The organism is Wandonia haliotis, assembly GCF_039523435.1.
Classification (GTDB): domain Bacteria; phylum Bacteroidota; class Bacteroidia; order Flavobacteriales_D; family Crocinitomicaceae; genus Wandonia; species Wandonia haliotis.
Genome location: NZ_BAAAFH010000021.1, coordinates 1 through 57,671, shown reverse-complemented (window position 1 = coordinate 57,671; position 57,671 = coordinate 1). Strand labels below are relative to the sequence as shown.

Sequence of the window (57,671 nt, the reverse complement as noted above, 5' to 3'; positions counted from 1 at the left end):
GTTCGCAAGTCATCCGTAAAAATCGTGTCCGTTTGTGCACGCATCGAGAGCGTCGCCAGACAGAAAATAAACAAGCCCAAGTATCTCATAACTGCCTATTTTGTTTCGGATTGTTCCAATGCCTTTTCCAACTCAGTTATGCGTTTATTCTGTTCAATTAAATAGAGGGTCAGTTCTTCCACTTTTTCCATTAACATACGATTGGATTCGGCAAGATTCAATCCATCCTCCTCCAGTTCTTCAGCAGAAGGAACATTGGGTAAGTGTCCGTTTTCCTTTATAAAAGACTCTACTTCATGCAGGGGAAGCAAAGTATATTCCTTTTTGAAAACGTAATCCGGCCAATTCTGCATATCCACTTTTATTTCGCGCGCCCGCAGCATTCCGCTGTTATCCAGTTGCAAAAGTTTACGCTCAGCATTTTCTACCAGCAGCAGGCGGGCAGATGTATTTGTAGTAGATGTACGCACATGTAAATCAGCCGCTGCCGGACTGTTTCCACTACTTATGAGCAATCTTTCTCTAAACCGACCGCTCTTGGCAACATCCAGATTGAACATCGGACTATTTGTTCCAATACCAACATTCGCACACGTTGTATATATATTCCCCAAATCAAACTCACCTCCGCCTAACTGTGCAGCAGAAACAGAAGCCCATGTCGGTCTTGTCTCGTGGAAACAAAGACGGGGTTCGTACGGCAAACCGATATAGTCGGAATATACCATACGCTTCACCATACCATTACTGTCTTTCACAATTATATCCGGATGTATATCCTTCTCACCAATTAACGGAACCTCTTTCAGGTATAATGTATCAAAAAATTGCACCTGTCCCATAACCTCTGCCGATCCGGTAACGTATAAATTCCCGTCTACTTTCAGGTGCTCCTGTGCACGTATCGTTCCGTCTACTTCCAGTTTTTCAGACGGATTTTGGACACCCACCCCTACATTTCCCGAAGAAGTAATCCGCAACCGCTCTTCACTATTGGTCTTTACTTTTAAATCACTCGCATTAATCGTTCCGATAAAGTCACTCGTATCTGTTGCATTTCCCTGACGATCCCATTTCGGATTGGTTTCAGTAGTGTTTTCCTGAGAATAAATTGATAAACAGCTCGTTAACAAAACAAGGCAAAAGGTAATTCGTTTCATACCGCTTAAGTTGTAATTACATTAAAAAATTAGTTGCGGACAAATATAGTATTCTTTTCTCAAAATACTAAAAATCAACACCAAAAAAGTAAAATAAAGTTTACATAAACGATTATGTGTGCTGTACGTACAAAAAAAGAATTACCAAAATGAACCTTCCCGTTTCTCAGGTGTACTTAGGCATGATTTCTGTATACTAACAAGAATAGTGTAACTTTGACAAACGAAACTGATTGATATGAAAAGCTTCTCTTTCCGATTTTCGCTGGTAGCGATTGTTTTTTCTTTGTTATTAATGTCCAACAAGTGTAAAAAGGACACCGTGGATATGACTCCCACTGATTCGGAGGTTCCTTCCAAAATAGAAATGAATTTTCAGGGAGATTATTCGGAACTGTGGCGTCAGGCAGATTCACTTGAAAAAAAGGGTCTTTACCGATCCGCTCTTGCAGTGGTTCAGACCATTGACCAAAAAGCCGGGCAGGATAAGAATATTCCCGAACAGGTCAAAGCATTGATTCATATCGTGAAGTTCAGCTCGTATTTCGAAGAAGAAGATCAGGTAAAGGCTATCGCCCAAATGCAACAACGTATTGAGAAAGCAGAAGCCCCGCTGAAACAAATTCTTCATTCGGTTACAGCGCAGTTGTATTGGAATTACTTCCAGAATAATCGTTGGAAGTTTATGAATCGCACAGCTACGGAATCCTTTGATCAATCCGATATTCGTACATGGGATTTGACAAAACTTTCCCGTGAGGTCAGAGATCATTTTCTTCTTTCGTTAAGCGCAGCGGATACACTAAAAGGCATTCGGATAGACAAATTCAGCGCGATACTTTCTAATGCAGAAAAAAAGCCAGTATTGTTGCCAACACTTTATGATTTTCTCGCTTATGAGGCATTGGATTTCTTTGAATCAGCCAGTTTCCAGTTACATCGTCCTATTGAAGAATTTACCGTTAATGATGCGCGACATTTTGCAACAAATGATGTATTCACACAGTTGGAGTTTTCAACTCCCGATTCACTGGCAACGGTTTATTATGCCTTTGTTATTCATCGTGATCTGGCGCGTTTTCACAGCAAAGATCAGGAACCATCCACACGCATACAAACCACGCTTCGCCGGTTGAATTTTGCCCGTTCTCATTCTACGCATCCCGAAAAAGAGAACTTCTATTTTGCAGCTCTGGCAAAACTTGCTGAAGAATATCCCAGTCACCCTTTCACATCGGAGACAAATTATAACATTGCTCTTTTTCTGAATCAACGGGGGGATACCTATACAAAAGACAATGACACGTTCCGTCTGGACAAGAAAAAAGCACTTCAATTGTGCGAAGAAACCATCACGAAATTTCCGGAGGCTACCGGAGCCAATTGGTGTGCAGCTCTAAAAAGTCAGATTCTCAGCAAAGAGGTTACCCTGCAAACGGATCTCGCTATATATCCGGGAGCTTCCAATAAACTGAAAATAAATTATCGGAACATCGACTCCCTTTATTTCCGCGTAGCTCGAATAGACTGGGATTTTTTCATTAAAAACCGTACGTACGGAAAAGAGTTGATTCACGAATTGACCAAACTTCCGGTTGAAAAATCATGGTCTGTACAATTACGGGATTTTGAGGATTATCAAAATCATTCGGTATTGACAGCTATTGAACAAATACCTCAGGGACATTATGTGTTACTGAGCTCTCCAACCGCTGACTTCCGGGAAGAAAACAATGCCATCGCCTATGCCGGATTTTATGCTACCGAATTATCTGTACTAACGAAAGATGATCCAGATGGGAACAAAGTATATACTGTTCTCAACCGAAAAACAGGAGTCCCCATAAAAGGAGCTACTATTCAGGTTTATGAGTACAATTACGGCTATTCATCCCGTTCTTATCAATTGAAAAAAGCAGAAAAATTATCCACTGACGCCGAGGGAAGTGCCGTATTAAAATCAAGCGGAAAGTATCGAAATATTTACATCCACGTCAGTTCCGGAAAAGATGAATTCTCTGACGCTACCCGTCATTATCTGTCTCGCAGATACGAAGAAAAGGAGCAGACAAAGTATACCACGAACCTTTTCACAGACCGTAAAATTTATCGTCCGGGACAAAAAATCTACTTCAAAGGAATCCTGATGAAGCACACCGGAGATCTTCATGAAATACAACCCAACACGACCGGAAAGGTAGAGTTCTATGATGCCAACTATCAGAAAGTTGCTGAAATGAAGTATACTTCCAATGCCTTTGGTTCTTTCAGCGGAGAGTTTGAAGCCCCTAAGGGTATGCTGAACGGAACCATGCATATCAAAAATGCAAATCGCGGAGCGGTGTATTTTTCGGTAGAGGATTACAAACGACCCAAATTTGAGGTCAGTACCCTACCCCTTGAAGGCGCTTATAAAATCGGAGAAAAAGTAACCGTAAAAGGAGAAGCCAAAAACTTTGCCGGATCGGTTGTTGACGGAGCCAAAGTAAGCTATCGTGTTACCCGAACTATGCGCTACCCGGTATGGAAGTTCTATCGTGGAAGCTATTTTGGAGCGCCGGATCAGGAAATTACAAACGGAAGTACGGAAACGAATGACAAAGGTGAGTTCACCATTATATTTGATGCCAAAAAAGATCCAAAAGCACAAAGCCAGTATTCGCCCATATATAACTATACGGTTACGATAGATGTTACGGATATTACCGGAGAAACGCAGTCCACTACCCAAACTGTTGCCGTGGCAGAGCATGCGATGGAGCTTAGTTTCGGAATCAGCGAAACCGTCAACCGGACGAAACGCTCTGTTTTTGCTTTAAAAAGCACTAATCTAAACGGACAAAAAGTTTCTGCAACCGGAACTGTTACCATTCATAAACTTTCGGAACCGGGTCAACTGTTTAAACCCAATCAGGAATATGTAACTGATTATTCGGAGCTTTCCGAAAGCGAACTTCGCGAACAGTTCCCGTATGATGATTTTAAGGAAGCGCGGTTGCCGGAAAACCTGAAGCGAGAGCAGCAGATCTTCTCAACCTCTTTTTCAACTGCTGAAAGTGATTCAATTCACCTGAATGGAATGGAAAAATGGAAAACCGGACGCTACGTACTCGAAGCAAAGTCGATTGATGCCTTTGGCGTAGAGGTAAAGACCGTTACCTATTTCACCTTGTATGATACAGGCGAAAAGACAGCTCCTACAAACGAATTCTGGTGGGTACATGCTGAAAAAACGAGTTGTGAACCGGGAGAAACTGCCGAGTTCATCATTGCATCGGCTGCCAATGCTACACAAGTGTTCGTTGAAGCAGAAGGTAAAACAGGCGTTTTCTTTAAAAAACGAATCGTATTGTCCAACGAGCAGCAGGTGATCCGCATTCCTGTAAAAGAAGAACACCGCGGGAACTTTGCTGTACGTTTTTCCGGAGTTAAAGAAGGGGTTTTCTACAGCCAGCAATTCAGTGTACTGGTTCCGCATTCCAATAAGAAACTGGATGTCACTTTTGAAACATTCCGGAATAAACTGCTTCCTGGACAGAAAGAAGAATGGAAAGTAAAAATCAAAGGCCCTAAAGGCGAAAAAGTAGCAGCAGAAATGTTAGCTGCTATGTATGACGCTTCTCTGGATCAGTTTGCAGCCAATTCCTTCTCTATGTCGGTATTTGGGCAATTCTATCCCCGATCGGCCTGGTCCAGTACTTCTTTCGGATCGGAAACGGCATATATATACGAAAACGAGTGGAACAAAATTCTTTCACCTTCGGCACGTCCGTTCCCTCATTTGAACTGGTTCGGATATAGTAGCTCACATTATCTTTATTCTCTTAGAGGTCAAACCAGAAAAGTAGAACTGGAAGAAGTTTCTATTATGGCAGACTCTGCCGCTCCACAACGGGAAAAGGCGGAAAGAGACGACAATGGAGGCGGAAGGACAGAACTCAATGAAAAAGAAAATAGCGGTGCTCAACAAGATGATGACAAAGACGCTGCTTCACCGACGACTCAGATTCGTACAAACCTGAATGAGACGGCTTTCTTCTATCCACACCTTCGAACAAATGATAAGGGAGAAGTTCTAATCAGCTTTACCATTCCGGAAGCACTTACGCGATGGAAGTTTATCAGTATGGCACACACCAAAGATTTAAAAACGGGATTCCTCACCGAAGAAATTGTTACACAGAAAGATTTGATGATCTTGCCTAACCCACCTCGTTTTATGCGCGAAGGGGATCAAATGACATTTACGGCAAAAGTTTCTAATCTTTCCGACAAAGAATTGAAGGGTACTGCTAAACTGGAACTGTTTGACGCATTAACCATGCAACCGGTAACACAGGCTTTTGGATTGACAGCAAACACCTCTTCATTCTCCGTAACAGCAAAACAAAGCGCTTTACTTGCGTGGAAGATAAACGTGCCTTCTGACATGGGAGCTGTTGTTTATCGCGTTTCTGCAACTGCCGGTCAATTCAGCGACGGAGAAGAAAATGCGCTTCCTGTATTATCCAACCGGATGTTAGTAACTGAAAGTCTTCCGTTACCTTCGAAAGGAATTGGAAGCCGATTGTTTACGCTTGATAAACTCCTCCAATCCGGGCAATCCAATACGCTAAGCCATTACCAGTTGACATTGGAATACACTTCAAATCCGGCCTGGTATGCTGTTCAGGCAATGCCCTACATGATGGAGTACCCCTACGAATGTGCCGAGCAAATTTTCACGCGTTATTACGCCAACGCATTGGCTACAGAAGTGGCTAATTCTAACCCGAAAATCAAGCAGGTATTTGATACCTGGAAAAACAGCTCTCCGGATGCATTCTTGTCCAATTTGGAGAAAAATCAGGAACTAAAATCACTCCTGCTGGAAGAGACGCCATGGGTAATGAGCGCCCATAAAGAGTCAGAACGCAAAAAACGGATTGGTTTACTATTCGACCTGAATCGTATGTCGGGAGAACTAAAAGTAGCCATCCGAAAACTGGAAAAAATGCAGGTATCCAATGGTGCGTGGCCCTGGTTCCCCGGGATGCCGGAAAACCGTTATATCACGCAACATATTGTAACCGGTCTTGGTCATCTGGATCGTCTGGGAGTTAAAGATGTCCGTAAAGACCATACGATATGGAATATGACACGTAAAGCTATAGGGTATCTGGATGAACGTATCATAGAAGATCTGGAACGTGTTAAAAAACACAATCCAAAGACCTATTTAACGGAACAACATATTTCGCAAACTCAGCTACAGTATCTGTATGCACGTAGCTACTTCCCCGAGATTCCGGTTACTGATAAACTTCAGGAAGCACACGCGTACTACCTGAAACAAATGCAGAATTACTGGTTGAAATTCAGTATTCAGTCGCAGGCAATGATCGCCTTGACAGCTCATCGTTTTGCCGTTCAGAATTTCCCGGAACAGGTACTTGCCTCGTTAAAAGAACGTGCCCTCATGAGTGATGAAATGGGAATGTACTGGAAAGATAACGCCGGAGGTTACTACTGGTATCAGGCACCTATCGAAACACAGGCTTTGTTGATTGAGGCCTTTGATGAAGTTACGAAAGATGTCGCAGCTGTAGAAGAAATGAAAGTCTGGTTGTTAAAGCAAAAGCAAACGACTGACTGGAAAACAACCAAAGCCACGGCAAACGCAGTGTATGCTTTACTTATGCGGGGAACAGATCTTCTTGCCAACGAAGAAACCGTTCAGATTGAAGTGGGTGGAAAACGGGTTGATCCATCTGCAACCGGACAACAATCAGAAGCGGGAACCGGCTATTTCAAAACCAGTTGGCAAGACGAAGAGATCCGTCCGGAAATGGGACAGGTAAAAGTAACCCGTACAACAGAAGGTGTAAGCTGGGGAGCATTGTACTGGCAGTATTTTGAGGATTTGGATAAAATCACTCCGCACGCTACTCCATTGCAACTCGAAAAGAAATTATTCCTGGTAAAACGAACTTCTTCCGGAGAAGTAATGACCCCGGTTTCAGACCAGACTACTCTAAATCCGGGAGATAAGATCCGGGTACGGATTGTACTTCGCACAGATCGTGATCTGGAGTATGTACACATGAAAGACATGAGGGCTGCAGGTGTCGAACCGGTTAATGTATTCTCTCAATACAAATACCAGGGAGGCATTGGTTATTACGAAAGTACGCGTGATGCCGCAACCAATTTCTTCATTGATTATCTGCGCAAAGGAACCTACGTTTTTGAATACGATGTACGCGCCAACCTTGCAGGAGATTTCTCCAACGGTATTACAACTATTCAGTGTATGTATGCTCCTGAGTTTACTTCGCACAGCAAGGGAATTCGTTTGAAGATAAAATAATGAAACACACGGGTATTGACACTAATTATAAAACAACTAAAATGAATACACTTAAACTTATAGCTTGTCTGCTGATTATAGCAAATAGCTCATTTGGACAAGTTTCGGGAAATATAAATTATCAAAATCAGGTACGGTATTCAGATAACAACATAAATGTTAGTCTGAGCGGTAATTCTGACCTCATCATCAGCGTAAAAGGTTTGGCAAACATAAAAGCCGACAGCTATGTTGCGATTTTTACTGTAACCCAAGTAGGCGAAACAACGACTGAGGTCAATGAACTACTGAACAAAAGAGTGAATGCGGTTTTGAGTGAAATATCCAATAAACCGGATATTGAGACGTATGTTGATATGGTTTCATTTGTACCTGTTTATGAATATGAAGTAGAGAAAAAGATTTTCAGCAGCAAAACCTACAATGAAATTCCTGTGGGTTTTGAACTGAAAAAAAACCTGCATGTCAAATATAAAAGTCCCGATTTTCTAAATGAGTTAATTTCAATTTGTACAAATTCAGAGATTTATGATTTAGTTCGTGTCGATTACTTTTCGAACAATCTGGAGCAAACAAAATCGGATTTAATGAAAAAAGCCAAGACAATCCTCTCAGAAAAAATCGCGAACCTTCAGGGGATTTTAGGAACTGATTTAACTACGCATGAAAAACAGATAGCAGATGATTACCGGATCGTTTATCCTGTCGAAATGTACAAGTCGTATCAAGCTTATTCATCTTCTTCCCTAAACTTGAAGAAATCAGCCAACATAAATCAAGCTGATAAAGCTACCACTCTTTATTACCAACCAATCATCGACAAGGAGTTTGATTTTGTAATGAACCCGGCAATTCTGGAACCCGTCATTCAGGTAATGTATGAAATAAAGTACCGGGTTTATCAAGAGAAAGAAGCTAAATCTGATAAAGAATATATTTTGGTGACACCAAATGGTGATTTGAAGCCGATAAACGTAAATAACTGATTAAAAGTAACGATTGTTAATCGTGTATGAGCACCATGTGGAGGCTTGTACTTAACCCGTGAATAGCTTTCTTTGTAGCTACAAGAGAAAATATAACACACATTTTCAGGGTGTTTTCTACGATTTTAGTATCTTGACTAGCGCAAATCAAAAAACATAAAATTACTCTATGAAAAAAGTAAAATTGATTACTCTCGGGCTGTTACTGGCTGGTACTACTGCACTCACAGGTTGTAAAAAAGAAGGCTGCATTGATGCTAACGCTGTAAATTATGATTCAGAAGCCAAAAAAGATGATAATTCCTGTAAATACGAGGGGCGTGTTGTGTTTTGGCATGGACAGGAAACTGCCCAGAATTTGTCATTCACTGGTACAACCTCTCTTCTTTATTATGTAAACGATGAGTTGGTTGGCTCATCCGCAGCTTCAACATACTGGACAGGAGCTCCGAGTTGTGGGACGGATGGAACAGTAACTGATACGAAGGATCTCGGAATTGCAAAAAATAAAGGCTACTCTTACCGTGTAGATAACCAAAGTGGGTTCACAATTTGGTCAGGCACAGTAAATTATACGGCTAATAATTGTGAAGCTGTAGAACTTTCACTCTGATACTTCAACAAAAATACAGAAAGCTGTTGCCTTTTGGTAACAGCTTTTTTATTTAGAAAAGGTTTACCCGTTGCAGAAGTTCACTCTTATTAGATTCACTCAGTGGAATTTCTTTCCCACTGATTGTTACAGATTTAGGCTCTATTTTTTCTATTTTTTCCAGATTAACCAAAAAAGAACGGTGAATACGCATAAAATTATTTCCGGAAAATTTTTGCTCAACACTCTTTAAGGTCTGACTGACAATATGTTTTCCGGATCCTGTATGAATAACACTGTAGTTATCCAGTGCTTCCACATACAAAATATCACCAAAATCTAACCGGACAAAAGCATGCTTATCTTTTAAGAAAAAAGATGAGTTTACGGACGATGGTGACTCACTTTTCTCATTTCCTATTTCTCCGTCGTAGTAATTAAATAAAGCTATTCCGATTGTAGTTTCCAGATCCTTCAATGTATAGGGTTTCACAATAAATCCGGCCGGTCGCGTATAGCGGACTCGTTCCAGTGTTTTTGCATCCGTATTTGAAGAAATAAAAATCAGGGGTATGCTATACAACCTGTTCACCTGATTGGCTAAATCTATTCCATCCAAAGCTCCGTGGATGTTAATATCCAGTAACAGTAAATCAATCGTATTATTTGCCTGCAAAAGATCCAGTGTCTCGGCCGCTTCATCGGCAATGAATGCAATCTGGTAGCCCAAATCTTCAAGCGATTGTGCCAGATGATCTGCGATCAGGGCTTCATCTTCTACAATACCAATCCTGATGGGTGTTGAATTATTCAATTATTCTGTACTTTTTTATGTTGAACCTGAATGCTGTGCCGCCGTTCGTTTCAATAGTCAGCTCTGCTTTCAATTGTCGGCACAACGAATTTATCATTTTCATTCCAAACGAGGTCGAAGTCGAATCCGGCGTTGTTCTATCCATACCAACACCATCATCTGTTAGTATCAACTCCAACACTTCTTCTTTTTTCCGGAACCGGATAGTGATAGTACCCGAATCTCTATCCTGAAAAGCATATTTCATCGCATTGGTAACCACTTCGGTAACAATTAACCCTATTGGTATACTCGTGTCAATATGCAGTGCAACCGGCTCAATCTCTGTTCTAAGAACAATGGTTTGCTCCTTTTTCATCGATTGCAGAATACCCTCACATAACTGCTTCAGGTATTCATCCATCCGGATACCATTAATGTTCTCTTTTGTATACAGTTTCTGATGAATCAAAGACATGGATTGCACCCTGTGTCTACTGTCTTCAATCGCCTTAAGTGCTTTTTCATCACTTAGATTACGCGCCTGAAGATCCAGAATGCTGCTAATCAGTTGCAGGTTGTTTTTGACACGATGATGTACCTCTCCTATCATCATTTCTTTCTGGTGAAGGTTTTCCTGTATTGCCGCATTTCTTTCTTCCAGCAGGACTTCATTTCTTTTCTTAACCCGATATGCAAAATAGAGAACACTCAGCAAAAAAAATGCCGCCAGTGTTATTCCCACAAACAAATTCCTCTGCCGTGTTTTTTCCTCAAGATCCCGATCTTTTTGCTGACGGATTTTTTCCAGCTCCTGTTTTTCCAATTCCTGCTGCGCTATAACTTTGTCCTTCTTTTCGGACTCATACAATTCCTGCATTTGGGCAATCCGTAGGTTTTTATCTTCATTTACCAATGAATCACGTAAGTCTGTGTACTTTTTCTGATGGATATATGCCTGTTTATACTCTCCCTTCCCGGCGTACAAATCTGCTAACATTTCAAACCCGTATTGTAACCGTTCACGGGCCCCGCTTTTCTCTGCCAGTTCAATTGCTTTTTTCGTGTGAAGAATTGCCAGATCTATCTTTCCGGATTCAAAATAACAATTGGCCAAACTGTAATGGGTGGTAAATTTTATTTCCGGATTACTAAGGTTTCTGCTATACGTCAATGATCGTTCGTACGTCCGAATTGCTTTTGCGTACTCTTTTTCAGCAAACTCAAGTTTCCCTATGTTATTAAGTACGCTCGCTATTCCGGAAGAATCGTTCAGTGATTCGTATACTTCCCTCGCTTCACTATACATGGAAAGTGCCTGAGGAAAACTATCAATATACGTATAAACAACACCGATATTAATCAAGGTACCGGCCACACCTTCTGGATCTTTTCGTTTCCGGTCTTCTTCCAACGAAAGGTTATAATATTCCAGTGCTTTCTTGTAATTGTACTGATAAAAATAAGCGATCCCCAGGTTATTGTATGAAAAGGAAAGGTCTTCGGGATACGCTCCCTCCTGTATACGAATTGCTTGTAATAACAACTCAATGGCTTTGTCCGAATTTCCTTTCAGATCTTCCAATACTCCCCTATACGAATACAGGCGAGCTTCTTCTTTTTTGAACTTTTCCTGAATGGCCGTTTCTGTATAGTTAGAAAGTAATTGATAGACACTATCCGGACTCTCATACCGCATCGACCAGGCATCTTCAATTTTCTGATGCAGATCAGATTGAGCAATACTCTGAATCACTCCCCCAATTAACACTGTAAAAAACAGCAGGATTCTTTTCATGTACAGTCCCTTGTGCGTCCGGGTAAATATACTAGATATTTTGACGCAGGAAAAAAATGATTCAGAATACCGGGAAATCCTATATGGGTTTTCCCGGCTATCCCTACTCAGCTACTCCTAACTGAATTGATTTTAGTGGTAGTTGCAGTAATCTATCTGTACAAGAATTCTTTACAATAGTAAGCAGCATACAACAATCCTACAATTCTATTTGGTCAACACACGTATTTTATGAGTAAAACCCTGTTTTCATTTAGGGAGGGAAAATCCTGTAAATAATCAGGAAGACCCAAAGGCCTTCCTGATCCACAAACAACTGCATTCCGCCGGAGCGGCAGAACTACTCTACTACCGTCTTAACTATCGGATCGGGGTTCTACCTGATTCCAATTAGTCTTTCGTTGGCGACACGAATATATGAAAACATTTTACAAAAATATGAAATTAATTGTAATTATTTTTTTACTAAAAATCGGAGACAACGCAAAATAACTCCATAATTACAGGATTTAAATTATAATTTCAAAATCATTTTATTACACAAAAACGTAAAAAACCTATCTTTTAACTCCCTTCATTAGCTATTTCGCTTTTCCAGCCTATTTTTATTCGCACGACTCATTTCTTTAAAAGAAAAAGCTAAATTTGTACATCTAATTTAGATTTAGACTAAATAATAATAACAAAATTATAATGCTGATAATTCATTTCAAAATTCCGATCTTTATAGATCAACTCTCTCAAAAGAGTACTGGAATTTTTTAGTAACGAAAGGACCTATGGAACATAATCATCACAGTCACAACCATCACCACTCGACCGGGAACGGGATGAAAACCGCTTTTTGGCTCAATGCAAGTTTTACTGTTTTGGAGCTGGTCGGAGGAATTTTATCGAATTCAACAGCTATCATCACGGATGCAATCCACGACTTTGGAGACACTATTGCTATCGGAAGTGGCGTCTGGCTCGAAAAGCTCTCTAAAAAGGGGAGAAATCCAACTTATAGTTATGGTTTTAAGCGTTTCTCACTTCTCTCCGCCATTCTGTTATCCGGATTTCTGTTAACCGGCTCTTCCATTATGCTCGTGAAATCTGCTCTGGACCTCTTCTCACCCAAAGTGGTAGACGACCAACTTATGTTGGCTATGGCAGTTATCGGAATTGTAGTAAATGGCATTGGTTTCTGGCGCATCTACAAAGAAGAGCGCAACCATGGGAATAATTCCAAAGCTGTTATGCTACATTTACTGGAAGACGTATTAGGATGGGTAGCCGTACTCATCGGAAGTATTATTATTTATTTTACAGGCTGGTACTGGATAGACCCGCTACTGTCCATTCTCATTGCACTTTTTATTATTTCACGTACAATTCCCAACCTTGTAGCATCAGCAAAAATCTTTCTCCAGGCAGTTCCGGATGATGTGTTAGTAGAAAATATTCAAAATGAAATTCTTTCAGTAAACGGAGTACATACGATCCATGATGTCCATATCTGGACAATGGACGGAGATTATCATGTAATGAGTTTGCATATTGTACTGGAAGAAAAAAATGCAGAGAAAGAAGAATCCATCCTTCAGCAAGTCGTCAGTATTGCCGAAAAATATAATGTAAAACATCCCACCGTTCAATTTGAAGCGAACAACTACAACTGCCGTTTTGTAGATTGTTAAACACCAAAAAACAGATAATTATGAGTAAACAAAATATACCAACCATTCGGGCAGAGCTGTATGTATCACGAAAAGAATATATCACACCACACTATATCCGTGTTTTTCTAACCGGAGAAGATGTCCCCAAATTTGCCAATACAACAATAGGCGTCAACAATAAAATTATGGTACCCCCGAAAGGTATAAACCAAATACACTTCCCAGATTATGACTATGAAAAAATGGAATGGGTTCAACCACCTGAAGAGCTCCGTCCTTCTATCCGCACATATACACATCGTGGCATTAATCTGATCACCAACGAAATATGGATTGATTTTGTCGCACACGGTGACGAAGGCCCTGCTTCTGCCTGGGCAATTTCTGCCCAAAAGGGTGATGCACTGGGTGTACTGATGAAAGACGGAAAAAGCGAATTGTATCCCCTAACAGAAAATTACATATTACTAGGTGATTCAACAGCAATCCCGGTACTGTCTGCAATCCTGGAAAGTTTACCACCGACAGCAAAAGGAATCTGCATGATTGAAGTCCACGGCAAAGACGATGAACAAGAGATTTCAACAAAAGCAGCGATTGAATTTATCTGGTTGCACAATTCAAACCCTCAGACGGGTAGTAAGCTGGCAACAGAATTAAAACAACTTGTACTGCCCGAAGAGAACCGCTTCGCGTATGTTGCCGCCGAATTTTCTTCTGTTAAGGAAATTCGCGCTTATCTCCGAAAAGAGATGGCCTGGCAACGGGAAGAACTTTATGCCTACTCGTATTGGAAATCAGGTGTGGCAGAAGACCAATCCGTACAAGACCGTCAAAAAGAGAAAGAATCAGTTTAGAAAACCAAAAATGGACAAACAAAAGCAGATTATCCTAACGGAAAAAATGCCACGCGTAATGTGGCAAATGTCATGGCCGGCGATTATTGCCATGGTATTGTATGGCTTGAACAATTTTCTAGACGGCATATTCGTCGGTCACCTCATCGATAATACTGCTCTAGCTGCAGTTGGTGTAGCCTATCCACTGGCACAATTTGCGCAAGGATTCGGAACTTTAATTGGAACAGGGATCGGTTCTGCGATTAGTATTTGGATTGGTGCTAATGAAAAAGATAAGTTAAACAGGGCTTTCGGAACCGTAAATTATCTAACGCTGGTCTTTTCTATTCTCATTACCATACCGTGTTACATTTTTGCTGATGAGTTACTTTATATGATGGGAGGACGGGGTGAAATACACACCTTAGGAGTAGAATATTTCAAGGCAACCATCCTGGGAAGTTTTTTTTGGATACATGGATTAGCTCTCAATATGATTATTCGCGCTGAAGGACGAATGAAAACGGCAGCATGGATGATTGCTGTTGGACTGATTGTTGACGTAGCCCTAAAACCTATATTTATTGAAACCTTTGGTTGGGGAGTAGCCGGAGCAGCCTGGGCAACTAACTTGTCTATGATTATCTACACACTATTAGGCGTTTGGTACTATACCAGAGGTAAATCGTCTTTCCAGACACTTTTTTGGTCGCTAAAGAAAGATAAGGCGATACTTAAAGAAACACTATCTCTGGGGATGCCCGGGTTTGTGATGATGATTATGATTGTTATTCAGAATATTGTTGTCTTCAATGCTCTCGCAAAATATGGGAACGAAATGGACATAACATTTTTCACCGCGGTCAATCGTTTCTACATCCTCCTGAACACTCCTCTTTGGGGACTCATGCGTGCATTGCAGCCGGTTGCGGGAATGAATTACGGGGCTAAAAACTACAGAAGAAGTATCAGTGCTTACCGTCTATTTTCATTTACAGGATTACTTATCCTTTTTCCCTTTTGGTTCTTTGTTATGCTATATCCCTCTCAGGTAATGGAAGTTATGATTCCCGACACTCCCTTTTCTATAGAACAACTGACTGATTTCCGTATTTATATGAGCATCCTGTTAGCACTTCCATTTGTTTTTATGGCTATGGTTTGGTTTCCGGCAATTAACAATGCGCGCCCTGCAACTGTAATAAGTATTTTGCGACAAGTCGTCTTTTACATCCCAATATTACTTATTGTTCCACCACTCTATGGTGTTAGCGGCATTTATATAGCAAGTGCCGCCATTGACTGGGTTATTTTCGGGATGGTTATTTATACTTTTTCCCGAAACTCCCGCAAACTTACTCTAGCTGAATCAACTATTCCAAAATGATCTAGACTTTTAACTAATCTATGATTTAAATACATCAACATGGAAGAAAAAACAGACTTTAGCGAACTCTCCAAACAATTGCGTTGCCCTTCGGGAGAACATGCAAAAGAAGTTGGAGACAATATGTTCCAATCGAATGGTAATATGATCTTTACCACTATAAATAGTCTCGCACTGGAAAACCAATCTATTATTCTTGAAATAGGGTTTGGCAACGGGAAGCATCTCCCAAGGTTATTCTCAACAGCAGAGAATTTATCGTATACCGGAATTGATATTTCCCGTGCGATGGTCGATGAAGCAATTGCAAACAATCAACCATTGGTAACGACAGGAAAAGCACAATTTGAACAGGTTGACGGTTCAGGTACTTTACACTTTCCCGATTCCACCTTCAGTCATTGTTTTACGGCAAACACGCTCTACTTCTGGGAACATCCCCAACAGCATTTCGATGCGATTTTTAGGGTCCTGCAACCCGATGGTATATTTGCTCTGGCTTTTGTCGAAAAGAAGTTTGGTGAACAGCTACCTTTTACGAAAAGTGAATTCACTTTTTACGAAAAAGAACAGGTAGAAGTGTTTATGCAAAATGCAGGTTTTCGGGAAACCCATTGTCATACGTATTTAGAAGAGACGCAAAGTAAAGACGGTCAAAAAGTGAATCGACCCTTTCTGATTCTGGTGGGAAGGAAATAACCAATGGTTTCTTTTGTCGTGCAAATACACAACAAGGTTGTTTCTTTTTAAAAGAATTTCAATAACTTGCGGTTATACATGTTCACTTGTAAACAAACATTTTTCGCATTAGTTATTACGGTTTGTGTACCGTTTCTACTCACTGCTCAACAGGCAGATGAGTCGGCAAGATCGCTATTCCATTATCCCTGGCTCCACAAACATTTACCGGTGTCGGAACTAACCACTTACGAAGGAGAAAAAACGAAGTTGTTCGAACCGGAAAGCGCCCGGCTTTATGTGTTCAACTTCTGGTTTTCGGACTGCCCTCCCTGTTTGAATGAAATAAGCTGGTTAAATCGTATTGAACAGGAGTTTAAAGGCAAAAACATACGGTTTATCGCTATCTCGTTTGATGATAGAGAAACACACAGCGAAATCATCCATCACCATCCCTTCTCCTTCGAACAATTTTATCTCGATCGCAATGAGATCTATACCAACCAACTGGTAATGGGGTTTCCGACTACCGTCATTACAGATGAAAAAGGAACTGTATTATACAGTAAAGCCGGAGGAGCTGCAGATGAAGAAGGAGCGAAGAAAATTTATTTTTTGCTAACCGAAGAATTAAAAAAGTATAGTAATGACAAATAAAACCGGATCAACGCTCTGGGTCCTATTTTTCACAGGTTGTGTCCTTCTTTTCCGGACTGTTAGTTATTCCCAAACAGGTGATTACTACAATTATTCGGATGAAAAACTGGAACTGCAATCCGGGTATCTTCAGGAGTCCATTACCTGTCATTTTCACCTGCCTGAAACATACGCTTCTTCGGATTCATCAACGCGTTACCCGGTTGTCATCCTGTTTGACAGCCAGCATGAAAAAACTTATCCTCACCTTATTAACGGAATTGATTTGCTGACCAGTGAATCACAATTTCCCGAAGCAATCATTGTCGGAGTTCCATTTACGCGGCAAAACCGCTATTACTTCACTTCTGCTCACAAAAACAAGGGAGATAGCCTGTCAGGAATAGAGCGAATGTCTCTTTTCATTTTTGATGAACTTGTCCCCCGCCTTCGGGATCAATACAAAGGGAATGATTTTCTGGCTTTAATCGGACATTCGCGAACCGCATTCCTCGCCAATTATTTACTCGCACAAAACAATTCGGACGTAGACTTGGTAATTGCTGCCAGTGGATTTTACAACAACGAACCACTGGGAACAGAAACCATGAAAAAGTTCCTTTCGGGAGCAGCCAGCTTTTCTTCTCCGGTTCGGTATTACTTTTCTGCCGGAACTTCTTTAGAGGAAAAAATCTACTACGATCAGTGCTCTGAAATTGCAACATTTCTGCGTGAACAACCCAACTCTCCCCTCCTGAACTGGCAATTCATAGAAAATCAGTATGCCAATCACATGCCGAATTACTGGCTTACTGTGCCTGTAGCACTCATGGACGCTTTTTCAGCGTACAACTTTATTCTGAATAACTGGTTTTCCATTACCAATGGAAAAGAAAGCCCGGAAAACCCGATAGAACAATTTAAGAACGATCTGGAGTACTGTTCGAAACAGCTCGGCTTTCAGGTCAATCCCGGCTTAACGCAATTATTCTCGCTTGCCAATACATTTGCCCAAAAAGAAGATTACAAAACCGCTATCGATTTTCTGTTACTGGGACATGCCTATTATCCTGATTACACAGAGTTTGACGAAACACTTGCTTACTATTACGGTGAAATGGGAAATAAAGAAAAAGCTGCTTTCTGGCAATCCGAATACGACCGGAAAACGGGGAAGTAATCATTTCAAACTTCGAAAAAGGGGTTTTCCCTCATGCGACTAAATGTTTATTGCTCTAAATTTGTCAAAAACAACCCACATGAAAACATTTTTATTGTTTGCCTTAGCCATCTGCTGTTCTTCTACTTTCACATACGGGCAGTGTACACCCGAAGTAAGCGCCACACAAAACGGACCATTTCCGTCGGAGCTATACTTTCCATACATAAATATGCAGAGCGAAGCAACCCTGACACTTGTGTTTCCTTCAGACACAGTGTTTGCGGGGTTTACTGTTCCAAAAGATTCAATTACTATTGTTGATGTCATGAATCTTCCTCAGGGGGTTGAATACTTATGCGAAAACACACTTTGTTCTGCATACTCCTCACCTGCCAGTCAGAAGATCCGAACTTGTCTTCATTTTTATGGAACAGCTGAGGATTACTGTGATTCTATAAAAATTGCAGTCCAAACACATATCACTTTTCTTGGTAGTCCTATCTCTCTGGATGACACATTAAACGTTGTTTTTCTGGTTACAGATCCTCTTGGAATAGAAGATCAGGTTGCCAGTCAAATAACCGTGTACCCCAACCCTGCATCAGAAAAACTTACTATCCTGTCTTCTGCACAGGAAAAAGAAATTACTTATCTGCTATGCGATACCAAAGGTCAACTTATCCGGAGAGGTCGGACAACACAAGAGGTTTCTCTTGAAGGACTGACACCCGGAATGTACATCCTTAACTTTCCGGAAACTTCAAGCAGAATACGATTTATCAAAGAGTAGCAATATACCTAACAAGAAAGTCCGGACAATTGCCCGGACTTATATATATACTACTATTTCTTTAAGAGAATTGATTTAATCTCCTGTATTCACTTCCGGTCTTTTGAGCAGGTAATACCCTAAGGCAAGAGCAATAATGATAGAAGCAACTCCAATATTCTGAACACCATCACTATGTCCAATATCCAATACCAGTAGCTTTCTACCTATTGCAATCAGCCCGATCAGTAAAATGCTTTGTACCTTAATACTGTGTTCTCTGATATAAATATTGAATGTATCAATAAGCTCTATCGCGATCAACACATTAAAAAACACAGGGATAACCAATGCAGTCTGTTCTTTTGTGATCAGAAGACGGTCTGTCGTATCATCCATTACAATCAAAGCTTTTCCAAACTGATAAATCAATTCGATCAACTCCACGGCAATGTACAGAACAACAATCCCCGACAGGATATAAAAAACGCCTGTTTCTATTTTCTGAAGTTTGCCTCCCTCTTTCATATTCCGATAAATTTGAACGGCTTCGAATCAGCGAACTGACCTGAGGATTCTCCTGAATATGTCTTATTATCGGACAAATCCAATTTACGTACACTCGCCCCTTTATCAAAGTTCACTTTTTTCAAATCCACCCAAAACGTATTAGGAGTTAGTGCTGTCTCAAAATAATATACCTTGTTCTTCTGGTCAGCAACTACCCGCCATTGGGTTGTTGACAAGTTGGGAAATCCTTCGATTGAGAAACCGTAAGGAACAGAAACATTTCTGATCACACTAAAGACCCCGGCAACTGCAACACGAATATTACTTGTCTGAGGAATAGCATTAATAAAAAATGCTGCACGCACAAAACGGTCTGATGCAGTAACAGAGCCGGGCAAAAAGGACTTCCCGGGAATTTTCTCCCAGTACTTATTGATAGCCAGCTGCTGCTCAAACAACGGATCATTTGTCATTACCGTATAGGATGCATCGTGGTGAATTACCAATTTCCCTCCTACATATTCGAATATCGCATTGTCTCCGGAAGCATCAGAAACAGAAAGGTGAACAGTTGTAAATTTCTCCGTTCCCGGAATAAAATCAGAAACGATTACAAACTCTTCTTTCTCTAAAGCTGCAACAGCTTCAGAAACTGTCGCAAAATTGTCCAGTACATATTGTGCCCAGGCAGAAATTGCTAATCCCTTTTTATTTCCATCCTTGTTAAATTCAGGGTATTCCGATTCCACCAACCATAACATATTCGCAACAAGACCTTTTTCATTCATTCCGTCCGGAGTAGCAATATCCCACGAGCTGGCCACTACACTTCCATATTTGGAAACCCATTCGATGGAGTTCGGTCCAACAGCACCATCCCTTTTCATTCCACGTGGAAATACCCAGAGGTTCGCAGGAATTTCCAAAGAAAAATCCATTGTTCGACCTGTTATTACCGTATTTTCAGGACCCTTATATACGACACGGGTACATGCGTTTGATTTCACGACTGAAAATGAGAAAAGGCCTGACAAAATAAGACCATAAACTAACTGTTTCGCTTTTTTCATTACTATGCGGTTATGTATTTATTCGTTTCGAACCTGAAAAAACAGGTATTCGTCTATTCTTTAATTCAGGAAATAAGGTTTAGTATCAAACTAAAGCATAACACTATAGTTTTTCTCCACAGGTATGCTCTTTATTCACTAATTACTATGCTAACATACGAAAAAAAAGCATCTGTTCAGAGAAAATAAATTTAAGTTTTCGTGAAGTAATCCGTACTATTCAGGGGAAAGAGCATTAACTCTTCTACTTTCCTCTTCGTATTACTTTCACAACCAGATAAAAACTAAACCGCCAGATCTGTTTCGTCTTTTCTGGTTTCAGTCAGTTTTCTTCTGGCAAGAATAGCAAGACCAAAAGTTAAAACACCTAATCTTCCTGTAAACATGACAAAAACAACAATAAACTTTCCCCAGAAGGTAAGCTCCCCGGTGATCCCGGTACTCAACCCGACTGTACCGATAGCAGAAGTCACTTCGAAAAGGATCTGATGCAAAGGGAAATTTTCCGTAAACGCCAATAAAAAGGTCGCAATGAAAATCAGAGAAGCATAAAGAATAAAGGCAGAAGTTGCCACATATAATCGTTCCTGAGGAATTATCTTCCCGAATAAAGTCACCTGTCTGTTATTGCGAATCCGGCTCCACATGATTGCCAGCAAAGCCGTAAATGTCGTAGACTTTAATCCTCCTCCGGTTCCGGAAGGAGAAGCCCCGATATACATCAGGAAAATAGTGACCAACAAAAGAGCCAGTGAGAAATCCCCGATCGGGACGGTATTAAACCCCACTGTTGTGAGTGCAGACATGGCCTGAAAGAACGACACCAGCAACCTGTCTTCTCCCACCTGTCGAATGGATGGTTCAAACCAGTAGATCAAAGCGGTTCCTGTCACGAGAAGTAGTGTGATAACCCCAAAAATTGTTTTTGTTGTGTATGTAATCGTTTTTGTTTTTCCAGTCAACCTATTCCAGAAATCAGTAACTACTATAAATCCCAACGAACCGGAAATTGACAAAACCGAAAGCGTACCTGAAACAAATGCGTTCCCGGAAAACTGTTCAAAACTATCATTATACAATCCAAAACCGGCTGTACAAAATGCAGAAACACTATGAAAGATACTACTCCACACAGCAAAAGCGGGTTCTTCTCCTGATCTTGTGAAAGCAATGTATAAACATAACGCTCCAACTGCCTCAATAATGATTGTAAAAATAATCACCGATTTCAGAAAGTCTCTGATCTGAAATCCTTTCGGCATGGAAAATTCTGCATTTAACACGCGTTGGTGCCAATGTGTCAAGTGACTCTTCTTGGACAATAAAACGTAGGATGTAAAAGTCATATACCCGATTCCTCCGATCTGAAACAACAACAGAATCACAAATTGGCCGAACCAGTTATAGGTATCAAATATACTTACGGTTACCAAACCTGTAGTTGAAATGGCCGATGTGGCAATAAACAGGTTATCCATCATCGACACGGGCTGCTTATGCAGGAAAGGAAGGCACAACAGCAACCAGCCAATACTGGTGTACATCAGAAAACCGTACAACAAATTTTGTTGGGGAGAAAGTGAGAGTTGAAATTTTCGATATCCTTTTCCCAGTCTGTTCCATTTCATTTGACCCCTGTCATTGTTCTCTTTTCCGGGAAGTTTATGCACCTGTTCCATTGTTTGATGTTAGTGATGAAAATACCGGAAATAGCAATAAATTGAAGCTCCTGCAACAATCATAAGTAAAGTAGGAATGACCAGGTATCTAATCTCCCGGTACCAATCCTGAAAAGAATGGTAAGGTTCACCAGTTCCTTCATCGTAGAAAAAATTCCATTTCATCTTTGTCCTGTTTTTTTCACAAAGTTCTGATGAATCAGATCTGTAAAAAATCAAGAATTGGTAGATGGAGATAAAGATTTTATAAAGGTTGCTGAAAACGGTACCCTACTCCGCTTTCTGTGACGATATATTCCGGATGATTCGGATTGTCTTCTATTTTTTTCCGGAGTGTTCCTACAAATACACGTAGGTATTGTGTTTCCTGCTGATAACTATATCCCCAAATTTCTTTCAAAAGAAGCTGATGCGTCAACACTTTTCCCTCATTCTTTGCAAATAAAGCTAACAGATTGTATTCGGTTGAAGTCAACTTTATCATCTCCCCGGTTTTCTTTACTGTACGGGCAATCAGATCTATTTCTAACTCTCCTGCTATAACAACCGAATGATTTTCTGTATTCTGACTGCGCCGGATTGCCGAACGAATTCGCGCTAATAATTCTCCCGTCCGAAAAGGCTTGGTCAGATAGTCGGTTGCCCCGTTATCCAATGCAGAAACAATATCTTCTTCACTATTCTGAACCGAAAGCATGATGATTGGTTTATTATACCATTCTCTCAACTCCTGTAACAAGAGATGTCCGTTTTTGTCCGGTAAACCGATATCCAGCAAAATCAAATCCGGTGGGTGTGTTGCGGCCAGTGTAAGCCCTTCTTTGGCATCTGATGCCTGCACCACTTTGTAGTCATTGCTTTCCAGGTTAATCCTTAACAGCTTTCTGATCTGCGGTTCATCATCTATTATCAGTATTTCAGCTTTATTCATGTTCCGGATCTACGTTTTGTGAAAATTCACTGGGAATTTCGATGATAAATTGTGCTCCACCCTGTGGTAGGTTTTGCAAGGTTACTTTTCCGCTCATAGCTTCTGTAAAACCTTTAACAATAGAAAGCCCAAGCCCTGTTCCTCCTGTCCCTGTCCGGTTCAAACGATAAAATTTGTCAAACACAAGGTCTATTTCCTCTTCCGGAAAACCTTTCCCACAATCCGCAACAGTAATCCGACAGTACAAGTTTACACGTTCCACGTCAATAGAAATTACAGTATTTTCAGGAGTGTACTGAATCGCATTGTAAATAAGATTGTGAAGGATTTGTTCTACCAACCCTCCATCTAACCTGAATAAAGGCAGGTTTTCCCGCGGAACAAATTTAATTGTATGATTACGACTATCTTCCCTGAGATCATGAATAACGGTAAAAACCAACTCATTCAAATCACACCAATCCTTCTTCGGTTGAATGATCCCGGCCTCCAGCCTACTCATACTTAACAGGTTTTCCACTTGTCTGTTCAGCCTGTATCCTGCTGTTTCAATTTCCGAATACAATTCATTCCGCATGTCTTCGGAGAGTTGGGTATTATTATCTTTTATAGTATCAACAGAACCGATAATAGTAGCAATAGGCGTTCTTAACTCGTGAGATAGCGAATTCAATAGCGTGTTATATAATTTGATCGCATTGGCTTTCTTTTCCTCATCCTGTTCTTTCTGTTCGTACTCTCTTATTTTGTACGTCAAAACCGCGTTGATAAAGGCAATTACAAAATACATCAGGAACATAAGTCCATCTTCTGCTGTACCAATATGTAAGGTAAAAACAGGAGGAATGAAAAGGAAATTCCAAATCAGGGCGCTTAATAACGCCGAAAGCATTACCGGAAGGATATCAAACAGTATTGCATTAACAGAAACAGCCAGCAACAGAATCAGGGCAACCGCTCTGTAACCAATCAAATCAACGACAAAAAAGCACAAAACAGCTGTAAGCAAAATTAACAGAATGCTAATAGCATACTGCTTTTTCCGTTCATACATTCTGGTTTTGGCTACTCTCAATCTTTTTAACACGAAGTTAGTGATTGGTCTATAAAGATTTTGTAAAAATTTGTGTGTTGATGCCGAAGGCGGACAGATTTAAAAATTGTTTCCTCTTCTCGTATACCATCGATACTCATTTCTGAACGACTAATTTTTGATGAACCCGGGTTTCTCCGGTAATAAGCTTACAGGTGTACATCCCTACAGACAAATGAGTAACAGGAATTTCTGTTGTATGTGTTCCGGAAAGCACTCTTTCCTGACCTGAACGGTACACCACTTTTCCCGAAAGATCCGATACCTCCACATAAGCCAGTGTTTCCCTCTCCGTTGTATAACTCAGGGTTGCTTTTTCAACGGATGGATTGGGATAAAGTGTCACTTCTGAAACAAGCGGATCATACTCCTCTATACCGGCTATGCAATTCCCGGTATTCAGACGTACGACAGGGGCTTCCACAAAATTATTCGTCGGTACAGGTGTAACCATTTCTCCGTAAGTTGCACCAACTACGCTATGGGATAAAGTATAACCGGAAAAAGCGATGGGAACTTCATCCCCTGTAAAAAAACAAGCCACAGCCAGAATAATCTCTCCGGGCTCCACATACAACTCAGTCTCTAAATATAAATCTACAAGACCGCCAAAATCAGAAGATTTCAATGCGTATTCATATGAAACATCTATGTAATGATATTCCTCATTGAGAGGATCATATTTAAAGAGCATTGCGAAGACAGTGTTTCCAATATAGTTTTCTTCTTGCTCCGTCGGGGCAATCCCTACTTGTATACCGCAAATGGCTGCGCTCTTTAAAATTTCATATTTTACTCCGATCCCCGGATCAAACAGGGACGAAGACCATCCTGTAAAAGCACCTGATATGGATTCGGGGGTTCCGTCGTACTGATCAACAGCCATGCTATAATATCTTGGATAACCATAATTATTTACTACTTTAAAAGGGAGACGCATTGTATCGTCTAAAAGATACTCCATGGTTTCGTCTTCCGTTTGGACCACAAGAATGCTTGCGTTTTCATCTCCGGTTGTAATCGTTACCTCATCCCCTACACTATACCCTACTCCCGATTGATTAACCAGTAGTTGTGTGATTACACCGTTTCCATCGGTTGTAATATCAACCGTGAGTCCGCTTCCTGTTCCTCCCACCACAGGAATATTGACTGCATCCGTATACGCTGTGCCTCCGGTCAATGTTTCGTCATCTAACGAAACGACCATCCCCCTTATGCGGTTTGCATCCTGTACTCTGAAGGTAAAGTCATACTCCCCGGGAACAGCTGGAACAGAATACCCCTCATTCGTTGCGATATACAGGGAATCAGCAGCAAAAGGAGAAATAACCGTCACAGGGCTTAACTGCTGAAAACCTGACGAATTAGACACCTCTAATTCTACCTCCACCTGTTCTCTTCCAAAATTTTCAATTTCCGCACCAAAACTCATTTGGACTGCCGCATCAATCAGCTCAGATCCCAGAATCGTATACTGTGTTCCGGTCTCCCCAATTGAGGTGTATACCCTTTTGATGGACATGTCTTTCTGATAGCCTTCAAGAATACGCAAATTATCTACAAACCAACCGTACGAAAAATAGGACGTTTCCTCCCCATTCACACCTCCATTCCAGTACAAACGAATTCGAACAGCCGAAAGATCTCCTGACAGGTAGGGTGACAGTATAAATCTTCGGGTCATGGGACGTTCATACGGAAGACCACCAAACTCGGTCACGGAAAACTGGTCATTATTTAACGCGACTGTTATCCAGTCTATTCCGTTTAAGCTGATCTGTACTGCCTGACTATCTGCAAACCAGGCGCCGTATTGATCAAACTCCAGATAAGGTGCCTCCACTCCGGTAAGGTTAATGGTTTCGGTACAGGTAAGTGTAAAGGGTCCATCATTGATCTGAGTCCCCTCACTTCCATCATTATTCACAAAACGAGCGAAGTTCCCGGAAGTCCCCATGTCTCCCGTGTCAAACGCCCAACTGTTTGAAACCGTTGTCCCCAAAGACCAACCGTTATGCTCATAATCCGATCCGGGACCTGCTGCCGTCCATTCGCCGGCATCTTCAAATTCGTTGGACCAGATAACATCTCCTCCCGCCTTTTCCATGTGAGAAGCAACCGGAGAACCGGGTTTCAGTTTACCTGCCGGGCGTTTTATAAAACCGGATTGTTCCCTGACAGTCATCTTATGACCTTGTTGGTATTGTCCAAACAAAATTCCGGTCAGAACCAGAAAAGGTAAGAAGAGTAGCTTTTTCATGTACAAGTATGCTAGATGAAATGCAAGATACGTAAAATTATTCTTCCTCTTTCAGGGTTCCCCGATACCGGTCATTCATCATCTTGATGTAAGCTTCTATAGGAACCAATCCTGCTTCTTGCCTGCGACGATTTAATTGCTCCGGTTCAATCACAGGTTTAGGTTCATAAGAGGTGGAATCACTGTTTAGCTGCATTTGAGTTCCGTAGACTTGCTTTTCTCCTGTATTTATGTTGACCCGGTCAACTAAGTAGGCATAGTACAAAAAGCTCGCATTTTTCCTGTCTACCTCAATTTTCATTTTTTTCAGAACTTCCCGTTGCAACTCTACTTGTTTATCCTGATGTTGTACCAGATTCCAGAACGCATCTGAATAGTTGGTATCGACCCTGTCATACCCCGGAAAGCCTATCGTTTCTGTTATTTTCCGGATTTCAGCTGAATTGATACTGTCCACTTCAAGAATTCTGCGTTCTATGGTTGTCCGTTTGTATTCATTTGTATCCAGCTCATGATTCAGGTAACTTCTTAACTGTCCTCTACACTCCTGATCCATCTGATACATTTTGTAAATACGTCCCTGTAATTCCTGATTAATCGTATTTTGGTTAAAAGCAAAAAAGGGTATCACCATAAAAACAATACTAATACTGCGCATATTCTCTTTTTAGTTGTTGAACTTTTAAATTCTTATGATACTATCTCATGCACCATAACGAAATAACGATTACTGCGGACAGTACCAGCAAACATCCTTTACCTGACGTTTTCTTTTCCTCCTGTCGGTCCGAACGGATCGAGGCAATTTTTACAAATCGGGATGCATCCCAAACGGGCGGTTGAAATTGATACCCCGTTTCATGCATCACTTTGTACGTTCCATCCATTCCAAAATGGATCTCTTTTCCATTTTCAGATATAGCGTATTGATGTGAACTCCCCCGATCGTCTCCATCAGGAAGTAACTGGACTAGTTTTGTATAACTTTCTGAACTAAATTGGCTGAAATCTCCCGTTTCCTTGTCGAGCGTCAATTCATCATTCGCATAAAACCATCCCACCAGATCCTTTGAGTTTGTCAAATCAGGAGCCATAAGTGCACTATAGAAAAATACAAAAAGCTCATTGGTTATTCCCTCCGGAAACGCAATTATGAATTCTGACTCTGTATCATTCGTGTATACATCGGCGCTACTTATTTGCATAGCATGAACCAGCTCAACCACCACATCGTGTAAGCTTTGTTGCTGAACATCTTTTAAAAGGATAAAATTCTCCGTCATTGTGCTGTCGTTTTACTTTTCCAAAATTCCCTTTTTCACGCTGTCTTCGAGCAACTGCTCCGCATAGCTCCAAAGTTCTTTTGAACCCTCCTGAATTATTTTCTTTTTGTCATATACTTGTTGGTAACGCACACCAAATTCTTTCCATGTCCCCCCATCGTTTGAAGTATTCTGCAACAACGGTTCCAATCTGTCCATGGCTCTGGCAAATTTTGCTTCTTCAGAAACACCTTCTTCAAACTCTGTCCAGATTTCAATAAACTCTGCCGCTTGCTTTTCGGGCAAAAGACCAAAAATCCGTTGTGCCGACTTCAGTTCTTCCTCCGTATTTTCATGATTTTTATTCGGATCATAAATAAACGTATCTCCTGCATCAATTTCGACAATATCGTGAATCAGAACCATTTTTATGACCTTCAACAAATCAACTTCCGCGTCTGAATAGTCACTTAACACCAGTGCCATCATAGCTAAATGCCAGCTATGTTCAGCGTCATTTTCATTTCTGTCACTGTTAAACAGCCTGGTACGCCTCCTGATGTATTTAATTTTATCTATCTCTTTTATAAATGCGATTTGCTTTGCCAGATTTTCACTTGTCATATTTTCTATCTTGTTTTGCGTATCCTGAGCAGTTTATTTTACCCTCTCTAAATTTTATATTCTTACGAAAAACTTGTTTTTCTAATATACCCCAGGATAACCGGAGTTAAAACTAAACTCAGGATTGTGGCAGAAATTACTGTCACAATCAGGTTTCCATACTGCCTCCAATCAAGTCCGGTAATAAGTCGTAGTGTAACAACCCCCACTAATAATGCACAAATAGTTATCCAGTATTGCCAATCAACGTTTTTTGTACTTTGTTTATCTTCAGGAAGCTTATAAATCGCAAAAGCAATTACAATCCCACCAATTAAAGTAGATGTATGTTGCAATATCTTTAGAACAGGAACCTGTACCCCAAAGAAGTCTACTGTATTTGTAAGTACAGGAATAGTAGCTGCGAAATAACCCTGATCATGTGTAAAACTATCCCAAAAAAGATGGGATACCGAACCTATAAAAAGAGATATGATAACAACATACGTGTTTTTTCTAAAGTATTCGTTCCAACGAAATTGTCTGAATCGAGAAAATCGTGACCGAAAAAAAACCGGAAGATTATCAAATAAACTTTGCTTAACGACCTTATGAAAAAGAAATGCAAGTAATAAACCTAGCGGCAAATCAAACCAAAAAAGCCCACCGATTGTATGACTATAGTTACTTTCTAAGTTCATCCGTAAAAAATACTCAAAGTCCGGCACCAGACTTCCGATTACTAACCCTGTCAATGAAAACCATTTTCCCGGAAAATAAGTCAGCGGCAATATGATTGCCGGATGTGAAAATGTAAATGGCATTTATTCTACGTTCATTTTATCCGTTTGGTGATAAAGATAAATGATTGGTTTCACATTGAAAAAAGAGCGTATCAACCTGATCGAAAAGAAACGGATAATACATCACCACTCCCCTGTCTTCTACCAATTCGTATGCGACATTTACCACATTTAATTAAACGTTACCGGTATGGAATACCGTATCATCCTGATACTATCGTTGAACGCATCAGGTTTCCAATTTGGCATTTGACTTTCAAATTTTAGTTTGATCTTTTCAAGATATGCAGAATCAGGTTCACAATCTGCATCGGAAAGCACAGAAGGCTTAAAGTCCGAATCATACACTTTTCCAGTTGAATCAACTGAGAATATAATAAACAGTCGTACAGGACTGCACAATTTTCCTGTTTCTAAGGTTTGAACAAATCCTGAAAGAGAATAAAAAAAGTAATGACTTGAGTTATTCGGCTCAAGAGTATCCATCCCTTTGTTAACACTATCTTTTGTTGACACACACGATAGTAGAAAAGAAAACAACGGTATGACGAGTGCTAATCTCATAGTACCCCCCTTTTTTAAACAAACGATAATACAGTAGCAATATTGCAGGTTTGTTCTGCAATTGGAAAGTACAACTTTCACCTGGTACTAGAATACCTTCATTGCATTATTATTTCTTCAATACGTTCATTTTGCGCTTTGTTCTGGACATGTTTAGAATCTTCAAACAATCTGGTCTCTTTGAGCGATGGAAATATTTTTGTCGCCCGTCTGATCATCTTCTCTCCGGGAAACAGGATGTCGTGTTTCGCTGCGAAAATTGTAATGGGTGTTTTGATGGTCTTTGCTTTAGTAGCAGCAATAACCGGAACGGGAGTAAAGTCCATTTCAAACGCCAGAAAAACCCTGGAGAGAAAATCAATCGCAAACGGGTCTCGTTCTGTAAATACTGCGGCCAGGAACTTCTCAACGTACTTTGGCTTTTTTGTTCTCATGTATCGCTTCATGGGAATAAAAACCCTGAACAGAGCTTTTAATGGATTTCCGTTAACAATATAAGCGGGAGCACTCAGGTAGACTGCTTTAATTTTGCGCTCGTCATATTCAAGCGTTTTCAGTATTACTAAACCACCAAATGAAAATCCCGCCATTGTAACAATATCCAGATTCAATTTGTCGATGATTTCATTCATCCATTTACCATAAGCATCCCCTTTCATGCTTAATCGCGTCTCAGCGCTCTTATTGGGTTGCGCCAATACGTCCACCGCATAAACTCTGTATGATTTAGTAAGATTGCGATAGGTTTCAAGTGCAATCGGCGCACAACCGTTCGAACCATGAACCAGAATGATGGGTGGATTTTCGGCATTTCCGGTAACCAGTATATTCGTAGTCCCGAAACTTGTATTTACCTGTATGGATTCAACATCCATATTAAGGCTGTTGAGTTTTTCATCATAGAGTTGAACTATTTCCGCCTTCCCCTGTTCGGATTTAAATAATGATTTCATTCCGTATTGTTTTGAGATTACACCTACTTTTTACAACCAAGAAGTACTTCTATCATCACCGGTTTTCGAAGTTATTTCTATTTTTAGGACAAATTTACTAAAAATAAGTAATTAGGACATGTTTACTAAAAAAAATACCAAATCAAAAATACTAACCGAAGCAAGGAACTTATTCAACGAGATGGGATACAGCAATGTGACCATCAGGATGATTGCGCTGCAACTTAAGATGAGTTCCGGAAATTTGAACTATCATTTCAAAACCAGGGAAGATATTCTGGAGGCTTTGTATTTTGAGATGGTGGAAACATTTGATGCAAGAATCGAACAGTTAGGAGAGCATGAAATAACACTTGAAACCATAGCACAGGATATGTACAAAAGTCTGGACCGGATGATTGCATATCGTTTTTTCTGGACCGATTTATACAATCTCCTTCGCAGCAATGAAAAGATAAAGGCACACTTTGAAGGTGTCTATTCCAGCCGGTACAAAGGGTATGAATTTCTGTTTGAATATTTACACCAGAAAGGCATTATAAGAGATTTTGAATTCACCTCCGAAAGACAGTTTTTGATTGAACACATGATCGGGTTCAGCAACACATGGCTTTATAATTCTTTCATTTATGATATAAAGGTTGATGACAACTATATCCGTCATCAAACCACTAATTTATTGATGATGCTGTATCCGTATTTCACCGATTTTGGGAAAAAACAATATGGGGAGTTGAAGTTGGGGGATTTGATGTAAGTGAGACGTGATAAGCACAAAGTAGTATGGCATGGTGATTAACAATACTGCCTCATTCCAGGTTTGTTATATTGAGTTCAATTTTCTGTCCGTCCTTCAATTCGCTTATTTGAAATCCTAAATCTCCTGTAAAAGAAATCAATTCCGTAAAGCTTATTTTTCCAATATTAGACTTTTCATATTCCCCACCGATAACCGCTGGAATTTTCAAACAGTATTTCTGGTTTTCCATTAATTCTCCGAGTCCCGATTTTGCTATTTCTACAAGATTGGTCATTTCCCAATCTTCTACAAATTCAGGATTAATCAAAAGTTTATCAAATTCCGATTTCGATTCTGCAACCTTTTCACAACTTACCTCTTCGGGGCAAATTCTCCAATACTCACCTGTATCCGTTGTAAAAATCACGTTACCAAAGTCATTCGTCTGAACAATTTCAATTGCATTAAACCCTTTCCAATTCCAATATTTGTTTATTTTTTTGATCATTCTCTCAAATTTAGGTACAACGATTCTGAATATAAAAAGTAGCGGATTTTACCCACTAACTTTTCTGCTAAATAAGGGTTCTAAATTTTCACTTATTCAAACTTATGCATAACACCCTGTTTTACTAGTAGTTACATAGTTCATCATTTAACTTTGCAGATACACAACCAACTGAAAATCCTTACGGATTCTCAGAGTTGGCGGGAACAGGCAATTACTTGTGGTCATTGTTGGCAATAGTTATTCTTTACCAAAATTTCCACCAGGGCTTTTTGTCTAGATAAGTTTCTTCAGTTCTAATCTCTTCCGATTGAGTATTGATTTCTTCTTCCTGTTTAAACGAATATCTAAAGCATTTTGCACCCAAGTCGATATCATCAAAAGATTCTCCCAATGTTTTTTCAATCAAATGGTAAATTAATTCCGATTTGTCACCTTCATTTTTTTCAAATTCAAATGGTTCACCCTCATCCTCACTCATTTCTTCTGATTCCATTATGGAACGAATGAGTTCATCATTTTTTGTATAGTTAATAGTGAACATCATTGTCATTTCCGACAGAACGAATGAAAAAGCGGTTTGATTATTTGCATAAAATTCAAATCCACCAATTTCCATAGATAATAATACCAGTGTTCCGTTCTTTGAAAAATATACATCACAATATGTGTCTTCTTTCCAACTCTCAAGAGCTTCTTCAAAGGTTACTTCTTTTTCAAAAAGTAATTTTTCTCCGATAACAGACTCAAGTTCTGCAATATTATTTTCGTAATTCTTGTCAATTACAAGTCCTGAAATGTTTAGTCCCATAGTTTTTTAATTATTGCCAATGTATTTGGCTATGAGTAGTTGCGTTTTAGATTCGTGATTTATCTACTTGTGATAAAGATTAAAAGTAAGAATAATTCTTCTTGTTAACCAACACAAGCAATTACTTATGGCCATTGCTATAAAATGTTTTTTACCAAATAAATAGTCTCCATATCTCCAAAACAAAAATTAGTATTGAAATCTGTGAAATAAGGGTCATTTTAATGTTTTACGACGGTCCCGCGTATGTGTATAGTCTCAAATCGGTACAAACAATAGCGAGCCGTTATTATATTTGTTATTTTCTGTTCATAAATATACTAACTGCGAGCGGAATAGATCTACTGACGTTTCACTTTAACACTTCAGCCCGTATCTGCTATAGCCGATGTTAGCTACCGTATTTTTATTCAAGTTTTTTGTCCTTAAAGTTCTCGCTAAATAGCTTATCAATAGTCGATTTCTGTTGGTTAATGATAATCAGTTTTGTTTTGTCTTTTAAATCTATTGGATAAGCAAATTCTTGTTTTGAATTGAATTTCCAGTTTTTCAGTTCTTCAAACGTGTTTTTTATAAGTTCCAATTTATTCTGATGGTCAGAAGAAACGATGATGATTTTTGTTATTGGAGTGGTTTTCATTCGTTCCAAGGCAATTTGTGTTAATGGAACTTCCGATTGGGAAATACTGGAATAACGGTAGTTTTTTCTAAAAAAACTGAAATCGTTTGGATTATCCGTGATTACATAACGGTTGGTTAATAAATTATCTAATTCATTCAGCCAAACTGAAAATTTCCTATCATAAATGGCAATATATTCATCTATAAACCTTTTGTCTATTGGTTTGTTTTCATCTAAATATTCCTTAACGAGCGGATAAATTTCCTTTGCCATTAAGTTGATATATTTATTGAAATACCAATCTTCTTTATCTGTGGTTCCGTTTAATTGCTCAAAAACAAAACCATTTCCCAAAGCGGTTGCCAGTGCTTCATTCAAAAGTAAGTAGGCATATTGACTATTTTTTGATGGATTGTCATCAAACCAGGTTTTTATTTTTTGTTTAAGCTCCAGCGATTGTTCATTGTAAACGGAATGATAAATTTCGTGCATCAACACACTAAACAAAACGTCATTTTGTTTGAATTTTAGCGGAACTTCACTAATAGCATTATTCAAAAATGCTGTTGCCGTAAATCCGTTTTCTTTTATGGATGGAATTATGGCAATATCAATCGGAATAGAAATATCCCAATCGGCATTATAAAAGGTTAGTCCTTTTTCAAAGAAAAAAGAAAGATTAGCTTTTGCGACATAGTTTTTTAACTCATCAAGCTTAGTTTCAAACTCGTTTTCATTGGGTATGAAAACAAGTTGATTATACACAATCTCAAATTCAGAAATTATGTTGCTTAGTGGTAACAATTCTGAATTTGGAATAATTCCGAAAGTCTTTTTTTTGAATTCAGTTATAGTTTTAGAATGGATTAAATTTCTTTCAATGAGCGATTTCGTCATAACTGGTCTTTTTTGACCAATCGGATAACCTTGAAAATTGTAAGATTCGTAAATGTTTAGTGTATCTAATTGATTGATTAAATCGTTATAGTGCTTTTTATTAAACTCCGATTCTTTAAAAACCTGTTTGTATTGATTGTCAGGATAATTATTGGAAAGTTGTTTAACAAAGTCGTATGTTGCTAATAATTTTGAGTACGTAATTTTAATCTCGGGTGTATTTTGTGAAAAAACAAAATTTGTCAAAAACAAGGCGAGTATTATCTGGATAATTTTTACTTTCATTAGATTTCTACTATTTTATGGACGTTTCAATAATATGACAGTTAATGGTCTCGGCTATGAACAATTGGGGATTTTAAGCCCTAATTGTTTATTACCATTATTGTGCATAGCTTTTTTATTCAGTTGCTTTACCTAATAAATAGCCAAGTATACAATTCCACCAATTATTAATGCGGTTTTAATCAATTCATATTATTCGGTTTTGCTTACCTATAACTTGTTATTAAACCAAATATATCAAAAACATTATTTTTAACGATCCTACTGGATAGTTAAAAAACTAAGTTTGAACCACAAAAATTAACGAGGTTGTAGCAATGATTTTCAGGTATAGTGGAAGTTTCAAGGAAATAAAAAAGGGACAAACAAGCTATTTTACTCATTTGTCCCATCTGGTGACCTCAAGCGGGGAAACTTCTAACTTTTTACTAGAAGATTTGGAGCAAGTAGCACAATTAAAAATGATTGAAAAACATGAAATTTCAATAAAACTAGAAGTATAACGTTCCGGTGCTTTGCGTTCGGGTGGGATTTTGAAGCCGAAACGTTCAACTAATCTACAAATTTCACTAGAAGTACAAAACTTGAATTTTACATTTCAGCCCGCGTGACGCAAAACTCGTATTGGTGGCAATTATTATTCTCTATTAGGTTCGGGAAAAATATTTTCTTGCTCCATAGAAAATATGACGCTAGTTATTTTCCATTCATTTTTAATTTTAACAAGTCCCCAAGATTCTTTTCCCCATAAACCTTTTCTACCTCCTGCCCAAAAACTAAAATCAAATGTTATTGAAGCTATGTTACCATCTGTATCAATATTAACATTATAAAATTTTTCTTCTTTAATTGGACCTTTAGTTGTGTTTCTAAACCAAGTCTTATAATCTGCTATTTTATAATTCAACGCGTTTGTATCTTTTTCGATTCTTTTTTGTTGAGTTTTATCTTTATAAACACCGACCCAAGTTACGTTACCATCATAAAATAAATTATAAAGGCTAGTACTGTCTTTGGTTTTTAAACTTATCATAAATGTATCTAAAACTTTTCGAAGTTCCATTTTATGTATTTCAAGTTCTGATTTGTCTTGGGAGAATACAATGTTATTACTTATAAGTAATATGCTTATTGTTAATAATATACTTTTCATTTTGCTTTTACTTTTTTTATTTATCTATAATTATGCTTAATTTATTTCTACGCTTCTAAGTTATAATTGCCATCAACAGTCAAGTATAAGCGTAGTGCGGAATTTCGGAGCGATTCACTGTCAGCTTACCAATATGTTTGTTAATGGTCAATTCGTTTAAATTTAGCACTTTTGCCCGCACCAGGCTTATACAATGTTGGCAAATCGTTATTTTTCAATATAGTGTATTATCTGTCGCTTTATTACTTGTTCATTTGACCTAAAATTTCAACCTTTCTCAACCATTTTTCCCTAAAACCTTCTTTAGAAAGTCTTATGGGTCCAATAGTAGTAATTCTCACTTTTTTCACTCCAATGTAATTTAACGTTCCCTTTCTCATAGCATTGTGACTGGGGTTTCCATAAAACCATTTGTAATACCAAGCAGGTTGATCTAATGTACAAATTATTCTTGCAGTTTTTCCTGTAAAATGCTTGTCGCTAAACAATGAATTTTCCCTTTTGTTAAAAGCAAATCCCGGAAGTAAAATTCGGTCTAAAAAACCTTTCATTATTGCTGGCACAGAACTCCACCAAACAGGATATATCCAAACTAAATGATCTGCCCATTTTAATTTGGTTTGAGCATCTAATAAGTCTGGCTCTAATTCTGTTCGCTTTCTATATCCAAATTGCAGGTTTGGGTTGAAGTTCAATTCTCTGATATTAATTTCTCTAATTTCAGCATTTGATTTTTCAGCACCTTTTTTGTACGATTCTGAAAGTCCAAAATTGAAACTTTCTTTGTCCGGATGTCCATTTATAATTAGTATCCTCTTCATCTTCTTTAGAAATATTTTTTGATTTTATCCTCAAATGGCGTGGCTGATACATTTTCAGTTTTGAAGAACGTATACAGAAGAAAACAAGCAGGCATCGTTAAAAAGGCTGAACAAATAATAAAAGTAGCCACACTACAAAAAATAGCTAAGGTTTGAGTGCTAATTTCCCCTACATATGAAGCAAGATAATCTTGGTGTTCGATAAAATAATTATGAACAGCTATTGCGTAATCATAAAAGCGAATCGAAAGCTCGTAAAGTAACCACGTTGGGTAAAACCATTTTCTAACAGGTTCCCACCACTTTCCAAAAATTGATTTTCGTTGTTTGTTTTTTTCTCCCATTTTTTGATCTTTTTTGCAAAAGTCTACCAAATGGGAGTGCTATCATTTGATCTAAATCAAATTCGGTTTTTAGGGTTTCTTATTCTACTCAACGTTTCAAGTGTAATTCCTAAATAAGAAGCAATATGGGTAAGGGGAATTCGGCTTGTGATGTTAGGATATATGCTTAATAGGTGTTTATATCTATCATCTGCCTTGTTAAATTGAATAGTGTACAGTCTTTCACAGAGTCCTAACATAGTTTCGGTTACCACTTTGCTTATAAAACGCTCAAAATCGTGGTGCTTATCTGTTAGTTTGTCCAGAGTATCTTTTGAAAACTCAAGAACTGTTGAATCTTCAACAAATTCAACATAATGAGGGCTTGGTTTTTCACTAAAAAAACTAACAATGGGAGCCATAAACTGATTTTCGAATGTGAACCAGTCTGAAATATCTTTCCCGTCTTTCAAGTAATATGCCCTCGAACAACCTTCTACTATTAAATATGCTTTTTTAGAAAATTGTCCTTCACGAACTACAACCTCTCCTCTTTTGAATGTACTAACTTTTGAATTGGCAATGAATTCTTGCTTACATTCATTGGTTAATGGTAAATAAATTCCCCCAATTTCATTTAAGATTTTTTCAGTATTCATTTTTTAATTTGACTACAATTTTTGGGTTTAGTATGGTTTCGTTATAATGTTTGCCAAGCCCTTGTTATAGGGCGTTTTTATTCTTCGTTCAGTTCTTTTTGAATTTTCTTTGGTAATCCTGCTACGACCAATGCATAAGATTCCTTAATCCATTTTTCAAACTGTCGTTTGTTGATTCTTCCCTTTGTTTTTATACTATTCCAATGTTTTTTGTTCATATAATAACCTGGGCTCACATCGTCATATTGCTCTCGTAATTGAATAGCTTTTTCAGGTTCACATTTTACATTTACAAACTCAAAAGTTGAAATATCGGTTGCACAAAACATTTTCCCCTTTACGGAAAATACAAGCGTTTTGTCGTCAAAAGGCATAGATTCTTCTACGTCTTTTAACGACAAACAAAAATCTCTTAATTCTACAATGTTCATTGCTATTCGGCTTTTTCGGCAAATCCAAGTATATAACCGTTAAGGTCTTTCAAATAAAACTCCTGCATTCCGTACCAAGTTGTTTTCAAATCAGTTACTTGTAGATTTTTTAACTTCATTTCTTGATGGAATTCCCTGATTCCTTCGATGTCCATATAGAACGAAACAGAGGCTCCGATTGGCAAACCTTGTGCAAAAATAACATCTTCTTTAAATGTGTCTGTCCGTTGAAAGAAAATCTCAACATCGTCTTTTTGCATCATTGCATAAACATATTCTTTGTTTTCAGTAAAACCTTGTTCTATCTCATTTTGTGTTATAGGAACAGTCATTATCAATTTGAAACCAAAGTTCTCTTGGTAATAAGCAACTGATTCTTTCACATCTGTTACTTCAAAATTTGGGGTGAGTTTAGTAATCTTCATTATAAATCTGTTTTTTAGTTTATAGTGCAAAATTACTTTTATGCTTTGGTTGCTAATTGTAAAAATCGGACGTTTTCGTTTCTGAATAATTCGCTTGGTGTTGCTCCTGTGTGTTTTTTGATTTCTTTTATGAAGTGTGCTTGGTCAAAATAGTTTTCACTTGGAAAAAGATTGCCTTTGGAAATGTCTTTGTATGAAGAATTGCAACGGACAATGTTTGAAAACGACTTCAATGAAAATCCAAATTGTTGGTTGAAATAACGATTTATCTGACGACTGCTCCAAAATGCGTTTTCTGAAAGTTCTTCAACAGTTAAATTTTGTTTGCCGTAAACCAATTCAAAAAGTTTGAGCTTCCTATTATCAATTTCTTTTAAGTGTTTGATTGAATTTTCTAAACGGTTGGAAATTTCGGAAACGAATTTTTCAAAATCCTTCGTTTGGTATGAATTGATGTTCCAAAATGTCTGTGATAAACTTTTGGTTGTGTTCAGAATAGATTTTATCTCTTGCTGAAACAAATATTCAGTTGCTAAAAGTTTGAAGCGGATAGCAAATATTTTTGATGATTTTGGAATTTTTACGTTAATAGGATTTGTCCAAACTCCTGTGATTTTTACAAGTTTTAGTGTGTTGTTTTCAAATTGGGCAATCAGGTCAAAATATCCGTCCGGAATAATAGTGTGTTCAAAACCAATCGAATAGGTTTCATATTCCCAAAAACTATCAATAAAGTTTGTCAAAAATCCGTTCGGTTTTATTTCGTTGTACTTCATTGCTGTAACGTTGTTCTAAAATGCTCAATAACGGTTCGCGGCTTTGCGTAGTGAGGGAATTAGATATACTAACTTTCAGCCGACCACAAATGTACAAAAAAAGACTAACGCCCAATTAAGCACGTCAGCCCCCATTACGCAAAACCGATGTTGGCGGTTCGTTTTTTTATTTTTTCCGTTTGTAATGCAATTGCGTTAAGCCTGTTTCAAATGTTTTTGCTTTTACAAATTCAAGTAGTTGTTCAGGTCGTCCGTCTTTAAATAATCTTGTTCCATTACCTAATAATACAGGAACAACTGAAATAATAAACTCATCAATCAAGTCATTTTTTAATAGTTCATTAATTACTTCTGCACCACCATCACAGTATATGTTTTTCCCGTTTTTAGATTTGAGTTGCTCTACCAAATTGGTCAATTTACCTGTGTAAAAGCTTGTTCTACCAACACTTGGTTTTGGGGTTCTTGTTATGACATAAACGTCCCTTTGTCCATTGTCGTAAAATGATGAGCCAATTTCCTTAAGAACATAATCATAGGTTTTTCTACCAATAATCAATGTGTCAATGGAATCCGTAAATTCTTTATAACCATAGTCTTCACCTTCTTTTTCTACGAGCTTTAAGAAACCTAAGTCGTCATTAGGTTTTGAAATGTAGCCGTCTAAACTTGTGGCAATAAAAATTGAAATTTTTCGCATCTGTTTTAAATTTTTAATGATTTGGCAAAATTAGTTTTAGACAACCATTTACACTTTGTATAAATGCGACATTTAAAGCTGTGATGGTGAGAGTCCTGTATTTCGCTTGAATTCATTATTAAGATGTGAATGGTCATAATAGCCACACTCAAATGCAATATCTAATAAACTGCGATTTTCACTCGAATTTTTAATTATGTTTAAAGCATTTTGAAAACGAATAATGTTTGAATATTCTTTTGGTGTCAGTCCAATGAATTTTTTGAAATTTCGCTCCAATTGTCTTGTCGTTATGAAATGTCTTCTTGAAAGTTCGTAAATACTCAGTTGTCCGTTTGTTAAATGAATATCATCAATAACTTTTTGTAATTGATTGGATTTGGTAATTATTCTTTCGGAGTAAAAATGGTTAAAATAATTAAACGGATTTTCTATTATTTTATCAAGATTAAATGAATTAGATTTTTCAAATTCAACGGTGTCGTTAGTCAATTCATTTTGGGTGGCATATTTATAGAAATTTGCAAAAGTTGCAGGTTTTAGGCACACACCTATTAGATGTGTATCGGTGTCAATAAAGCTGTCCTTAAATGAAGTCATTGCACCAACTACATAAGTTTTCCCAAACTCCATTAAAGTCGAGCCGTTGTCAGTCAAGCAAGTATCTCCCAAATTCATTACTATACCAGCGCAACCATCTGGAAAAACCCGTTCCCACTGTCTTTCTGGCTCGTTTCCTTTCAGTTCCCAATAGAAATGAATATAGGATTTTAATTCTTTGTAAGGTTTTATTTTTTTGTACTTCATTGTTTCGGAAGTGTCGTTTGTTACAATGATCGCCAACGGTTAGTATATGAAAAGTAGCGGATTTTTAAGCACTAACTTTTCGGTTTATAACTGACCTCTAATTTATTAATTTTGTTTCGTTTAAGCACTTACTCCGCTATTTTTTACATACGTCGTTGTGTGTTCGTTCTTTTTAATAGTAAATAATTTCACGTTCATAGATATATTCATTAACATATTTGTTGTTACTTCCTTTTTGTTTTATCTCTTTTTTGTCAAAATTTAGGTATTGAATTTCATATTTTTAAACTGTTTGAAAAACAGGGAAGTTTACCCCCTGATCAGTTAGTACTGAATACTACTAAATAAAAGATAATCAACTCTGAAATCGAATTCACACCTTTATTTCATTGATTATAATCTAGTTAGACATATATTTAATGCAAAAAACATAATAATAGTATGAAATTTCATATTATCATAAAAAACACGATCCATGAATACTATCGAAAAAGTGAACGAGCTACTTTCAATGACAAGCAAAATTGAAGATGGCCGAATTAAGTTTTTGCCTGTTGAAGCTTATCTGGATCAGGAAGTGGTAATAGATTATGCCCGGCGCGGAAAATGGTCATTAGTGCATTTTGCGGGAAGAGCGGGCGGATTGGGAACAAAGGCCATTCGTGTTGTTCCCTGGTTGCCAAGCAACCAATGGCCAGTGGGAGGCTCAATGCGTTATTATGAAAGTGCTTTTCAATATCGCTCAATGAACGATTATTTGGTGCAAGGTGAGCTCAGGTTCATCTTAAACAATCGTGAAAACATTTTAGAACGCAAAAATGAATTTAAGTTGTTTGAAGCGGCTCAAAAACCGGTTTTTGAACTTTTTGATTGTCTCGATGGGTGGAAAACCCTGAGCGAATGGATTCACAACGAAGAGAACTGGCCTGATGCGGATTTATCAAAGGAAGAGAAACAGCGACGGGAAAGAGAACTGTTTCTTCGTTTTGACAGCAGCCTTGAAAGTACTTTGTTTTTGAATTTGATGGATCAATTACAAAACGACAAGTACCTTCCAGAGGTGCCGAACTTTGATTTAGGCTTTTATGAGGAACGGATTCTAAGCGCAATCTCCTATCGTGCCGGCATGCGGGTTTTTGATGAACCCATGGAAAAACTGGAGGAATTACTCATTCAGTCCGTAAAATATGCGCATGGATTTGGAACAGAAGATGATGATTTGCGACTGAGGGTATCTATGTCAGAGACAAGCATGAAGGTTTTTGAAGCAATTGAAGCACTTTTTTCTCCTTACATGACTGGAGAAGTTAGTCAAAAAATAAAAGACATGCCAGAATTCTATATCGCAGAAGCCATGAACAAACAAAAACGAGGTTACAATGGCATTGCCCATATAGAGGTTGCAGCACTCATGGATGATCAATTAAACGACCCCAAAAAAGCATGGAAATACTTACAAGCCGCAAGTTACTGGGTGGGTGAAAATATGCCCGAAGCACAGGGAACAGTTTTGGAAACAGCTATGCATTTGTGCGATAAACACGGTTGGAATGAGGCGCTGGAAGTGCTAGAGTATAATAAACGAATGATGGACGTTTGATTGACACCTTGAAGCAAATAAGAGGATAAATAACAAAAACTATGAAACAGTATATAAATTTTACGACAAAGTTTGGAGAAGGCATTAAACATCAAAACGTAGATATTGCTGCCATTAGTGAATACGACCAGTATTTGTTGACGAACGAAGTTGTCGAGATACTTTCAGAAGAAGGTATTTCGAGTTATGGTGATGGATTTATATGGACATTAAATCCAAATGATTACGTAGAATGGCTTAATAACTGGATCCAACTTGAAGATAGATGTGTCCCATTTGGGCGTACAGCCTTTGGAGATCTTTTTTTTATGAAAGAAAGACAACCAATGATTCTTACTGTTAGTAAAGGATTAATTGACTATACTACTTCTCGCTTAGATTGGTTTTTTAATAGATATTTATCTGAAGATGAATTTATGGATGAATATTTTAATTTAACTTTATATAAAAACCTAAGTAGCAAAGATTTAAATCAAAATGAATGTTACGGATTCAAAACCCTACTTTCAGAAGGAGGTGCCGAAACGATTAGCAATGTTTCAAAAATGGATTTAAAAGCGTATTTAGCAAGTGTTTCATCCAACTTAGCAGAGGTAGGATTCTATAAACACGAATAAGACCAATTATTTAAAAAAACAAAAATGGGATGGTTTGATAGATAAATTAAAGAAAATGCAAGACGAAAACGTTATTTCAAGAATGACAGATCATATTAATTTATATGATAGAGCATTGACCATTATCAGAAAGAAGGGGTATGAATTATTCTTATTTCCAAACAATATAGATGATTTGAGTGTAGGAACATATTTTGCTAAAAAAGACAACCGGGACTTCAATGCAGAAGATCCGTTAAGGCTTCTTGGAATGATCAATATTTGGGAAGTACAGGGAGATGATTGGTGGGATAAACCTAAATATCCATCTGAAAGAATTACTGATGAGTTAACGGATGAAGTTTATCCTGAATCTCCTAAAGATTACGAAGTATTTGGAGAAGACAGGTTCAGAACATTTGTGAAAAAATGTCAATCTTTTTTTAGTTTAGGAATGTTCCCTGAAATAGAAATAAAGTCTGATATCTCAAGAAAGGAATTGTTTGAAATCATATCTAATCTTGGAAAAGAGGAAGACGAATAGTAGATAACAAATGGAGCGATTAAAAACACGCACATGAAAACATTAAAACAAGCATACACCGTATTTTTAGAAAACCTTACAAACAATCCCGCTATTCAGTTGGTTGATGATTGGAGCCAAACAAGTTTGGGAGAACCATCTGGGCGGTTTATTTCCAGAAAAAAGGAATCTCTTGAACGCGAAGCAGGAATCATACTCTCCAATACACATATGGATTATTTTAGTCTTGTTGGTGTGCATTTGGCGTGGAGAAGTATAGATAGTGAAGGTATCGATACCGGAGCTTTTGGTGGGTTCAGGCTAAACGGACTCACGGACGCTTTTCTGTTTTATTCTGATTTTTGGAAAGGAGCTTTCTCCTTGGCTCCAGATGTAGAAGTGCCAGAATCATTGAAACACTTTGAGCAAATAGGATGGTTTGAACAACAAATTTGGGATGATGCGGTACGCGGATGCTTTTTAAAACAATCCGAGGGGGGGCCACCACCTATTGTATTATTCAGATATGATCAATACTTCCCTCTTACATTAACCTTTGAGGAATATTTACTTCGTATGTTTGAAACCTATGCAATAAAAGGTTGGCAGTATTTTTATATAGATATTCCGAAAAATGTAGTTCGTTCTGAGATTATTCTCAATGAGATGCAAACTGCCTGTGAATTACTTCCAAAGTTATTTCCTAATCAGGATTGGACGTACCACCTAAATAAATATCAGGAGATTCAATTGAAATGGAAGAAAGCAAAATAAGCAATGAAAAAACGAAAACAATATGAAAACAGAAGAAATCTTTACCAATGATGCCTGGGATGATTTGTCTCAAGAATTATTTTGGGAAAGGTTAAAGAAAAAGCGAACAAATAAAATCCATTTCATCAAAACAAAAGCATTTGTATTTTTGGATAAACCATCTGTAGAAGAAAAAGAAATAGGAATAAACATTCTTGAGGAAGCAATTAAAACCTACTTTTCAGAGAAGAGTACAATCCTTTCTAAGGAAAAATACCCGAGTATCTACAAAGAAGAAATAATTCGAACAGCCGTTTTGCTGGCAGAAATTCTAGTGAAACAGGATCGAATCCAGAAAGCTACTGAACTGCTGGATTTAGCCGAAAAAGATCTTTTCACTCAGGAGCAACCCGAAAACTGGAACTGCCAGACTTATTTTTTCAATGATGCATATGTACTCCGTGCAGAAATCGCCATTCACAACAAAAATGCTACACTTGCGAAACAATGTATTCAACAAGCGAGAAGATTACAGGAAAGCGATTTTATGAAGTACTTGGAAATAGAAACAAGACTGGCCTGGTTAACGCAGGATTTCTCAGAAACGGACAAAAAATGGTCCGATTGGTATGCATTGGAAGAATACCCTTTTGAAACACTCATGCAAATAGACTATACAAGTGCTGTAAACAATGAAGTTTCTATGGATTTTTGGGATGCTGCAGAAACATTTCGGGTAAATCATGAATCTGTGTTAGGGGAAGATAATATCGAATCGTTAAAACGTCTGGACAATGCCCTCAAATTCAATAAAAACTACTCGATTGAAAGATTGGACAAGACATATTTAAGAGAAAGGTACATTCATGAATTAGGGGCTTATATCGGTGAGGTAGTAAACAAGGAACTGAATGGTAAATGGATAAAGGAAAGTACTCTGACGTCATCAAACGTACAGATAGGAAACGAATTGATTTCTCCATTTAAAATGGCTTATGATACAGTCTTTTTGAAAAGAAGATTGGCAGAAGATCTTTTAAATACGATACAGAAATAGTAAATCAACAAAATTGCAAAAACAGAATTAAGCGAACTAAAATAAACACCATGAACAACCTCAATAAACTACTTGAATTTTCAGGAAACCTGAAAGAAATTGACAGCATTCAAACGGATATTCAGCGAGTTTAAAGCATCTTCAGAAAGTAAATGTAAAAGAACATTTGGACTTTTTGGCTCAACTTTATTAAACCAATGGAAGAAATAAACAATGAAAAACGAAAACAAGATGATAGAAGAGTTACACGGGCTTGTTTGCAGAAAACAGGCAGAAGAATTAGCCATAGCCGCAAAAGACAATGATTTAAATCAACGAACGGATACAGGAGATACTTTGTTGCTGTCAGCTATTCGAAACGATACGGCAGAAATTGCGAAAATTTTATTGGAAAACGGTGCAGATCCTAACTATCCAAATGATCGAGGGTGGTATCCTTTACACTTTGCCATTCAGCAGCAAAACATGGACATTGTAAAACTATTAGTGAAAAATGGTGCCAATATCAACCAACAAGATGGTATATTTGGAAACACTCCTGTATTTATAGCTGTTGCCAAAACAGAAGGTAGAGCATTTATTGATTTTTTTCTGAATCTTGGAGCTGATGTAACTATTCCAAATAAAATGGGAGTAACCGTCTTACAGGTTGCCAATCGAAAAAATGTAGACTTATAAAATGCCGAAAAAATAAAAAAATCATGATGAACTTGTAAAAAATGAACAGCAAGGAATTACTAAATAGCATTCATAGTGTAAATCTTGAAGCCATTCAAAACTGGATTGATGATGGTGGAGACGCAAGCTTGTTAATTGAACTACCATCCGGCAAAAAAAGTTTACTTCAACTGCTGATTGATGCTATTGAAGAAGATGCAGACGAAACTACTTACGTTGAAATGATGCAACTCCTGATTGAAAACGGTGCAGATGTGAATTATGCTGATGATGTTTCGTTCTCTCCTATTTTTAGTTTAATCGATTTAGAGAAACCTCAACTTTTGCAATTAATTTTGGAACATGGAGCGAGTCTAAATGGTATCAATGATGAGTTGGAAACGCCTTTACTACGTGCAGCAAAAAATAGTTCAACCCGAATGATGACCGTACTATTGAAGTATGCAGATCAGAAATTAATTAATACAGCTGGTTCCTATTTTGCAAAAACTCCTTTGGGCATTTCTTTTTTTTAAGCCGATATGGCACTTATAGAGCTTTTGCTAAAACACCATGCAAATCCCTACGCAATAGATAACGAAGGAGAGATAACAATACAGAGTATTCCTAAAGATCTGAATAAGCAGTTAAGAACAGAGATTGAAGAGTTGATAGAAAAGTATACTGTAAAATAGAACTTTAAGCAGTAATAGCAAAGAGAAATTATGAACGAAGAAATAAAAATGATAGAGTTCTAACCAAACGCACAAACAGTTTTTTCGCTCCAATCCCTGAATTAGTGGGGGCTTTGAGAGGAAATAAAAAAGGGGAAACTTCTAACTTTTTGATGGAGGATTTGGAGCAAGTAGCACAAATAAAAATGATTGAAAAATATGAAATTTCAATAAAACTAGAAGTATAACGTTCCGATGCTTTGCGTTCGGGGGGGCGGAGCACAAAACTTCAAGTTTGCGCGTTAGCCCACCTGACGCAAAACCATGTTAGCGCTAACCTTTCTGTTTTTCCCAATTTTCATTAGTGAGTTCATAAACAAAATTTTGCATAGGTTTTTCACCAAAATAGGTCACTTCTTGCTCTCCAACCTTTGAAGCACCTAATTTAATTATTGCTCTTTGGGAGCGAATATTATTCTCGCCTATATGGAAATAAACTTTTGAAACATAATTGAAGATATGATCAAGCATTAATGTTTTTACCAATTTGTTAGTTCCTATTCCCCAATATTCTGTTTTATAAAAAGTATATCCAATTTGTATGCTGTTTTCCTGCTCAGAAAGAGCATAAAATCGGGTGCTACCAATAACAGAATGGTTGCTTTTGTCAATTATTTTAAACGCCCCTTTACTTTGTATAGCACCGACAAAAAAAGTTTTAAATATTTCTTTTTGCCACCTTTCCTTATTAGGGTGTTGTTCCCATATTTTTGGGTCAGATGCTGCTGCATATAAAGCATCGAAATCACTTTCTTGTAATGGAGAAAGTAAAATATTCTCATTTTCTAATTTTGGCTGAATATTAACTGTAGAAATTCTTTTTTTCATCATAATATCTATTTGTTCATCTTCACCAAGTTTGAAAACGTGTTTGTCAAATGCTTTAAATCCATTTTTTTCATAAAATCGGATAGCTCTTGGGTTTTGTTCCCAAACTCCCAACCAAACATATTCCACTTTTTTATCTTTAGCCAATTCAATTGCTTTGTCATAAAGAATTTGCCCGACTTTTTTTCCGTGATATTCTTTTAAGATATAAATCCGTTCGATCTCAAGTGCATTTTGGTCCTTAATTTCGGTTTGGGATTGTCCAACGTTTACTTTTAAGTATCCGATTATTCTTCCGTGAATTTCTGCAAAGTAAAATTCAGCGTTTTGGTCGTTCAGTTCAGTAGTCAATTTCTCTTTGGAAAATCCGTTTTCCAAATATTCTTTCATATTTGTTTCGCTATTTTCTGAGGAAAATGTTTCGGTAAAAGTCAGTTTTGCAATGTTTTGAAGTTCAATAATGTCGGCTGTTGTTATTTTTCTTACTGTTATTTGTTGCATTTTAGTTCTATTTTAGTCGTGTAAATTCCATTCATAATTTAGCCAATCATTATTTTCCTTCGCTCCTAGTTTATTGTAAAACCGTATTCCTCCTTCGTTCCAAGGTGAGACAGTCCATTTTATTTGACCACAATTATTTATAACCGCTTCTTCTTTGAGAGCTAACATCAATTTTTCTCCAATTTTATGTCCTCTGTAATTTGTGTCAACATAAAGTTCTTTTATGAATATAGCAGGTTTGTTTTGTGCTGTAAATGGTAAATAATAATAAACCAAAATGCCTGCTATTTTTTGATTGTTTTCTGCAACCAGACAATAAAAGTCGGGTGGATTTTTTTTAAATCCGCTTTCTATTACGATTTCAGGCGTAATGGCAAATGTGTCAATATATTTTTCAAAAATGGCTAACTCTTTCATTAGCTTCCAAATGCCGTCTGAATCTGATTCTATCGCTTTTCTTATAGTTACATTCATTTTTTCTGAAATATTATTTAATGTGATGATACCGCTTTTAATCCTACGATTGAGGCAATTAAAGTTGTGAGAAATAGAATACGTAAAAATGTTGCGGGTTCTTTAAAAACAAATATGCCAACAAGAACAGTTCCTACAGCTCCAATTCCTGTCCAAATTGCATAGGCAGTGCCTATTGGTAACGATTGAGTAGCTTTAATTAAAAGTCCCATACTAATTACGAGTGTGACTAGAAAACCAGAATACCATAGATACATTTCATTTCCCGAAGTTCCTTTTGCCTTTCCCAAACAAAATGCAAAGGCAACTTCAAACAAGCCTGCAATAACCAAAACTATCCAATTCATTAGTTTCTATGTTTTGGACAAAGGTCTTGATTAGGTTTGAAGAAAAAATTATCAAATGATAAAAAAAGATACTTATGTAATATTTGCTCGTATTCTACTTAAACTTACTTGTGTAATTCCCAAATAGGAAGCAATCAGTCCAAGTGAAACTCTTTGTAATAAGGTTGGGTGCTTTTTTATGAGTTCTAAATAGCGTTCTGTTGCTGTTCCTAGTTGATTTGATATAAATCGTTGTTCGGCTTTTATAAGTTCTTGTTCAGCAAATTTTCTGCCCCAATTTGCAATATCAATATCTGTTGAGAATAAATAATGAAGTTTCGTAGCACTTATTTTATAGAGTTCGCATTCCTCTAATAATTCTATATTTTCATATCCTTTTTGATTAAGAATATAACTTTTTAGTGAAATAATGGTGTCGCCTTCTTCGCCAAAAGCAATGGTAACTTCGCTATCATCAAAATTTGAAAAAGTACGTGCAATTCCCTTTTTTATAAAATAGATGTTTTTTTCAACCTTGTCTGAACGTATTATTAGCTTATTCTTTGGAAGAATTACTTCCTCAAAACATTCACATAATTTGATTTTGGATGAAGAGTTAATTGGATGTGTTTTGTCCAGAATTTGATCGATATTCATTTTTGTTGAGCAGTTTTTTTCAGCTTGCCACTAACGGTTAGTATATGAAAAGTAGCGGATTTTTAAGCACTAATTTTCCGGTTTATAACTGACCTCTAATTTATTAATTTTGTTTCGTTTAAGCACTTACTCCGCTATTTTTTATATACATTGTTAGCAGAAGTTACTTTTGTTAATATTTTTCTTTCCTTTAAATTAGTAGTGTTTATGACATTGAAAGAGAAATAACTATCATCTAATTGTACTGTAGTATCCTTCAATTTACATTTCAGATCTAAAATCACGGATTGGTCAGGTTTTACTTTAGAGTCGTAAATTATATTTACTACTTCACCAATTATTAGAGAATCATTGTCGTATATGTTGTGACTAATATTTGGAACAAAGTAGTATTCAGTTGTCTTTTTTTCATTTGACCTTAACAGAATCTTCAAAAAAGATTCGGTTTGAATTGTTCTATGGCTAATTAATTTTGTTTCAAACAAGTCTTGTGATACATATTTTTCAATTTCGTCCTGATGTGGAACGATCTTAAAATAGTTTTCCATTATCAAATAGATTCCTCCAATTTGTGCTACTGGAATAAGTATTGCGAATGAAGCACAGACTAAGTAAAATTTGACCTTTGACACCTCCAAAGACGTCTTTGCAGACAATAGCAAAATATAGAAAATATAAGCTGGAGTTAGAATCAATATTATAATGGAAAAATATTCTAAATCAAGTATAAAACTGATAGAAAAAATTAAGACGACGATACTAGACGTGTAAATATAAAGCGCCTCTGAATCTATTTTATATTTCAGTTTTAATCTTGAGGCTAGCTTTTTAAATAATTTCGACAATAGGACCGATAATAAAACAAAAGGTATAGATAGCAACAGTATCTCTTCAATAGATGGTATTCCAAAAGACTGAATAAAAGAAAATTCTGGAACAGTCGTTCTGGTAGGTGCCATATTATTGACTTGCATTGAGCATCCTTTGAATCCAATTATAAGCATTAAGAGAATATATTTCCAAAACTTGATTAACCCAAATGAGAATATGCTAAGAAAAGTCAAAGGTGGGGTAATAGCATTATTATCATTCTCAATACTTTTAATGAACAGTTTAGGAAAAAAAAGATAAGTAATGGAGCGAATGAATTTCACAAAGAAATTCACAACACTCTCTATTTTATTTTCCAGTCCATCCATTTATATCTTATTTATACTAACGAAGAAGTATGAGCGTAGTGCGAGATTACGAAGTCAACACTTTCAGTTTCCGATATGTTTATTAACAATTCATCATAAGTTTAAATTTAGCATTACGCTTATACAATCTTGTGTACAGTACTTTTTCTTTCCATTTTTTTAAGTCCGTTGTCCTCAAAATACACTCTATAAGTTTTAGTCTTTTCACCATCAATAAATTGTTGAATTGCAACATCATAATTTCGGTCAGTAAATAGTCCGTAATATATTCCAGTCAATGATTTTTTAATGTTCAAATGGCAATAATTATCTGAAATAATCAATAAACGTTTTTCGTATTCCTTTCTCCAATAGTGAGATTTTGACAGGAAAAGAGCTTCATAATCACGTTTTATGTGTTGTTCAATATTTTCTTCTTTAGTCATATTTCTATTCCAATAAACCCATTCATTTTTTTTCGGACTGTAATTTATGTCTTGAAATTTAAAAATATCTATGTGTTTGTTCTCCTCAACAAATAAATCGGTATCTATTTCAAGACAAATTCCTTTATGATTTTCTGCATATTGAGCCCACATCATTTCGTTTTCGTATCCTTTGTATTTTTCCGAATAGACAAAACAGATCGCTTGGATTTTTGACTTTATTTCCTCGCCAAATCTGGACATACTGTCAAAATGAGCTTTGTCCGAATCCGTTTCGTAGTCCAAATCCGAATACAGAGTTTCATAAGGAACATTTATTCCACCAAATGCCCATTTCTGATTTTCTTTTGGGCCATTCATTTTATTCAAAAAATTGGTTCGCAAAGTCATTGAAGGCAATATAAATTCTATTGCTGTACTTAATTTGGTATAATGATAGATTTTTGGCATTTAATGGTTTGTTGCGTGTTTTAAACACCTAATTTAGCAAATAAAAACCGAATAGAAAATCCTCATGGATTTTCGTAACCAGGCTAGAACTAGCAATAAATTATATGCGGTGTTAGCCATTGATTATTCTTCGTTAAATTTTTTCGTTTTCGGGTTGTAAGTAAATAAGGTTTTAAGTTTTTGTGATTCATCGTTTTCATTTGTTGCGAACAACGTTATTTCTTCATTTTTGTCTATTATAATATCGCTTTTTAAGTTTCCTCCAACATCTACCGTTATTGATTTAGTAATGTCGCTCTCCTTTGAACCTTTGACAATTCTCCCGCTTAAAATTGTAGCATTTCTTTCAACGAATTTCACATATACACTTGATTCCAATCTAGAAAGTTTGATTTTTTCATTTTCTGTTGGTTTTATATAAAGATCATTAACGTAGAGTTCGAATTGTATAGGGAAAGATTTGTCTTTTTTTGTTTCTTCTAATTTTATCCATTCAATAATGGCACTCTTCTTAATATCACTTTTATTATTATAAATTGTTTCTATTAAAAGTGATTCTATTTTAATAGGCTCATTTACCTTTTCTCTATAAACTACTCCATTAAAACCTTTTGAAATTATATCTAATACTTTCTGTGTAGTATCCAAATATAATATTGGTGCAGTAAATTCTGGTTCAATTTTAAGTTCTATTTGCTTTATTAGGAACCAATCTTTAAGATCTTCTTGTTTGAGTTTATTTGCAGTGTATAATTCAATTCCGTAATATTTTGCAGTATTTATTGCGTCTGCTTGATACCCATTTGTACTAACAAAAACTTTCTTATTAATTTCTTTAATTCTATCGCATTTGGATTGGAAAGCTTCAATTTCTTTAACCGGGACTTTTTTATTACAATCTTTACACTCAATAGCTATTTTAATTTCAAAGTCATTGATTGAGGAAACAATTAGAATATCAATTTCTCGTTTCTGTCCACTTTCATTTTCGATTTTATAGTTGTTGAAAATCTTTGTGTTTTCAGAATCTTTTAAAGTCTCTTGAATAAGTCGGATAGTTTTTTCCAACGATTTTCCATTGTTCTTCATTGTTTCTGGTAATTTGTGGCTAACTCGTTGTTAAATCAAAAGTATTGGTGTTAAAGGTTGTAGTAAAAATACAATTAATAGTTATGAAAGTCATCTTAGATTAACAAAACTTACTATCCCAAATTTTGGGGTATCTACAATTCTGGAATCACCTTACCAACTGCACAAACCCACTATAACTATGCGTTTCCGTATCGGAGGTCAGTTCCAGTTGATAAAAATACACGCCTTCGGTGGCATCCGTTCCTTCCCAGAGGGGTTCAAAGACCTGCGGTTGTGTGGTAAATTCCAGTTCGCGCATGGGGTTCCCCCAACGGTTGAATAAAAATACCTTTCCGCTTACCGAAACGTTGGTCGTGATGCCGAAGAAATCGTTGCGCCCGTCCTGATTGGGGGTAAAAACATTGGGGATACGGATCTGCAACGAATCGTACACGAGTACCTGTAAACTGAACGTATCCGAACAGTGGGGCGCACCGTCGTACGCAATCAGTGTAAGCGTATAATTCCCTGCCGTATCGAGCGTAAAGCCGGGGTGTTCATCCGTGGTCGTCCCGCCTGACCATTCCCACAGGTAATCCGTGGCGTTGGTGCTTGTGTTTTCGGTCTGTACCCACAGTGGAGCCGATCCCGTTGCAGGATTGGCAATAAAGGAAGCCGTAACGGATAATTCTTCATGTACAGTCAGTAAAGTATCGTTGGTACAGCCGTGCACATTCTCAACAGACAATACATAATTCCCCGATGTAAGCCCGGTAAATACGCTATCCGGTTGCGGCGCCTGGTTATCCAGTGTGTACTGGTAAGGTGCTTGCGCGGTGTCCATCACAGCGGCAATGCTTCCCGTGCTTTTGCCGCATCCGGAAGGGGTGATCTGAATACTTTCAAACTTCGGTTTTGGGTTGACTTTGACGTGTACCGGAAGCACTTTCGAACAACTGTCCGTACTCCATATCCGGACGGTGTACACCATGGAACTATCCCCCGTAAACGCAGGATTTGGGCAATCGTAACAACTCAATCCCGTTTGCGGCAGCCAGTCGTAATTGATTCCACCCGAAGCCCCTAATTGCAACGGCTCCCCCTCGCAGATGGTGGTGTCGGATACGGTTAGAGCAGTTGGGAAGGACGAGCAGGGCGTGGTGTAGGTGAGGAAAAATGCAATATAGATGTTATAAAACGTATTTGGAGATTGCCAAACAAAATGTAAATCTCCACTTGTTACATTATTATTCAAATATGATGAAACATCAGCTATTGCATCACTACCTGACATTGAACTATTAGGCACATCATCATCCAGTCCGAAAAACTGATTATTCTGATAATAAAAGTGTCCTTTAGTACCACATCCCCAATTACTATTAGAAACATCAGCACCACCAATAAGACCTAACTGATTCGAATTAAAATATACGTATGACCCGTCATTAAGACTAGTGTCATTCAATCTATCTGTATGAAGTGAAAGTCCTACCGGATACGCTGTATTAATTGGGTTGAGCTCTGTAAAATTATAGATTTCATTATTAACCATATCCTGATTATTCAGCATTATGGTTACCGCAGTTTCAGGAAGTGAATTGTTCTCATAGATAACACATAAATAAATAGCCCCGTACACACAATTCGCAAGACATTGGTCTGACATATTTGGTGGAGGAATTTCTACTTCATAAATATTTTGTGAGGGACTAACCCATTGAGTTACATCTATCGAGTGAACACCGCTTTCGCCTGTGGAAGGTAACCAAAAACCACCTGTAACTTGATTAAAATGATTAAATTCTAAAATCTCATGATTGAAAATAATAGATGTTGGTTTTGGATACCCAAATCTTTGGCAAAAGAGATATGCACGTTTAATTTGACTGCCTGGATCAATAAATACTTCAATCTGCCCATTTCCAGATCCTAAACATGTTGTAAACCCACCACCTGTAACACCTCCTTGTATAACATCCTGATAGAACACCTCTTGCGCCTGAGTATTTGTAAAACCCAATACCCAAATTGTAAGATATGTCAGGATGCGATTCATATAAATGCTTATTAATGGTCGGCTTTTTCCGAGAGCTTTTCAAGCAATTGCCTTAAGTACAAGTTTTCTTCTTTTAGATGTTCAATGAAACTTTCCAGACTAGATATGTTCTCGTTGTTCTGTAAGTTGTGTACGAACGCATACGCGTTTTGTGTCCCCTCAGCATGCTGGTTCTGGCTAATGTTAAATACTTTATTACCATCGAAGTCCAGGATATTACTGAAATCCGTATCCAGTACCTCGGCAATTTGCTTCAATCGTTTGAATGAAATGTCTGTTTCATCCCGTTCGATTTTACTGTACCCGCTTAGACTCATGCCTAACTGCTCTGCCATGTAGGATTGCTTGTAATTACGCAATTCTCTCATCTTTTTTATGTTCTCAATTTTATGCATAGAGGTATTAGGATGTTGATTCAGAAGACGGAAAACCATAAAAAGTCGTTGGAAATAGCCGTTAACGCACCAACTGCACAAACCCACTATAACCATACGTTTCCGTATCCGTGGTCAGTTCCAGTTGATAAAAATACACGCCCTCCGAGGTATCCGTTCCATCCCAGAGGGGTTCAAAAACCTGTGGTTGTGTGGTAAATTCCAGTTCGTGTAGGGGGTTCCCCCAACGGTTGAACAATGCTACCCGTCCACTTACCGAAACGTTGGTCGTGATGCCGAAGAAATCGTTGCGCCCGTCCTGATTGGGGGTAAAAACATTGGGGATACTGACCTGCAACGAATCGTACACGAGTACCTGTAAACTGAACGTATCCGAACAGTGGGGTGCACCGTCGTACGCAATCAGTGTAAGCGTATAATTCCCTGCCGTATCGAGCGTAAAGCCGGGGTGTTCATCCGTGGTCGTCCCGCCTGACCATTCCCACAGGTAATCCGTGGCGTTGGTGCTTGTGTTTTCGGTCTGTACCCACAGCGGAGCCGATCCCGTGACGGGATTGACGGTAAACGAAGCCGTAACGGATAGTTCTTCCTGTATCGTCAGTAAAGTATCGTTGGTACAGCCGTGCACATTCTCAACAGACAATGCATAATTCCCCGATGCAAGCCCGGTAAATAAGCTATCCGGTTGCGGCGCCTGGTTATCCAGTGTGTACTGGTAAGGTGCTTGCGCGGTGTCCATCATTGCGACAATACTTCCCGTGCTTTTACCGCATCCGGAAGGGGTAATCTGAATACTTTCAAACTTCGGTTTTGGGTTGACTTTGACGTGTACCGGAAGCACTTTCGAACAACTGTCCGTACTCCATATCCGGACGGTGTACACCGTGGAACTATTCCCCGTAAACGCAGGATTTGGGCAATCGTAACAACTCAATCCTGTTTGCGGCAGCCAGTCGTAATTGATCCCACCCGAAGCCCCTAATTGCAACGGCTCCCCCTCGCAGATGGTGGTGTCCGATACGGTTAGAGCAGTTGGGAAGGACGAGCAGGGCGTGGTGTAGGTGAGGAATAACGACCATACAGGGTTTGTAGAAAAATGGGATGGATCAGCCTGAACTTGAAATTGTGCATTAAAATCAGTCGAGTTCATGGTTGGTATGGTCATAATATTTGACAATCCATCACTTGCAGCAACTTCTATATCAGGCAAGTCATCCCCCAATCCATATAATGTATTCTGCTCATAATAAAATGAACCAACTACACCACCACAGACTGTATTACTATTATAATCATTTCCTCCAATCTTTCCCAGATATTGTCCTTCTACAAATACCAAAGTTGGTTCATTTATAGTATCACACATATATCCCCCATGAATTGACATCCCTACATCATTCATGTTATTTATAGGGTTTAAATCATTAGCTTGGAAAAACATATTCTGCATAATATCTTTATTATTTATCAGAATACTACCATTTGTTTCTGGTAAGGACGCATACTCATAGAACACAATTAAAAAGAAATCTGTGTATCTTTCATTTGCTGAGTTCTGAGGAGGTATGGTTATGGAATAGGTGTTGACGAGAGGGCTAATTTCATTAGTTACATCAGTACCGTGCACATACCCCAATCCATTAGTTCCCGCTGCATAAAAGGGGGATAAAAATGGCTCACTGATTATATTATCCTCATTAAATTCAATTACAGTGTTTTCAAACAAAACTTCAATAGGATCGGCCAATCCATGGCGTCCAGAAATCAGAAAGGCTTTTTTTATAGTACTATTCGGATTGATTGACAAATTGAAATCACCTTGCCCTGAACTAAGTGTTGTTGTGAACCCGTCTCCTGTAACACCTCCATTAAATACTTCCTGATAAAAAATAGTCTGACTCTTCAAAAAAGAAGGAAAAAAAAGAAGTAACAATATGATATGTAACCGAATAATTTTCATTAATCCAACATCCATCTAATTTTTTAGAACTTCAATAATACCTTTCAGGTAATCTATTTCTTCCTGTTGGCGGGCAATGATTTTTTCATACAGTTCGCTTTCCTTTCCCTTGCTTTGATGGATGAATTTACCATTGCCGATTTGACTGTACGATACATTTTCAAAACTTTGGGAAACCTGATTTGGTAACAACTCTGATATATCCGTTTCCAGGATATCAGCTATTTCCTGTAACCTTTCCACTTTCAAACTGACTTCATCATTCTCAATTTTACTATATGCCCGTTGCGATATGTTCAAAGAACTGGCTACATTTTCCTGAGTCATGTTTTTCGAACGTCTTATACGTCTAATTCTTTCACCTGTTGATAACATTATTTATATTTTTTTCAATAAAATTAACCAAAAAGTTCTATATAGAACAATTTTTAATCTAAAATTAATTTATTTATTTAAATTCGTTACTGTCAATAAATAGCATGATATGAAAATATAAGCGCTAAGTTTTGTAGTAAATTCGAAATTCATAAATCTTCAAACCAATAGACGATTGTTTACGTCACATAGTTGGACGAAGGCAAATTCGTTTGAACTAAACACAACCTTAAAACAAGATACTTCTACAAGTCAATAACTTTTTATTAACCTAAAATGTACAGATATGAAACATTTTTTTAGACAATTCTTAACAGCTGTAACACTCAGCTTAATAGCGGGTTGGGGGCTTGCCCAAAACCCTTTATGGACTTTACCGGGTAGTTATTATGACCATTCAATTCCAGCATTGAATTCCCTCCCGACCCCAACCGATCCAAACAACACCTACGATCCGGGGGAACAGTACTATTACTATCAGGGTCAGGAAGCAGCCAGTACACACAACTCCATGATGGATGCACAGGGTAACC

Annotated in this window: 60 protein-coding genes (1 of these 60 running past the window's edge); 20 read left to right on the top strand and 40 right to left on the bottom strand. The window is 37.7% G+C overall.

All coding sequences use genetic code 11. From position 1 onward, the window contains the following. Both ABDZ97_RS12775 and ABDZ97_RS12770 read right to left on the bottom strand, forming a co-directional pair. Nucleotides 1–89: the 5' end (the start) of a T9SS type A sorting domain-containing protein gene (locus ABDZ97_RS12775; RefSeq protein WP_343788268.1), read on the bottom strand. The gene continues 2,806 nt to the left of window position 1, outside the view; only the first 89 of its 2,895 coding nucleotides appear in the window; the start codon lies at nucleotides 87–89; its stop codon lies beyond the left edge, outside the window. Nucleotides 90–95: 6 nt separating this feature from the next. Beyond that, nucleotides 96–1,160 (bottom strand): hypothetical protein, encoded by a 1,065-nt coding sequence (locus ABDZ97_RS12770; RefSeq protein ID WP_343788266.1) that lies wholly within the window; start codon nucleotides 1,158–1,160, stop codon nucleotides 96–98. 238 nt (nucleotides 1,161–1,398) lie between these two features. Here ABDZ97_RS12770 and ABDZ97_RS12765 point away from each other — a divergent pair, with 238 nt between their 5' ends. The 3 genes from ABDZ97_RS12765 to ABDZ97_RS12755 all read left to right on the top strand — a co-directional run bounded on the left by ABDZ97_RS12765 (nucleotide 1,399) and on the right by ABDZ97_RS12755 (nucleotide 9,108). Then, nucleotides 1,399–7,509, top strand: a complete 6,111-nt coding sequence (locus ABDZ97_RS12765; protein ID WP_343788264.1) for an alpha-2-macroglobulin family protein — start codon at nucleotides 1,399–1,401, stop codon at nucleotides 7,507–7,509. Nucleotides 7,510–7,550: 41 nt separating this feature from the next. Then, entirely contained in the window at nucleotides 7,551–8,495 is a 945-nt protein-coding gene (locus ABDZ97_RS12760; RefSeq protein WP_343788262.1) for an SIMPL domain-containing protein, read from the top strand. Nucleotides 8,496–8,664: 169 nt separating this feature from the next. After that, complete coding sequence (locus ABDZ97_RS12755; RefSeq protein WP_343788260.1) at nucleotides 8,665–9,108, top strand: hypothetical protein; 444 nt, start codon at nucleotides 8,665–8,667, stop codon at nucleotides 9,106–9,108. A 52-nt stretch (nucleotides 9,109–9,160) separates the two neighbouring features. On the opposite strand, the gene ABDZ97_RS12750 is transcribed toward ABDZ97_RS12755, so the two are convergent. Continuing rightward, complete coding sequence (locus ABDZ97_RS12750) at nucleotides 9,161–9,901, bottom strand: LytR/AlgR family response regulator transcription factor (RefSeq protein WP_343788258.1); 741 nt, start codon at nucleotides 9,899–9,901, stop codon at nucleotides 9,161–9,163. Then, nucleotides 9,894–11,678 carry a tetratricopeptide repeat protein gene (locus ABDZ97_RS12745; RefSeq protein ID WP_343788256.1) on the bottom strand — a complete coding sequence of 595 codons (1,785 nt, stop codon included), beginning with the start codon at nucleotides 11,676–11,678 and terminating at the stop codon, nucleotides 9,894–9,896. The genes ABDZ97_RS12750 and ABDZ97_RS12745 overlap by 8 nt, the downstream gene beginning before the upstream one ends. Nucleotides 11,679–12,457: 779 nt before the next feature. Between ABDZ97_RS12745 and ABDZ97_RS12740 the strand changes: the two genes are divergently transcribed. From ABDZ97_RS12740 to ABDZ97_RS12710, 7 genes are all read left to right on the top strand, one after another. Beyond that, nucleotides 12,458–13,357, top strand: a complete 900-nt coding sequence (locus ABDZ97_RS12740) for a cation diffusion facilitator family transporter (RefSeq protein WP_343788254.1) — start codon at nucleotides 12,458–12,460, stop codon at nucleotides 13,355–13,357. A gap of 20 nt (nucleotides 13,358–13,377) precedes the next feature. Further along, on the top strand, nucleotides 13,378–14,196 hold the full coding sequence (locus tag ABDZ97_RS12735; protein ID WP_343788252.1) for a siderophore-interacting protein: 819 nt from the start codon (nucleotides 13,378–13,380) through the stop codon (nucleotides 14,194–14,196). 10 nt (nucleotides 14,197–14,206) lie between these two features. After that, nucleotides 14,207–15,565, top strand: coding sequence for an MATE family efflux transporter (locus tag ABDZ97_RS12730; RefSeq protein ID WP_343788250.1), 1,359 nt, complete (start codon nucleotides 14,207–14,209; stop codon nucleotides 15,563–15,565). Between the two features lie 39 nt (nucleotides 15,566–15,604). Beyond that, nucleotides 15,605–16,264 carry a class I SAM-dependent methyltransferase gene (locus ABDZ97_RS12725; RefSeq protein WP_343788248.1) on the top strand — a complete coding sequence of 220 codons (660 nt, stop codon included), beginning with the start codon at nucleotides 15,605–15,607 and terminating at the stop codon, nucleotides 16,262–16,264. A 78-nt stretch (nucleotides 16,265–16,342) separates the two neighbouring features. After that, nucleotides 16,343–16,900: a peroxiredoxin family protein gene (locus ABDZ97_RS12720; RefSeq protein WP_343788246.1), complete on the top strand. Its 558-nt coding sequence runs from the start codon at nucleotides 16,343–16,345 to the stop codon at nucleotides 16,898–16,900. Further along, nucleotides 16,890–18,059 carry an alpha/beta hydrolase-fold protein gene (locus ABDZ97_RS12715; protein WP_343788244.1) on the top strand — a complete coding sequence of 390 codons (1,170 nt, stop codon included), beginning with the start codon at nucleotides 16,890–16,892 and terminating at the stop codon, nucleotides 18,057–18,059. The genes ABDZ97_RS12720 and ABDZ97_RS12715 overlap by 11 nt, the downstream gene beginning before the upstream one ends. Before the next feature lie 79 nt (nucleotides 18,060–18,138). Beyond that, nucleotides 18,139–18,831 carry a T9SS type A sorting domain-containing protein gene (locus tag ABDZ97_RS12710; protein ID WP_343788242.1) on the top strand — a complete coding sequence of 231 codons (693 nt, stop codon included), beginning with the start codon at nucleotides 18,139–18,141 and terminating at the stop codon, nucleotides 18,829–18,831. 75 nt (nucleotides 18,832–18,906) lie between these two features. Here ABDZ97_RS12710 and ABDZ97_RS12705 read toward each other — a convergent pair whose 3' ends face one another. The 13 genes from ABDZ97_RS12705 to ABDZ97_RS12645 all read right to left on the bottom strand — a co-directional run bounded on the left by ABDZ97_RS12705 (nucleotide 18,907) and on the right by ABDZ97_RS12645 (nucleotide 30,541). Continuing rightward, nucleotides 18,907–19,338 (bottom strand): phosphate-starvation-inducible PsiE family protein, encoded by a 432-nt coding sequence (locus ABDZ97_RS12705; RefSeq protein ID WP_343788240.1) that lies wholly within the window; start codon nucleotides 19,336–19,338, stop codon nucleotides 18,907–18,909. Then, nucleotides 19,335–20,390 carry a linear amide C-N hydrolase gene (locus ABDZ97_RS12700; RefSeq protein WP_343788238.1) on the bottom strand — a complete coding sequence of 352 codons (1,056 nt, stop codon included), beginning with the start codon at nucleotides 20,388–20,390 and terminating at the stop codon, nucleotides 19,335–19,337. Before ABDZ97_RS12700 ends, ABDZ97_RS12705 begins: the two co-directional genes overlap by 4 nt. 284 nt (nucleotides 20,391–20,674) lie before the next feature. After that, nucleotides 20,675–22,069: a TrkH family potassium uptake protein gene (locus tag ABDZ97_RS12695; RefSeq protein WP_343788236.1), complete on the bottom strand. Its 1,395-nt coding sequence runs from the start codon at nucleotides 22,067–22,069 to the stop codon at nucleotides 20,675–20,677. A gap of 9 nt (nucleotides 22,070–22,078) precedes the next feature. Next, nucleotides 22,079–22,234 (bottom strand): hypothetical protein, encoded by a 156-nt coding sequence (locus ABDZ97_RS12690; RefSeq protein ID WP_343788234.1) that lies wholly within the window; start codon nucleotides 22,232–22,234, stop codon nucleotides 22,079–22,081. 79 nt (nucleotides 22,235–22,313) lie between these two features. Beyond that, complete coding sequence (locus ABDZ97_RS12685) at nucleotides 22,314–23,000, bottom strand: response regulator (RefSeq protein WP_343788232.1); 687 nt, start codon at nucleotides 22,998–23,000, stop codon at nucleotides 22,314–22,316. Then, nucleotides 22,993–24,054 (bottom strand): sensor histidine kinase, encoded by a 1,062-nt coding sequence (locus tag ABDZ97_RS12680; RefSeq protein ID WP_343788229.1) that lies wholly within the window; start codon nucleotides 24,052–24,054, stop codon nucleotides 22,993–22,995. The genes ABDZ97_RS12685 and ABDZ97_RS12680 overlap by 8 nt, the downstream gene beginning before the upstream one ends. Nucleotides 24,055–24,190: 136 nt before the next feature. Beyond that, complete coding sequence (locus ABDZ97_RS12675) at nucleotides 24,191–26,356, bottom strand: T9SS type A sorting domain-containing protein (RefSeq protein ID WP_343788227.1); 2,166 nt, start codon at nucleotides 26,354–26,356, stop codon at nucleotides 24,191–24,193. A 37-nt stretch (nucleotides 26,357–26,393) separates the two neighbouring features. Continuing rightward, nucleotides 26,394–27,014 (bottom strand): DUF6624 domain-containing protein, encoded by a 621-nt coding sequence (locus tag ABDZ97_RS12670; RefSeq protein WP_343788225.1) that lies wholly within the window; start codon nucleotides 27,012–27,014, stop codon nucleotides 26,394–26,396. 40 nt (nucleotides 27,015–27,054) lie between these two features. Then, a complete protein-coding gene (locus ABDZ97_RS12665; RefSeq protein WP_343788223.1) occupies nucleotides 27,055–27,639 on the bottom strand; it encodes a hypothetical protein in 585 nt (194 codons plus the stop codon). A 12-nt stretch (nucleotides 27,640–27,651) separates the two neighbouring features. Continuing rightward, nucleotides 27,652–28,242: an HD domain-containing protein gene (locus ABDZ97_RS12660; RefSeq protein ID WP_343788221.1), complete on the bottom strand. Its 591-nt coding sequence runs from the start codon at nucleotides 28,240–28,242 to the stop codon at nucleotides 27,652–27,654. Nucleotides 28,243–28,304: 62 nt separating this feature from the next. After that, complete coding sequence (locus ABDZ97_RS12655) at nucleotides 28,305–29,045, bottom strand: DUF4184 family protein (RefSeq protein ID WP_343788219.1); 741 nt, start codon at nucleotides 29,043–29,045, stop codon at nucleotides 28,305–28,307. Between the two features lie 150 nt (nucleotides 29,046–29,195). Continuing rightward, nucleotides 29,196–29,588: a hypothetical protein gene (locus ABDZ97_RS12650; RefSeq protein ID WP_343788217.1), complete on the bottom strand. Its 393-nt coding sequence runs from the start codon at nucleotides 29,586–29,588 to the stop codon at nucleotides 29,196–29,198. Between the two features lie 98 nt (nucleotides 29,589–29,686). Continuing rightward, complete coding sequence (locus ABDZ97_RS12645) at nucleotides 29,687–30,541, bottom strand: alpha/beta fold hydrolase (RefSeq protein WP_343788215.1); 855 nt, start codon at nucleotides 30,539–30,541, stop codon at nucleotides 29,687–29,689. Between the two features lie 118 nt (nucleotides 30,542–30,659). Here ABDZ97_RS12645 and ABDZ97_RS12640 point away from each other — a divergent pair, with 118 nt between their 5' ends. Next, nucleotides 30,660–31,298: a TetR/AcrR family transcriptional regulator gene (locus ABDZ97_RS12640; protein ID WP_343788213.1), complete on the top strand. Its 639-nt coding sequence runs from the start codon at nucleotides 30,660–30,662 to the stop codon at nucleotides 31,296–31,298. Nucleotides 31,299–31,350: 52 nt separating this feature from the next. Here ABDZ97_RS12640 and ABDZ97_RS12635 read toward each other — a convergent pair whose 3' ends face one another. The 12 genes from ABDZ97_RS12635 to ABDZ97_RS12580 all read right to left on the bottom strand — a co-directional run bounded on the left by ABDZ97_RS12635 (nucleotide 31,351) and on the right by ABDZ97_RS12580 (nucleotide 40,498). Continuing rightward, complete coding sequence (locus ABDZ97_RS12635) at nucleotides 31,351–31,788, bottom strand: T6SS immunity protein Tdi1 domain-containing protein (RefSeq protein WP_343788211.1); 438 nt, start codon at nucleotides 31,786–31,788, stop codon at nucleotides 31,351–31,353. Between the two features lie 247 nt (nucleotides 31,789–32,035). Beyond that, a complete protein-coding gene (locus ABDZ97_RS12630) occupies nucleotides 32,036–32,599 on the bottom strand; it encodes a hypothetical protein (protein WP_343788209.1) in 564 nt (187 codons plus the stop codon). 406 nt (nucleotides 32,600–33,005) lie between these two features. Continuing rightward, the gene (locus ABDZ97_RS12625) at nucleotides 33,006–34,403 is read right to left on the bottom strand and encodes a hypothetical protein (RefSeq protein WP_343788207.1); all 1,398 of its coding nucleotides are present in this window, start codon (nucleotides 34,401–34,403) and stop codon (nucleotides 33,006–33,008) included. A 637-nt stretch (nucleotides 34,404–35,040) separates the two neighbouring features. Then, complete coding sequence (locus tag ABDZ97_RS12620; protein ID WP_343788205.1) at nucleotides 35,041–35,556, bottom strand: nuclear transport factor 2 family protein; 516 nt, start codon at nucleotides 35,554–35,556, stop codon at nucleotides 35,041–35,043. Between the two features lie 242 nt (nucleotides 35,557–35,798). Further along, nucleotides 35,799–36,377 (bottom strand): NAD(P)H-dependent oxidoreductase, encoded by a 579-nt coding sequence (locus tag ABDZ97_RS12615; RefSeq protein ID WP_343788203.1) that lies wholly within the window; start codon nucleotides 36,375–36,377, stop codon nucleotides 35,799–35,801. Between the two features lie 5 nt (nucleotides 36,378–36,382). After that, a complete protein-coding gene (locus ABDZ97_RS12610; protein ID WP_343788201.1) occupies nucleotides 36,383–36,721 on the bottom strand; it encodes a hypothetical protein in 339 nt (112 codons plus the stop codon). Nucleotides 36,722–36,777: 56 nt separating this feature from the next. Continuing rightward, nucleotides 36,778–37,359: a Crp/Fnr family transcriptional regulator gene (locus tag ABDZ97_RS12605; protein WP_343788199.1), complete on the bottom strand. Its 582-nt coding sequence runs from the start codon at nucleotides 37,357–37,359 to the stop codon at nucleotides 36,778–36,780. Between the two features lie 77 nt (nucleotides 37,360–37,436). Beyond that, entirely contained in the window at nucleotides 37,437–37,790 is a 354-nt protein-coding gene (locus tag ABDZ97_RS12600; RefSeq protein WP_343788197.1) for an MmcQ/YjbR family DNA-binding protein, read from the bottom strand. Between the two features lie 2 nt (nucleotides 37,791–37,792). Then, on the bottom strand, nucleotides 37,793–38,215 hold the full coding sequence (locus tag ABDZ97_RS12595) for a VOC family protein (protein WP_343788195.1): 423 nt from the start codon (nucleotides 38,213–38,215) through the stop codon (nucleotides 37,793–37,795). A gap of 38 nt (nucleotides 38,216–38,253) precedes the next feature. Further along, entirely contained in the window at nucleotides 38,254–38,991 is a 738-nt protein-coding gene (locus tag ABDZ97_RS12590; RefSeq protein WP_343788193.1) for a DUF6597 domain-containing transcriptional factor, read from the bottom strand. Nucleotides 38,992–39,157: 166 nt separating this feature from the next. Then, complete coding sequence (locus ABDZ97_RS12585; protein WP_343788191.1) at nucleotides 39,158–39,691, bottom strand: dihydrofolate reductase family protein; 534 nt, start codon at nucleotides 39,689–39,691, stop codon at nucleotides 39,158–39,160. Nucleotides 39,692–39,763: 72 nt separating this feature from the next. Next, the gene (locus tag ABDZ97_RS12580; RefSeq protein ID WP_343788189.1) at nucleotides 39,764–40,498 is read right to left on the bottom strand and encodes a DUF6597 domain-containing transcriptional factor; all 735 of its coding nucleotides are present in this window, start codon (nucleotides 40,496–40,498) and stop codon (nucleotides 39,764–39,766) included. Nucleotides 40,499–40,973: 475 nt separating this feature from the next. On the opposite strand from ABDZ97_RS12580, the gene ABDZ97_RS12575 reads away from it, so the two are divergent. From ABDZ97_RS12575 to ABDZ97_RS12540, 8 genes are all read left to right on the top strand, one after another. Next, complete coding sequence (locus ABDZ97_RS12575; RefSeq protein WP_343788187.1) at nucleotides 40,974–42,098, top strand: hypothetical protein; 1,125 nt, start codon at nucleotides 40,974–40,976, stop codon at nucleotides 42,096–42,098. 41 nt (nucleotides 42,099–42,139) lie between these two features. After that, entirely contained in the window at nucleotides 42,140–42,715 is a 576-nt protein-coding gene (locus ABDZ97_RS12570) for a GAD-like domain-containing protein (protein ID WP_343788185.1), read from the top strand. Nucleotides 42,716–42,770: 55 nt separating this feature from the next. After that, on the top strand, nucleotides 42,771–43,238 hold the full coding sequence (locus ABDZ97_RS12565) for a hypothetical protein (protein ID WP_343788183.1): 468 nt from the start codon (nucleotides 42,771–42,773) through the stop codon (nucleotides 43,236–43,238). Nucleotides 43,239–43,271: 33 nt separating this feature from the next. Further along, on the top strand, nucleotides 43,272–43,991 hold the full coding sequence (locus ABDZ97_RS12560) for a hypothetical protein (protein ID WP_343788181.1): 720 nt from the start codon (nucleotides 43,272–43,274) through the stop codon (nucleotides 43,989–43,991). Nucleotides 43,992–44,013: 22 nt separating this feature from the next. Then, nucleotides 44,014–45,027 (top strand): hypothetical protein, encoded by a 1,014-nt coding sequence (locus ABDZ97_RS12555; RefSeq protein WP_343788179.1) that lies wholly within the window; start codon nucleotides 44,014–44,016, stop codon nucleotides 45,025–45,027. A gap of 213 nt (nucleotides 45,028–45,240) precedes the next feature. Beyond that, nucleotides 45,241–45,705 carry an ankyrin repeat domain-containing protein gene (locus tag ABDZ97_RS12550; protein WP_343788176.1) on the top strand — a complete coding sequence of 155 codons (465 nt, stop codon included), beginning with the start codon at nucleotides 45,241–45,243 and terminating at the stop codon, nucleotides 45,703–45,705. A 41-nt stretch (nucleotides 45,706–45,746) separates the two neighbouring features. Beyond that, a complete protein-coding gene (locus ABDZ97_RS12545; RefSeq protein WP_343788174.1) occupies nucleotides 45,747–46,220 on the top strand; it encodes an ankyrin repeat domain-containing protein in 474 nt (157 codons plus the stop codon). A gap of 6 nt (nucleotides 46,221–46,226) precedes the next feature. Then, nucleotides 46,227–46,379: a hypothetical protein gene (locus tag ABDZ97_RS12540; RefSeq protein WP_343788172.1), complete on the top strand. Its 153-nt coding sequence runs from the start codon at nucleotides 46,227–46,229 to the stop codon at nucleotides 46,377–46,379. A 312-nt stretch (nucleotides 46,380–46,691) separates the two neighbouring features. Here ABDZ97_RS12540 and ABDZ97_RS12535 read toward each other — a convergent pair whose 3' ends face one another. From ABDZ97_RS12535 to ABDZ97_RS12485, 11 genes are all read right to left on the bottom strand, one after another. Beyond that, entirely contained in the window at nucleotides 46,692–47,747 is a 1,056-nt protein-coding gene (locus ABDZ97_RS12535; RefSeq protein WP_343788170.1) for a GNAT family N-acetyltransferase, read from the bottom strand. Nucleotides 47,748–47,759: 12 nt separating this feature from the next. After that, nucleotides 47,760–48,221: a GNAT family N-acetyltransferase gene (locus ABDZ97_RS12530; RefSeq protein WP_343788168.1), complete on the bottom strand. Its 462-nt coding sequence runs from the start codon at nucleotides 48,219–48,221 to the stop codon at nucleotides 47,760–47,762. A gap of 17 nt (nucleotides 48,222–48,238) precedes the next feature. Further along, nucleotides 48,239–48,568: a DMT family transporter gene (locus ABDZ97_RS12525; RefSeq protein ID WP_343788166.1), complete on the bottom strand. Its 330-nt coding sequence runs from the start codon at nucleotides 48,566–48,568 to the stop codon at nucleotides 48,239–48,241. Between the two features lie 72 nt (nucleotides 48,569–48,640). After that, nucleotides 48,641–49,204, bottom strand: coding sequence for a Crp/Fnr family transcriptional regulator (locus ABDZ97_RS12520; protein ID WP_343788164.1), 564 nt, complete (start codon nucleotides 49,202–49,204; stop codon nucleotides 48,641–48,643). Between the two features lie 134 nt (nucleotides 49,205–49,338). After that, on the bottom strand, nucleotides 49,339–50,403 hold the full coding sequence (locus ABDZ97_RS12515) for a hypothetical protein (protein ID WP_343788162.1): 1,065 nt from the start codon (nucleotides 50,401–50,403) through the stop codon (nucleotides 49,339–49,341). 119 nt (nucleotides 50,404–50,522) lie between these two features. Then, entirely contained in the window at nucleotides 50,523–51,278 is a 756-nt protein-coding gene (locus tag ABDZ97_RS12510; RefSeq protein ID WP_343788160.1) for a DUF2971 domain-containing protein, read from the bottom strand. A 123-nt stretch (nucleotides 51,279–51,401) separates the two neighbouring features. Then, nucleotides 51,402–52,367 (bottom strand): restriction endonuclease, encoded by a 966-nt coding sequence (locus ABDZ97_RS12505; RefSeq protein ID WP_343788158.1) that lies wholly within the window; start codon nucleotides 52,365–52,367, stop codon nucleotides 51,402–51,404. A 148-nt stretch (nucleotides 52,368–52,515) separates the two neighbouring features. Then, nucleotides 52,516–54,408, bottom strand: a complete 1,893-nt coding sequence (locus ABDZ97_RS12500) for a T9SS type B sorting domain-containing protein (RefSeq protein WP_343788156.1) — start codon at nucleotides 54,406–54,408, stop codon at nucleotides 52,516–52,518. A gap of 11 nt (nucleotides 54,409–54,419) precedes the next feature. Then, complete coding sequence (locus tag ABDZ97_RS12495) at nucleotides 54,420–54,803, bottom strand: helix-turn-helix domain-containing protein (protein ID WP_343788272.1); 384 nt, start codon at nucleotides 54,801–54,803, stop codon at nucleotides 54,420–54,422. Nucleotides 54,804–54,864: 61 nt separating this feature from the next. Continuing rightward, nucleotides 54,865–56,778: a T9SS type B sorting domain-containing protein gene (locus ABDZ97_RS12490; protein ID WP_343788155.1), complete on the bottom strand. Its 1,914-nt coding sequence runs from the start codon at nucleotides 56,776–56,778 to the stop codon at nucleotides 54,865–54,867. Next, entirely contained in the window at nucleotides 56,779–57,138 is a 360-nt protein-coding gene (locus ABDZ97_RS12485; protein ID WP_343788153.1) for a helix-turn-helix domain-containing protein, read from the bottom strand. A 286-nt stretch (nucleotides 57,139–57,424) separates the two neighbouring features. On the opposite strand from ABDZ97_RS12485, the gene ABDZ97_RS12480 reads away from it, so the two are divergent. Beyond that, nucleotides 57,425–57,671 (top strand): hypothetical protein (locus ABDZ97_RS12480; protein WP_343788150.1); only part of this gene is annotated, 247 nt, incomplete at its 3' end.

Coding starts and splice junctions, on each gene's coding strand:
- ABDZ97_RS12770 (WP_343788266.1), bottom strand. CDS start 1,160: ATGAAACGAATTACCTTTTGCCTTGTTTTGTTAACGAGCTGTTTATCA.
- ABDZ97_RS12765 (WP_343788264.1), top strand. CDS start 1,399: ATGAAAAGCTTCTCTTTCCGATTTTCGCTGGTAGCGATTGTTTTTTCT.
- ABDZ97_RS12760 (WP_343788262.1), top strand. CDS start 7,551: ATGAATACACTTAAACTTATAGCTTGTCTGCTGATTATAGCAAATAGC.
- ABDZ97_RS12755 (WP_343788260.1), top strand. CDS start 8,665: ATGAAAAAAGTAAAATTGATTACTCTCGGGCTGTTACTGGCTGGTACT.
- ABDZ97_RS12745 (WP_343788256.1), bottom strand. CDS start 11,678: ATGAAAAGAATCCTGCTGTTTTTTACAGTGTTAATTGGGGGAGTGATT.
- ABDZ97_RS12740 (WP_343788254.1), top strand. CDS start 12,458: ATGGAACATAATCATCACAGTCACAACCATCACCACTCGACCGGGAAC.
- ABDZ97_RS12735 (WP_343788252.1), top strand. CDS start 13,378: ATGAGTAAACAAAATATACCAACCATTCGGGCAGAGCTGTATGTATCA.
- ABDZ97_RS12730 (WP_343788250.1), top strand. CDS start 14,207: ATGGACAAACAAAAGCAGATTATCCTAACGGAAAAAATGCCACGCGTA.
- ABDZ97_RS12725 (WP_343788248.1), top strand. CDS start 15,605: ATGGAAGAAAAAACAGACTTTAGCGAACTCTCCAAACAATTGCGTTGC.
- ABDZ97_RS12720 (WP_343788246.1), top strand. CDS start 16,343: ATGTTCACTTGTAAACAAACATTTTTCGCATTAGTTATTACGGTTTGT.
- ABDZ97_RS12715 (WP_343788244.1), top strand. CDS start 16,890: ATGACAAATAAAACCGGATCAACGCTCTGGGTCCTATTTTTCACAGGT.
- ABDZ97_RS12710 (WP_343788242.1), top strand. CDS start 18,139: ATGAAAACATTTTTATTGTTTGCCTTAGCCATCTGCTGTTCTTCTACT.
- ABDZ97_RS12705 (WP_343788240.1), bottom strand. CDS start 19,338: ATGAAAGAGGGAGGCAAACTTCAGAAAATAGAAACAGGCGTTTTTTAT.
- ABDZ97_RS12700 (WP_343788238.1), bottom strand. CDS start 20,390: ATGAAAAAAGCGAAACAGTTAGTTTATGGTCTTATTTTGTCAGGCCTT.
- ABDZ97_RS12695 (WP_343788236.1), bottom strand. CDS start 22,069: ATGGAACAGGTGCATAAACTTCCCGGAAAAGAGAACAATGACAGGGGT.
- ABDZ97_RS12690 (WP_343788234.1), bottom strand. CDS start 22,234: ATGAAATGGAATTTTTTCTACGATGAAGGAACTGGTGAACCTTACCAT.
- ABDZ97_RS12685 (WP_343788232.1), bottom strand. CDS start 23,000: ATGAATAAAGCTGAAATACTGATAATAGATGATGAACCGCAGATCAGA.
- ABDZ97_RS12680 (WP_343788229.1), bottom strand. CDS start 24,054: ATGTATGAACGGAAAAAGCAGTATGCTATTAGCATTCTGTTAATTTTG.
- ABDZ97_RS12675 (WP_343788227.1), bottom strand. CDS start 26,356: ATGAAAAAGCTACTCTTCTTACCTTTTCTGGTTCTGACCGGAATTTTG.
- ABDZ97_RS12670 (WP_343788225.1), bottom strand. CDS start 27,014: ATGCGCAGTATTAGTATTGTTTTTATGGTGATACCCTTTTTTGCTTTT.
- ABDZ97_RS12665 (WP_343788223.1), bottom strand. CDS start 27,639: ATGACGGAGAATTTTATCCTTTTAAAAGATGTTCAGCAACAAAGCTTA.
- ABDZ97_RS12660 (WP_343788221.1), bottom strand. CDS start 28,242: ATGACAAGTGAAAATCTGGCAAAGCAAATCGCATTTATAAAAGAGATA.
- ABDZ97_RS12655 (WP_343788219.1), bottom strand. CDS start 29,045: ATGCCATTTACATTTTCACATCCGGCAATCATATTGCCGCTGACTTAT.
- ABDZ97_RS12650 (WP_343788217.1), bottom strand. CDS start 29,588: ATGAGATTAGCACTCGTCATACCGTTGTTTTCTTTTCTACTATCGTGT.
- ABDZ97_RS12645 (WP_343788215.1), bottom strand. CDS start 30,541: ATGAAATCATTATTTAAATCCGAACAGGGGAAGGCGGAAATAGTTCAA.
- ABDZ97_RS12640 (WP_343788213.1), top strand. CDS start 30,660: ATGTTTACTAAAAAAAATACCAAATCAAAAATACTAACCGAAGCAAGG.
- ABDZ97_RS12635 (WP_343788211.1), bottom strand. CDS start 31,788: ATGATCAAAAAAATAAACAAATATTGGAATTGGAAAGGGTTTAATGCA.
- ABDZ97_RS12630 (WP_343788209.1), bottom strand. CDS start 32,599: ATGGGACTAAACATTTCAGGACTTGTAATTGACAAGAATTACGAAAAT.
- ABDZ97_RS12625 (WP_343788207.1), bottom strand. CDS start 34,403: ATGAAAGTAAAAATTATCCAGATAATACTCGCCTTGTTTTTGACAAAT.
- ABDZ97_RS12620 (WP_343788205.1), bottom strand. CDS start 35,556: ATGAAAAGTATATTATTAACAATAAGCATATTACTTATAAGTAATAAC.
- ABDZ97_RS12615 (WP_343788203.1), bottom strand. CDS start 36,377: ATGAAGAGGATACTAATTATAAATGGACATCCGGACAAAGAAAGTTTC.
- ABDZ97_RS12610 (WP_343788201.1), bottom strand. CDS start 36,721: ATGGGAGAAAAAAACAAACAACGAAAATCAATTTTTGGAAAGTGGTGG.
- ABDZ97_RS12605 (WP_343788199.1), bottom strand. CDS start 37,359: ATGAATACTGAAAAAATCTTAAATGAAATTGGGGGAATTTATTTACCA.
- ABDZ97_RS12600 (WP_343788197.1), bottom strand. CDS start 37,790: ATGAACATTGTAGAATTAAGAGATTTTTGTTTGTCGTTAAAAGACGTA.
- ABDZ97_RS12595 (WP_343788195.1), bottom strand. CDS start 38,215: ATGAAGATTACTAAACTCACCCCAAATTTTGAAGTAACAGATGTGAAA.
- ABDZ97_RS12590 (WP_343788193.1), bottom strand. CDS start 38,991: ATGAAGTACAACGAAATAAAACCGAACGGATTTTTGACAAACTTTATT.
- ABDZ97_RS12585 (WP_343788191.1), bottom strand. CDS start 39,691: ATGCGAAAAATTTCAATTTTTATTGCCACAAGTTTAGACGGCTACATT.
- ABDZ97_RS12580 (WP_343788189.1), bottom strand. CDS start 40,498: ATGAAGTACAAAAAAATAAAACCTTACAAAGAATTAAAATCCTATATT.
- ABDZ97_RS12575 (WP_343788187.1), top strand. CDS start 40,974: ATGAATACTATCGAAAAAGTGAACGAGCTACTTTCAATGACAAGCAAA.
- ABDZ97_RS12570 (WP_343788185.1), top strand. CDS start 42,140: ATGAAACAGTATATAAATTTTACGACAAAGTTTGGAGAAGGCATTAAA.
- ABDZ97_RS12565 (WP_343788183.1), top strand. CDS start 42,771: ATGCAAGACGAAAACGTTATTTCAAGAATGACAGATCATATTAATTTA.
- ABDZ97_RS12560 (WP_343788181.1), top strand. CDS start 43,272: ATGAAAACATTAAAACAAGCATACACCGTATTTTTAGAAAACCTTACA.
- ABDZ97_RS12555 (WP_343788179.1), top strand. CDS start 44,014: ATGAAAACAGAAGAAATCTTTACCAATGATGCCTGGGATGATTTGTCT.
- ABDZ97_RS12550 (WP_343788176.1), top strand. CDS start 45,241: ATGAAAAACGAAAACAAGATGATAGAAGAGTTACACGGGCTTGTTTGC.
- ABDZ97_RS12545 (WP_343788174.1), top strand. CDS start 45,747: ATGAACAGCAAGGAATTACTAAATAGCATTCATAGTGTAAATCTTGAA.
- ABDZ97_RS12540 (WP_343788172.1), top strand. CDS start 46,227: ATGGCACTTATAGAGCTTTTGCTAAAACACCATGCAAATCCCTACGCA.
- ABDZ97_RS12535 (WP_343788170.1), bottom strand. CDS start 47,747: ATGCAACAAATAACAGTAAGAAAAATAACAACAGCCGACATTATTGAA.
- ABDZ97_RS12530 (WP_343788168.1), bottom strand. CDS start 48,221: ATGAATGTAACTATAAGAAAAGCGATAGAATCAGATTCAGACGGCATT.
- ABDZ97_RS12525 (WP_343788166.1), bottom strand. CDS start 48,568: ATGAATTGGATAGTTTTGGTTATTGCAGGCTTGTTTGAAGTTGCCTTT.
- ABDZ97_RS12520 (WP_343788164.1), bottom strand. CDS start 49,204: ATGAATATCGATCAAATTCTGGACAAAACACATCCAATTAACTCTTCA.
- ABDZ97_RS12515 (WP_343788162.1), bottom strand. CDS start 50,403: ATGGATGGACTGGAAAATAAAATAGAGAGTGTTGTGAATTTCTTTGTG.
- ABDZ97_RS12510 (WP_343788160.1), bottom strand. CDS start 51,278: ATGCCAAAAATCTATCATTATACCAAATTAAGTACAGCAATAGAATTT.
- ABDZ97_RS12505 (WP_343788158.1), bottom strand. CDS start 52,367: ATGAAGAACAATGGAAAATCGTTGGAAAAAACTATCCGACTTATTCAA.
- ABDZ97_RS12500 (WP_343788156.1), bottom strand. CDS start 54,408: ATGAATCGCATCCTGACATATCTTACAATTTGGGTATTGGGTTTTACA.
- ABDZ97_RS12495 (WP_343788272.1), bottom strand. CDS start 54,803: ATGCATAAAATTGAGAACATAAAAAAGATGAGAGAATTGCGTAATTAC.
- ABDZ97_RS12490 (WP_343788155.1), bottom strand. CDS start 56,778: ATGGATGTTGGATTAATGAAAATTATTCGGTTACATATCATATTGTTA.
- ABDZ97_RS12485 (WP_343788153.1), bottom strand. CDS start 57,138: ATGTTATCAACAGGTGAAAGAATTAGACGTATAAGACGTTCGAAAAAC.